At 42.3% G+C, this 51,639-nt stretch carries 37 protein-coding genes and 1 tRNA gene; 17 read left to right on the top strand and 21 right to left on the bottom strand.

Translation table 11 applies throughout. The annotated features are described in order from the left end of the window. Window positions 1–678: 678 nt before the first annotated feature. The 5 genes from AACW90_RS21405 to AACW90_RS21385 form a co-directional block, all read right to left on the bottom strand. Window positions 679–1,878 (bottom strand): ROK family protein, encoded by a 1,200-nt coding sequence (locus AACW90_RS21405; protein WP_390238702.1) that lies wholly within the window; start codon window positions 1,876–1,878, stop codon window positions 679–681. A 29-nt stretch (window positions 1,879–1,907) separates the two neighbouring features. After that, window positions 1,908–2,927 carry an L-arabinose ABC transporter permease AraH gene (gene araH, locus AACW90_RS21400; protein ID WP_390238700.1) on the bottom strand — a complete coding sequence of 340 codons (1,020 nt, stop codon included), beginning with the start codon at window positions 2,925–2,927 and terminating at the stop codon, window positions 1,908–1,910. Beyond that, on the bottom strand, window positions 2,924–4,429 hold the full coding sequence (locus AACW90_RS21395; protein ID WP_390238698.1) for a sugar ABC transporter ATP-binding protein: 1,506 nt from the start codon (window positions 4,427–4,429) through the stop codon (window positions 2,924–2,926). The genes araH and AACW90_RS21395 overlap by 4 nt, the downstream gene beginning before the upstream one ends. Window positions 4,430–4,478: 49 nt before the next feature. Beyond that, window positions 4,479–5,471, bottom strand: a complete 993-nt coding sequence (locus AACW90_RS21390; RefSeq protein ID WP_347996989.1) for an arabinose ABC transporter substrate-binding protein — start codon at window positions 5,469–5,471, stop codon at window positions 4,479–4,481. A gap of 184 nt (window positions 5,472–5,655) precedes the next feature. Further along, entirely contained in the window at window positions 5,656–8,958 is a 3,303-nt protein-coding gene (locus AACW90_RS21385) for a DUF5107 domain-containing protein (protein WP_390238696.1), read from the bottom strand. A gap of 559 nt (window positions 8,959–9,517) precedes the next feature. Between AACW90_RS21385 and AACW90_RS21380 the strand changes: the two genes are divergently transcribed. Next, on the top strand, window positions 9,518–10,483 hold the full coding sequence (locus AACW90_RS21380) for a zinc transporter ZntB (RefSeq protein ID WP_390238694.1): 966 nt from the start codon (window positions 9,518–9,520) through the stop codon (window positions 10,481–10,483). A 110-nt stretch (window positions 10,484–10,593) separates the two neighbouring features. Here AACW90_RS21380 and AACW90_RS21375 read toward each other — a convergent pair whose 3' ends face one another. Further along, window positions 10,594–12,138, bottom strand: a complete 1,545-nt coding sequence (locus AACW90_RS21375) for a glutamate synthase-related protein (RefSeq protein ID WP_390238691.1) — start codon at window positions 12,136–12,138, stop codon at window positions 10,594–10,596. 487 nt (window positions 12,139–12,625) lie between these two features. Between AACW90_RS21375 and AACW90_RS21370 the strand changes: the two genes are divergently transcribed. From AACW90_RS21370 to AACW90_RS21360, 3 genes are all read left to right on the top strand, one after another. Then, window positions 12,626–14,209: an alkaline phosphatase gene (locus AACW90_RS21370; RefSeq protein ID WP_390238688.1), complete on the top strand. Its 1,584-nt coding sequence runs from the start codon at window positions 12,626–12,628 to the stop codon at window positions 14,207–14,209. 24 nt (window positions 14,210–14,233) lie between these two features. Further along, window positions 14,234–14,524 carry a DUF2860 family protein gene (locus AACW90_RS21365; RefSeq protein WP_390238685.1) on the top strand — a complete coding sequence of 97 codons (291 nt, stop codon included), beginning with the start codon at window positions 14,234–14,236 and terminating at the stop codon, window positions 14,522–14,524. Between the two features lie 264 nt (window positions 14,525–14,788). Further along, complete coding sequence (locus AACW90_RS21360) at window positions 14,789–16,015, top strand: iron-containing alcohol dehydrogenase (protein ID WP_390238682.1); 1,227 nt, start codon at window positions 14,789–14,791, stop codon at window positions 16,013–16,015. Window positions 16,016–16,109: 94 nt separating this feature from the next. Here the strand turns inward: AACW90_RS21360 and AACW90_RS21355 are convergent, their stop codons facing one another. Then, window positions 16,110–17,981 (bottom strand): methyl-accepting chemotaxis protein, encoded by a 1,872-nt coding sequence (locus AACW90_RS21355; RefSeq protein ID WP_390238679.1) that lies wholly within the window; start codon window positions 17,979–17,981, stop codon window positions 16,110–16,112. A gap of 279 nt (window positions 17,982–18,260) precedes the next feature. Continuing rightward, window positions 18,261–19,112 (bottom strand): LytR/AlgR family response regulator transcription factor, encoded by an 852-nt coding sequence (locus AACW90_RS21350; protein ID WP_390238676.1) that lies wholly within the window; start codon window positions 19,110–19,112, stop codon window positions 18,261–18,263. Between the two features lie 181 nt (window positions 19,113–19,293). On the opposite strand from AACW90_RS21350, the gene AACW90_RS21345 reads away from it, so the two are divergent. From AACW90_RS21345 to AACW90_RS21330, 4 genes are all read left to right on the top strand, one after another. Beyond that, window positions 19,294–20,475 carry an acyltransferase family protein gene (locus AACW90_RS21345; RefSeq protein ID WP_390238673.1) on the top strand — a complete coding sequence of 394 codons (1,182 nt, stop codon included), beginning with the start codon at window positions 19,294–19,296 and terminating at the stop codon, window positions 20,473–20,475. Window positions 20,476–20,487: 12 nt separating this feature from the next. Next, a complete protein-coding gene (locus AACW90_RS21340) occupies window positions 20,488–20,670 on the top strand; it encodes a UTRA domain-containing protein (RefSeq protein ID WP_390238706.1) in 183 nt (60 codons plus the stop codon). Between the two features lie 67 nt (window positions 20,671–20,737). Continuing rightward, the gene (locus AACW90_RS21335) at window positions 20,738–21,094 is read left to right on the top strand and encodes a 5-carboxymethyl-2-hydroxymuconate Delta-isomerase (protein WP_390238670.1); all 357 of its coding nucleotides are present in this window, start codon (window positions 20,738–20,740) and stop codon (window positions 21,092–21,094) included. 154 nt (window positions 21,095–21,248) lie between these two features. Then, window positions 21,249–23,297: a hybrid sensor histidine kinase/response regulator gene (locus tag AACW90_RS21330; protein WP_390238667.1), complete on the top strand. Its 2,049-nt coding sequence runs from the start codon at window positions 21,249–21,251 to the stop codon at window positions 23,295–23,297. Window positions 23,298–23,374: 77 nt separating this feature from the next. Here AACW90_RS21330 and cqsA read toward each other — a convergent pair whose 3' ends face one another. After that, complete coding sequence (gene cqsA, locus AACW90_RS21325) at window positions 23,375–24,550, bottom strand: alpha-hydroxyketone-type quorum-sensing autoinducer synthase (RefSeq protein WP_390238665.1); 1,176 nt, start codon at window positions 24,548–24,550, stop codon at window positions 23,375–23,377. Between the two features lie 386 nt (window positions 24,551–24,936). Further along, window positions 24,937–27,060, bottom strand: coding sequence for an alkyl/aryl-sulfatase (locus AACW90_RS21320; protein ID WP_390238662.1), 2,124 nt, complete (start codon window positions 27,058–27,060; stop codon window positions 24,937–24,939). A gap of 253 nt (window positions 27,061–27,313) precedes the next feature. Here AACW90_RS21320 and AACW90_RS21315 point away from each other — a divergent pair, with 253 nt between their 5' ends. Then, window positions 27,314–28,138, top strand: coding sequence for a LysR family transcriptional regulator (locus tag AACW90_RS21315; RefSeq protein WP_390238660.1), 825 nt, complete (start codon window positions 27,314–27,316; stop codon window positions 28,136–28,138). A 94-nt stretch (window positions 28,139–28,232) separates the two neighbouring features. Here AACW90_RS21315 and AACW90_RS21310 read toward each other — a convergent pair whose 3' ends face one another. The 8 genes from AACW90_RS21310 to AACW90_RS21275 form a co-directional block, all read right to left on the bottom strand. Then, window positions 28,233–29,702, bottom strand: coding sequence for an esterase/lipase family protein (locus tag AACW90_RS21310; protein WP_390238657.1), 1,470 nt, complete (start codon window positions 29,700–29,702; stop codon window positions 28,233–28,235). Window positions 29,703–29,871: 169 nt separating this feature from the next. Further along, complete coding sequence (locus AACW90_RS21305) at window positions 29,872–30,315, bottom strand: hypothetical protein (protein ID WP_390238654.1); 444 nt, start codon at window positions 30,313–30,315, stop codon at window positions 29,872–29,874. A gap of 281 nt (window positions 30,316–30,596) precedes the next feature. Continuing rightward, complete coding sequence (locus AACW90_RS21300; RefSeq protein WP_390238651.1) at window positions 30,597–30,953, bottom strand: EAL domain-containing protein; 357 nt, start codon at window positions 30,951–30,953, stop codon at window positions 30,597–30,599. Between the two features lie 260 nt (window positions 30,954–31,213). Then, window positions 31,214–32,320, bottom strand: a complete 1,107-nt coding sequence (locus AACW90_RS21295) for a M20/M25/M40 family metallo-hydrolase (RefSeq protein WP_390238648.1) — start codon at window positions 32,318–32,320, stop codon at window positions 31,214–31,216. 131 nt (window positions 32,321–32,451) lie between these two features. Beyond that, window positions 32,452–33,576, bottom strand: a complete 1,125-nt coding sequence (locus AACW90_RS21290) for a lipocalin-like domain-containing protein (RefSeq protein WP_390238645.1) — start codon at window positions 33,574–33,576, stop codon at window positions 32,452–32,454. After that, window positions 33,576–36,116, bottom strand: coding sequence for an ABC transporter permease (locus AACW90_RS21285; RefSeq protein WP_390238642.1), 2,541 nt, complete (start codon window positions 36,114–36,116; stop codon window positions 33,576–33,578). Before AACW90_RS21285 ends, AACW90_RS21290 begins: the two co-directional genes overlap by 1 nt. After that, the gene (locus AACW90_RS21280; RefSeq protein WP_390238638.1) at window positions 36,109–36,780 is read right to left on the bottom strand and encodes an ABC transporter ATP-binding protein; all 672 of its coding nucleotides are present in this window, start codon (window positions 36,778–36,780) and stop codon (window positions 36,109–36,111) included. Before AACW90_RS21280 ends, AACW90_RS21285 begins: the two co-directional genes overlap by 8 nt. Window positions 36,781–37,051: 271 nt before the next feature. Next, window positions 37,052–37,876 carry a YeeE/YedE thiosulfate transporter family protein gene (locus tag AACW90_RS21275; RefSeq protein ID WP_390238704.1) on the bottom strand — a complete coding sequence of 275 codons (825 nt, stop codon included), beginning with the start codon at window positions 37,874–37,876 and terminating at the stop codon, window positions 37,052–37,054. Window positions 37,877–38,258: 382 nt separating this feature from the next. Between AACW90_RS21275 and AACW90_RS21270 the strand changes: the two genes are divergently transcribed. Further along, complete coding sequence (locus AACW90_RS21270) at window positions 38,259–38,810, top strand: GlxA family transcriptional regulator (RefSeq protein ID WP_390238635.1); 552 nt, start codon at window positions 38,259–38,261, stop codon at window positions 38,808–38,810. 267 nt (window positions 38,811–39,077) lie between these two features. Continuing rightward, window positions 39,078–41,375, top strand: a complete 2,298-nt coding sequence (locus tag AACW90_RS21265) for a putative bifunctional diguanylate cyclase/phosphodiesterase (RefSeq protein WP_390238632.1) — start codon at window positions 39,078–39,080, stop codon at window positions 41,373–41,375. Here AACW90_RS21265 and AACW90_RS21260 read toward each other — a convergent pair. The 3 genes from AACW90_RS21260 to AACW90_RS21250 all read right to left on the bottom strand — a co-directional run bounded on the left by AACW90_RS21260 (window position 41,291) and on the right by AACW90_RS21250 (window position 42,856). Next, entirely contained in the window at window positions 41,291–41,617 is a 327-nt protein-coding gene (locus AACW90_RS21260; RefSeq protein ID WP_390238629.1) for a TetR/AcrR family transcriptional regulator C-terminal domain-containing protein, read from the bottom strand. The genes AACW90_RS21265 and AACW90_RS21260 overlap by 85 nt on opposite strands. A 348-nt stretch (window positions 41,618–41,965) precedes the next feature. Continuing rightward, window positions 41,966–42,502 (bottom strand): DMT family transporter, encoded by a 537-nt coding sequence (locus tag AACW90_RS21255; protein ID WP_390238626.1) that lies wholly within the window; start codon window positions 42,500–42,502, stop codon window positions 41,966–41,968. Window positions 42,503–42,768: 266 nt separating this feature from the next. After that, window positions 42,769–42,856 (bottom strand) — tRNA-Ser (locus AACW90_RS21250). Between the two features lie 355 nt (window positions 42,857–43,211). Between AACW90_RS21250 and AACW90_RS21245 the strand changes: the two genes are divergently transcribed. The 6 genes from AACW90_RS21245 (at window position 43,212) to fbpC (ending at window position 51,424) form a co-directional block, all read left to right on the top strand. After that, the gene (locus AACW90_RS21245) at window positions 43,212–43,841 is read left to right on the top strand and encodes a response regulator (protein ID WP_390238624.1); all 630 of its coding nucleotides are present in this window, start codon (window positions 43,212–43,214) and stop codon (window positions 43,839–43,841) included. Continuing rightward, window positions 43,838–45,421 carry a signal transduction histidine-protein kinase/phosphatase UhpB gene (gene uhpB / locus AACW90_RS21240; protein ID WP_390238622.1) on the top strand — a complete coding sequence of 528 codons (1,584 nt, stop codon included), beginning with the start codon at window positions 43,838–43,840 and terminating at the stop codon, window positions 45,419–45,421. Before AACW90_RS21245 ends, uhpB begins: the two co-directional genes overlap by 4 nt. A gap of 36 nt (window positions 45,422–45,457) precedes the next feature. After that, entirely contained in the window at window positions 45,458–46,789 is a 1,332-nt protein-coding gene (uhpC, locus tag AACW90_RS21235; RefSeq protein WP_390238620.1) for an MFS transporter family glucose-6-phosphate receptor UhpC, read from the top strand. 304 nt (window positions 46,790–47,093) lie between these two features. Next, window positions 47,094–48,131: an ABC transporter substrate-binding protein gene (locus AACW90_RS21230; RefSeq protein WP_390238617.1), complete on the top strand. Its 1,038-nt coding sequence runs from the start codon at window positions 47,094–47,096 to the stop codon at window positions 48,129–48,131. A gap of 116 nt (window positions 48,132–48,247) precedes the next feature. Beyond that, a complete protein-coding gene (locus AACW90_RS21225) occupies window positions 48,248–50,347 on the top strand; it encodes an ABC transporter permease (RefSeq protein ID WP_390238615.1) in 2,100 nt (699 codons plus the stop codon). A gap of 18 nt (window positions 50,348–50,365) precedes the next feature. After that, entirely contained in the window at window positions 50,366–51,424 is a 1,059-nt protein-coding gene (gene fbpC, locus AACW90_RS21220; RefSeq protein ID WP_390238612.1) for a ferric ABC transporter ATP-binding protein, read from the top strand. Window positions 51,425–51,639 lie beyond the last annotated feature (215 nt).

Below are 51,639 nucleotides of genomic sequence, written 5' to 3'. Positions count from 1 at the left end.
TGGTTGCTGCATTTTGGAACTCTAAAATTAGGGATCGTAGATGAAGTAGTTGGTCGAGTAATCCGGCCAACATAAGTGTTACCTATGTGACCGGTTTAAAGTGTTACCTATGAGGTCGGTAGTACATATTAGATCTCCACTTTCATGTAATGCTGTTCGTTAGTACTAAATACTTCGTCATTCCCGTGAAAACGGGAATCTTGGTGGTATTAGATCCCCACTTTCATGTAATGCTGTTCGGTTAGTACTAAATACTTCGTCATTCCTGTGAAAACGGGAATCTTGGTGGTATTAGATCTCCACTTTCATGTAATGCTGTTCGGTTAGTACTAAATACTTCGTCATTCCTGTGAAAACGGGAATTTTGGTGGTATTAGATCTCCACTTTCATGTAATGCTGTTCGGTTAGTACTAAATACTTCGTCATTCCCGTGAAAACGGGAATCTTGGTGGTATTAGATCTCCACTTTCGTGGAGATGACGTTGGTTTCATCGGGATGACAGGTTTAGATTACATTAACCGAACGGGAATGTCGGCAGTTTTGTCTTACGTTATTAGCCTTAGAAACTAAGTTATATTGCATAACCTACACCTCTTTATCACTCTCACTCAATACCCATTCTTTGCCCCTCGTCATTCCCGTGAAAACGGGAATCTTGGTGGTATTTGATTGAGCCTTAATTAAAGGCTATCAACATTTTCTCAATAAACAAATATCCTATTCCTTGCAACAACTGAGTATCACTAAGTTCACCAAATCGAATGCTGGATTTCTGTTCTTTAACCGAGATAACGTTCCCTTCAAATGGATTGTAGTGTGCCTGATCTTTGATAACACTTAACCAATTCTCTCCTAGTTTGCAGGCATCACCATAAATCACGATATCGTTGACGCTCATCGTCACTAAAAAATTGTAAATGCTGATACCCAATGTACTGGCTGCTTTATTACAGAATCGACACACCAATGGGTCATTTTGCAAATATAGCTGTGCACATTGTTCAAATTCAAATTCATCGAGATAATATTGTTCATAAAAAAGTCGGTTTTTAGTCTGCTTCCGAATGTCCGCTAGCATCGCTTTTGTCGATGCCACTGTTTCGAGACAACCGTATCGACCGCAACCACACTTTTTTCCATCTTGGTCGATGATTGAGTGGCCTATCTGTCCGCTTCCGTATAGCACACCTCTAAATATCTGGTCATCAATTAGAAATGAAGAACCGATACCGTAATCGACATTAATGACGCAAAAGTCACGAGCATGATCAGGGTTTATCCATTTTTCAGCAAGTGCGAGCATCACACAGTCGTTATCCACGGTAACGTCTGTATCCAATTGCTCTTCTAGGATGTATTTAAAATCAATGGGTGTATTCCATGGCGCTTGGGGCATGAACATAGACGTGCCAGCATGGATATCAACCTGTCCATGCAAAGAGAGGGCAATCTTGAGTTTGCCTACATTCGCTTCTTTTACACAACGTCGATAAACGTCAATAACGGACTGGACGAGTTCTTCTGGAACCGCTGGCGAAACATTCCTTTCCCAACGGTCTAGGATAAGCTCCATTTTACCATTCACAACCAACGCTGAGATGGTTGTGGGCGTTACATGTAGGCATATAATTGGGCTCGATTTATGAGATATTTGATACACCCCACTCGAATTGCCTCTTCCGGTATGTTTGGTTTGAACGTGTTCTACCCAACCTTTCTCCTCAAGAAAGAGAAGGATCTTGCTGATCGCAGGAATACTGAGCTCTAATAAATGAGATAGGCGAGACTTACTTAACTGTTTATATTGAAAAAGGAGTCTAATAATCAGCTTCGAATTGAATATTCTGACCGACTGATTGTTCATGCCTTTAAGCATTATAGACTCCCTTTTAATATTGAATAAAACTACCCTTTTTCTGCTAACCTCTGACGATACTGGTCTGCACCAACCGCAAGAAGTAGGATACCACCCCGGACTAGATACTGGTAAAAGGAATCGATATTAAGTAGGTTCAGAGCATTCTCTACCGTACCCATAATCAACACGCCGACCGCAACACCAATAATACTTGCCTTACCACCATTCAATGATACGCCGCCGAGTACACAAGCTGAAATGACACTGAGTTCAAAGCCTAACGATGCATTCGGTTGTCCACTAGTGATACGGGAAGCCAGTATGACCCCTGCAATAGCGCATATTGCTCCCTGTAGAGCGAAATTAGTGATTCTCACTTTATCGACATCGACACCCGCCAGTTTTGCAGCGTCGGCATTACCACCCACCGCCAATGCATTTCGTCCATAAGCGGTGTTTTTGAGCAAGAAACCAAACACAATAAAACAGAGAATAGTAATCACAATTGGGGTAGGCATTCCCAAAATAGTCGACTGTCCTAACATGAAGAAGTCCATGTTTACGACACCGACGGCATTTCCTCCCGAAATAATGTAGGCACCACCGCGTACAATTTCCATCATAGCTAAGGTGGCAATAAGCGCATTTACGCGAACTTTGGTAACAAAAATTCCGTTCATAAGGCCGATAAAAATACCGGCTATCAATGCTCCAATAATACCCAATATAAAGCTGTCTGTTGCGTTGACAATTAACGCCGCAAGCACGCCGTAGAAAGCCACTTGAGATCCCACCGACAAATCAAAGTCTTTCGATGCGAGGCAGAACATCATCGTACAGGCCACCATACCTATCTGTGATATTGAAAGGCCAAGCCCCACCATATTTCTTAGCGAAAAGAAATAAGGGACAAATATCGCTAACGAAACAAATAACAATATATAGACAACAATGATGTTGAAATTTTCACTACTACGAATCAACGACCATGTTGTGGCTCTTCTACTCATGGGTAGTTCTATTTCAGTGGTCTTATTAACATCTGTGGTGCTATTAACCGTCGTCATACTGTCATCTCCTGTTCTGGGAAAGCTTTAGAAAGAATGCTCTCTTCTTGATATTCTTCACGCGTAAATTGAGCCGATATTTGATTTTCCCGCATGACATACAAACGGTCGGTAATACCCATTACTTCGGGTAGTTCACTCGAAATTACAATAATTGAGATCCCCTTATTCGCTAGCTCGTACAAGACGTTATAGATTTGATTTTTTGCGGAAACATCAATACCTCGAGTTGGCTCATCCACAATAAGTACATTCATACGAGGCTCAGATAACCAACGAGCTAAAATTACTTTTTGTTGATTTCCTCCAGAAAGGAACTGGATCTCTTTTTCAAGGGAAGGGGTTTTAATATCTAGCCGGTCGACAAAGTGTTTGGCTTGCTCCATCTCCTTGCCCAAATTTAATATCCCACCAAACTTCCAGAAGTTACGACGGCTACTGATGGTAATATTTTCCCAAACCGATCGAAAAGTAATATTCCCCTCCTTTTTTCGGTCCTCAGAGCAATACAAAATACCATTTTCAATAGCCCGTTTAGGCGTCAACGTCGGAAGTATTTTGTTATCTAAAGATGCATCGATATGCTGACTGGATAACGCACCAATAATGGACTTCATCAACTCGGTTCTACCAGAACCAACCAGCCCGAAAAAACCAAGAATTTCACTGTTTCGTACTGAAAATTGAACGTTATTAGGGAACAACTTGCTTTGAATATTATTGAGAGAAAAGCAGGTATCACCGAGGTCACGAGGAGAATAGGCATACATATCGCCAAGGTTTCGACCTATCATTTTTTCTATAATTGTCTGGCGGTCAATCTGGGTTAAATCATCATATGAAATAACATGTTGTCCATCTTTCATCACAGTACATGAGCTACAAAGATCAAATATTTCCGCCATTCGGTGAGAAATATAAATCAGTATTTTTCCTTGTGCTTGTAGCTGACGAACCACTCTAAAAAGCACCTCTGTTTCTGCGGCTGAGAGGCTACTTGTTGGTTCATCTAAAGCAATGATATTGGCATTCAATATCATTGCTTTAGCAATTTCAACCATCTGTTGTTGACCCATTGAAAGCTTGCTGACTTTATCGGTCGGTAAGAAGCTTAGACCAAGTTTTTTCAACTGCACGTCGGCAAGTTGGTTCATTTTTTTCCAGTCGATTTTTCCTTTGTTTGTCGGGAGTCGACCTAAAAATATATTTTCTGCTACTGTCTGTTCAGGAACCAATTGAAGCTCTTGGTGAATAATCGCGATGCCATTTTTTATCGCTTCACTAGGTGATCGGAAATGAACCGGTTTACCGTTAACGACAACCTGGCCGGAGCTTGCTGGATGAATGCCGCCAAGCACCTTCATTAAGGTACTCTTGCCTGCGCCGTTAGCGCCTATAAGACCGTGAATCTCTCCATGGCCAATAGCAAAGCTAATAGAGTCGAGTGCTTTAACGCCGGGGAAGTTTTTAGTTACATCGCGAAATTCGAGTTGATTCTTCATTCGTGTAATCCTTGGTGTGTTCGGGGTTATTCACCCCGAATTATCACAATTATAGACCTAACTCTTTACGCACTTCTTCGAAGTTATCTCGTGTGGCTAAATAACCAGAGGTATACACAAGCTTGTCAGGTTCAACACCATTGGCTACCCAGTTATACATATTGAGAGATGTTTGATATCCGTGAGCTTTAGCACTCAAAATAATTGTGCCGTGAAAACCCGTGGCAACCGGTTTACGAAACTCGTTGATCGCTTCTTCCGTACCATTGATACCAAGTCCAATAATATTGTCCGACGAAATACCATTACCCTCTAGTGCCCGCACGCCACCAATAACCACTTGGTCGTTCATGCCATACACTATCCATTTTTTAAACTCACCTTTTTGCGTAATAAGGCTGTTTGCTGAATTAAACGCTTGTTCGGTGTTATCCAATCGATGAGGGGCTTCAAAAATATTTGCAGCTGGATAGTTGTTTTCGTTCAATACGTCCGTTGCACCTTTCGTGCGCTCATAGGCCGTTGGTAGCTGTTTGTAAGTTAAGGCCATAACAGCAACCTCGTTTTTGTCCCAACCACGTGAATCGATTTCAGCCAATAGTGCATCACCCACCTCTCGCCCAATGCTATAGGCAGAAATGCCCATATGAACGACGTCTTCAATCGGATTGCCATTCCCATCAATCAGGCGATCATCGACAGACATCAGTTTGAGGCCGTTTCGTTTCGCCGCAGCCACAACCGCTGGACCTAGTTTTACGTTTGGTACGCAAACAATGACGCCATCCGCTTGTTGTGTGCCCAGGTTATCCAACGCTGACATGAGTTTTTGTCCATCTTGCGCACCGATTTTAATCAGTTCAAACCCTTTTTCTTTTGCCGCAATTTCAGCAAACTTCCATTCGTCTTGGAACCAGCCTGCTTCCGGTTGTTTTACAATAAAACCGATCTTCTTCTTCGCTTCTGCGGCAACACCCAAAGAAATAGAACAAAGGGATGTTGTCAGTAATACCGTTCCGATGTTTTTGTAGAGGTTTTTCATAATGTTCCCTATTTTATTAGACCAATGCGTTGGAATATAAACGCGCCTTATCACGTTAAGGACTCAGCGTTCCGCATTTTGAATTATGTTTGTAAAGTACCGTTATTGTTTAAATTAATGGTAATGCACTACTCTGTATATATTCTGATGTTTAATCACGCTATTAAGTAATCTGTGTTTAGTATTAATGTGGTGGATGTTTAAAAAACGTTGTTAGCAGTGGCAAAAGTGAATCAATCAAACTGGTCTTGCTATGCCCCGGTTCCAAGTTAAGCAAGGCCGCTTTTTCTTGTGTCGATTGCGTAATCCCAGTGTCCAATAACAAACATTCTCCAAGTGAAGAGAGATATCGAATAAACCGACAATGCACTTGATGATTTTGAATGATATCCCTATCAAATACATTCAACTCAGGAAGCGAGACAGCGAAAAAATCTTCGTAAACATTTTGAGATAGATGATCGTTTGCCCAGTTTCTCATCACGGTAAAACGCTTCAGTGCACAGTTTTTTTCTCCTAACTTAGCAAGAGCCAGTGCTTGGAAGAACAGGTAATCAGCGGGCTGGTCATTGTAATAACGACTTTCTGTTAACTCGCTGGAACCAAGCGTCGCCTTTTGCCAATACTGTTGTGCTTCTTCAGCATTACCACGTATTTCAGCAACGCAACCGAGCATGAAATAGATGTCGTTGTCGCTTTGTCCAACAAGTCGTCCTTCGCTTAAATTGTCTGGATAGGTTAGAGACCTAATCAACTGTTGCTTTGCGTTGGCGTACTTTCCGTCCATCACGAGTTTTTCCGTTTGGCGTAATAATGCATTGATATATTGTCCTGTAATTCGACCTTCACCTCCTTCCCAAGGATGGAATATTTTGCTTTCTAACACGTCTAATGCTCTGGCTTGATTTCCAGAAATATTAAGCAGTGCTATCCACTCGGCACTTAAGTCATCCCGCTTTAGCACAATGTTCTGGTGCTTATTCAGCATATCGAGTCTATCTTCAGGTGAGCGCCCTATCAGCTTGCTTAAATGGTCTAGTTCAAAGAGCACTCTGGCGTCTTGAGAATCAAGCTCCCACGCATAAGACATATGGCAGAGCGCGCGTTCTAAATCGTGTTTTTTATTTGCATAGTAAACAGATAGATTGCGGTGACATTCTTTAAAATCAGGCCTAATAGTTAACGCATTCTTCCAAAGTAGCACCGCTTTTTCGTAAGACTTTTTGGCGTAATAGAAACACCCTAATTGATAATCGACAAAAGGATTTCCAGCTAATTTTGTCAGCGCATGCCACTCTATTTGCGTGTTTGGGAAAAGTACGTTTTGACTAAACTCCTGTTCGGCTTTGATCAATAAGCTCTCATCCATTTCGTCGTCTAATGCTGTTTTAATGAGCAAAGAATTGGCGCCGCTAGCGTCTATTAGATCAATCGCTCTGATAGCACACTCCATTAAGCCCAGTGATTGATATAAGCCACTAACATGGATGGCATTAGCTTGTCTTCTTTGGCACAAAGTCGCGAATATTTTCTTCGATTCATCCGAGTTTGTGATTCGATACCTCTCAAAAAACAAAGCATAGCCAAGCGGGAACTGTTGAATTGCCATATCATTGAAGCGCCTAGCCTCATCGGTTTTATTCAGTTTATCTAGAATCACTACCTTGATAAAAGCGGCGTGATAACTGGTAGGATTAAGCTCTAATGAGCGATTTATTTCTTCAAGCGCATCGGTGTATCTGCGCTGAATAAATGAAAGGCGACTCGCCCCCATAAATCCGATATCACCACAGTTACCACTCCAAGTGGATTTATAGTAATCCTGATAGGCCAATTCTTGTTGCCCCAGTTTTTCGTGAACACAACCTCGAAGAAAACTGGCGCGACCACACGCTGGATTCTTATTGTATTGATGGGCTCGATTTAGCGCGTTATTTAATAGTACTAATGAATTATCGTAGTCACACCGCTCGTACTCCCTATTCGCCAGCGCAAGGTTGCAGCGATAATCCAGTGGATCTCGGCGCAGAGCTTCTTGGTAATAATCTTCTGACTGACCACTAGCATGATGATACTGTTCTAAATGTTGACCTATCAAATAAAGCTCTTCAATCGATGATATGTTTTGCGGTGCCAAAGGGGGCTGCGCTGGTTCAGGAATCGCTTCTTCAGCCGCATCAAGCTCTGTGTACGAAAGTATTTTTTGACCGTTTTGGGTGGTGACAACAATCGTTAGCTTTTCATTGCTTGAATATTCAATGGTTTCCAGATGCACCTGACAAGGCTCAAAAGAGAATGTCTCGTCAACGAGAACGGTATTGTTGGACTTAATGACGACTGAACAATTCTCTATTTTGGATATTGCATAGATACCCCATTCTATTTCTCTTTCCTCTCTATGTAGTTTCAACGCGAGATCGGTATTGGCTTGATGTACCGACCCTAATTCGCTGTATGGCAGAAAGTTCTGCACGAAGACTTTCTCTTCATTTGAGTCTATCCATGTAAAGTCTGGTTGGTTATCGGTGAAGACACCTGTCATTAGTTCGATATACGGACCACAGGTATCTGTGAGGTTTTTGTCCCACGCTAAGCCAAAATCACAGTTGCCCCATGTCCACTGTTTTTTTCCTGGAGAGATATGATGATTGGCGATATGAAGTAGTCCTCCAGCCTCATTATGGCTATAGGCTCCAACAAAATCGTAATCAGAACCCGCCGCCATATAAGACGTTGGGACAGGTAGGTTGTTGTATCGAGAAATATCCGTCCCGGGGGAATAATCCACTTTGTAATACGTACCTTTTGCTATTGGGAACTCGCTTACGTCTCTTTTCCCGTGGTCGTAAACCGCGGTTACGTCTGGCGGGAATATACTCTGATGATCCTCTCCACCTTTAACGGCAGGATTCGACCACCAAAGAAACTGACGTGGTGTTGGATTTCCGTTGTAGACCTTACCGGTTATCTCTATGAGCGCTTTGTTTGGGTAAAGTTTAAAGCCTGCGCTTATTTGCAGACCATACATATGCTCGACCTCCCCAAGCCAAACCTCTGCACTACCGTCATCGTGGGTTCGAATATTTACATCCACTGGCATATAGGTGGTTGGCCTGTGATGCTGAGGCCAATTAAACTCTATTCCTCCTGAAATCCAAGGCCCTATCAAGCCAACCAGTGCAGGCTTAATAACATCGTTACAGTAAACAAAATCCCTGTTGCGAACCTTGTCGTAGGCCTGATGAATTCGACCCCCGAGTTCTGGCAACAACATGACCTTGATATAGTCATTTTCTAGAAAAATTGCGTTGTATTCTTTGTTTATCAATTCATCATTGATAGAGTCAATTACCCCATATGGGTACACCGCACCTGAAGAGCCTTGGTACACTCTTTTTTCCAGAAAGAGGGGATTGGTATCAACTGCACCAGTAGGATATGTCGGCAACACCACTGTTTCTGACCATACCCTCGCTTTATTTTTCATACATACACCTCAAAGCAGAATCTTTTTATTTTTAACCTGATGCAGGGAATTCTATGCTGTCGTTGGAGTAAGTAATTACTATTGCCTCACGCTGTTTATTAATCTTAGTTAAGTAAAAACACCTTCAAGCTGAAGAAAATCGATGTAGCTGAGTCTAAAGGGGCATTTTTAAGTCGATCATGGAATGGCAACAATATTGATAACAAACTGATTTAGCTACGTATTCGTCATGGCAATGAAGTTGGGGGAAGTGAAGGTAAGACGAATTAGGTTGAGGAACGAATGGTCGTTAAGCTAGGTGTTACTCTTTACTCTACATAAATCACGAGAACAGTGAACAGAAGCGTCGTCATCTAGCATCTTCACCGGCGGTATTCCATGTTTTGGTAAAACCATTCGCGCAAAATAACGGCGATGTTCATATTCTACCTTTACAGGTATTTCAACCCATCTTCTATTTCGCTTATTAAGTGAATTAATTGTATGTTTGATCATCACTCCAAACTATGATTTAAAGTAACTCTGCGCATAGTAGCGTAAAGAAAACTCAAAGAGGTTCATGATGCAAGTTTCTGACATCCTATATGGGTTCTACTTCGACAAGAGTGGCTTGACGAAGAAAATTGAAAATACTGCTGAACTAGATACTTATAGGTCGCACTGGCTTCATTTTGATTACACGCTTCCTTCCACGACTTTATGGCTGAGAAATCACAGTAAACTTAACCCTACTGTCATTGATGCTCTATTAAATGAAGAGACTCGCCCTAGAGCAACGAGCCTCGATAACGGGTTATTGATTTCATTAAGAGGGGTCAACTTAGCGGCTGGTAGTGATCCCGAAGATATGGTTTCTATCCGTTTGTGGGTCACTAATGACAAAGTAATCAGTACAAGATGCCGAAAACTACTTTCGACGTTAGATATTGCGAATGATTTCAACCAGGGAAATGGGCCAAGTTCACCATCTCGTTTTGTCATAGAGCTAACTGAAAAATTGATTTCAAGAATGAGTGACACAATCAACGACATTGAGGAAAAGATAGCCAATATCGAAGAGGCTATTCTCACGTCAACTAACTATAGTCTGCGCAATGAACTTTCGATTTTACGCCGACAGATCATCTCGTTAAGACGTTACCTGTCGCCACAAAAAGAAGCTATGATTCAGTTATTAAGTGACAAAATCACTCTGTTTTCTGTTGAAGATAAAATTCAACTACGTGAAACGTTAGATCACTTAGTTCGCTACATAGAAGATTTAGACTCGATTAAAGACCGCGCGACTGTTAGCCAAGAAGAACTCAGTAATCGTCTCGCAGAACAGATGAACAATCGCATGTATGTTCTTTCCATTGTTGCCGCTATTTTCTTACCTCTCGGCTTTCTTACTGGATTGTTCGGGGTCAATGTAGGCGGGATTCCCGGCGCCGAAAGCAGCGATTCTTTTGCCATATTTAATTTATTGCTTATTGGTGTCGTCATTATTCAAGTTTGGATATTCAAGAAAAAGAACTGGTTCTAATAATGCTAACTGGCAAGTCATTCATACGTACCATCACGTCCCCCACTTCATCAATTAACGCTTCATATAACAAAGTGGGGGGTGACGAACAAGGTCATCGTTTTCCTGTTCTACATCTTATCCACCCCTGAATATTTCACACCTGACAATTGCGCCATCTCTTTCTTCCAAGTCGCCAAATCATTTTTGTTAAATTTGTTTAGCGCGTCATGCCCACAAGCTCTAGACATCACCTGCATCAACTCGACTGAAGCTTCAAAGAAGTTCTTCAATTGCACCGACGCTTTGTTAATATTCAACCTTTGGCGTAGATCGGCTTTTTGAGTCGCAATGCCCGCAGGGCAATTGTTGGTATTACACATCCGAGCCGCAACACAACCAATGGATTGCATCGCACTATTTGAAATAGCCACCCCATCTGCCCCTAATGCCATTGCCTTCACAAAATCCATAGGAACACGGAGTCCACCCGTGACTATCAAGGTCACTTCTCCACTCACGCCTTGTTTATCTAGGTAAGCTCTGGCACGTGCTAATGCCGGAATGGTTGGCACACTGATATGGTCCCTAAACATCTCCGGTGCCGCGCCCGTACCGCCGCCACGTCCATCAAGGATGAGGTAATCTGCACTGGCATCTAGTGCAAATTGAATATCGCTTTCAATATGATTCGCACTGAGTTTAAAACCAATGGGAATGCCACCGGTCACTTCACGAACTCTGTCCGCAAACTTTTTAAAATCTTCTACGGTATGAAGATTCTTAAAGGTGGGCGGTGATATGGCAGCCGTACCCGCTTCTATCCCCCTAACTTCGGCAATTTTCCCGATATTTTTATTGCCCGGTAGATGACCACCTGTCCCTGTCTTCGCTCCTTGACCACCTTTAAAATGGAACGCCTGTACATTTATTAACTTAGACTCATCATATCCAAATCCAGCACTCGCAAACTCATAGAAATAACGCGAGTTTGCGGCTTGTTCTTCCGGCAACATTCCCCCCTCCCCTGAGCATATTCCCGTTCCGGCCAACTCGGCTCCGGTCGCTAATGATACCTTTGCTTCTTCCGACAGAGCACCAAAGCTCATATCTGATACAAACAGGGGAATATCCAGTGTCAGTGGCTTTTTAGCATTTGGACCGATAATCAATTGAGTGCTCACTGGAACGTCTTCTAGCAGCGGCTTGATCGCCATCTGTGCAACCATAATCTGTAGATCATCCCAATGAGGAAGTTCATTTCTTGGTACACCCATCGACGTCATGGGACCGTGATGGCCCATTTTGGAGAGGCCTTCTCGTGCTAACTGATGGATAAATTCGACCGTTGGTTCTTCTTTAGTGGCCGCCGCGACCGGCATACTACTCGCCGACTGTATCTGAACACCGGGTCCTTCCTGACCAACTTGTTCACTAGAGAACTGTTTATGAGACCCATCACAATAGGGTGGATTAGCGGTGTGTTTGCAGCGACAAAGATAGGCCCCACCACTCTCTTTCGCAATGAAGCTTTTGGGCTTAAAACCTGACCCTGCGTGGGAGCCATCACAATAAGGCTGATTCCCTGAGCGACCACAGGTACAAAAATAGTACTCTTGATCTTTCGTCAATTCGACGTTGATAGGTTTGTTGTTTTCGACAATTGGGTTGCTCATATTCTATCCTTATAATTGTTATAACTGCCTTTTGTAGCTTACCTATAAGGTTAGTAGACTAAAAAACTCAGCGTATGTTAATTCGCTGTATACCGTCACAAAAACCAAGGAATAATGGGCATATTTGGCGTGTATTCCTGACAGCCTCAAATTACCCACCTTCATTTAAAATCCTATATAACAAAAAGTTAATGCCTTTCTGATCGGAGTAAGTCTTCTTCGATAATGACCTTAAATGCTGTTACATATCGCTTGTAAATATTCCCCTTTCCTACCCTTACCGAGATCTCAGTTCACAATACTTAACATAAAAACATGACCTTATGAATATCGTTGAACAACCAGATAAGCATCACATATCGGACCCAATACGTAGTCTATTATTCGAACGATATCAGGTTATTTTTTAACCAACAACGCAATGTCTATCGTTCGACAATATTGGAATAGTTACATAATCATTAATTAGCAACTTCGAGGAAAATTCATGAAATTTGACAAGACCATAATGGCTATAACGATGAGCTTCACTTTGGTGGCGCCTGTTTGCCAAGCTGAGGTTAAAAATCTCATTTTAATGATCGGTGATGGTATGGGACCACAGCAGGTTGGCCTATTAGAGCTATACGCTCGTGAAGCACCAAACTCTATATATAAAGATAAATCAACCGCGATAAGTAAATTTGCTGAAGAAGGTCTCGTTGGTATGTCACTGGTGCATCCCGATGATTCTATCGTCGTAGACTCCGCTTGTTCTGCCACTCAGTTGGCTATCGGTCAATTTGCACCTTCTGAGGTTATTGGCCTTGATGCAAAGGGTAACCCTGCTGAAACGGTACTTGAAAAAGCGAAGCGTTTAGGCAAAGCAACGGGGCTTGTCTCTGATACTCGTATTACCCATGCGACACCAGCCTCTTTTGCTGCGCATCAACCGCACCGCTCACTTGAGAATACTATTGCAGCAGAAATGTTAGAGTCAGGTGTCGATGTTATGCTTTCAGGCGGCATACGCCATTGGCTTCCAAAAGAGGTGAATGACAAAGGTAAAGTTTATAACGAGTTTGTCGAAATGACCGACGGCGCAGTGAAAATCAAATCTAAACGTAAGGACAGTAAAAACCTAATAATTGATGCACAGGAAGCTGGCTACCAAATCGCTTTTACCAAAGACCAATTAGCCGCAACCAATAGTGATAGTAAATTACTTGGGCTGTTCGCCTATTCAGGTATGTATAACGGCATTCGTTATACCGCAACGAAAGATGACCCTAAACGTACCCAACCAACGTTGAAAGAAATGACAATGAAAGCGCTTGATGTGCTGAGCCAAGATGAAGATGGATTTTTCCTAATGATTGAAGGCGGCCAGATTGACTGGGCGGGCCATAACAATGATGCAGGTACAATGCTGCATGACCTATTGAAATTTGATGAAGCTATCGAATATGTCTACGAATGGGTTCAAAAACGCACAGATACTATGGTTGTCATCACAGCGGATCATGAAACGGGTTCATTTGGTTTCAGCTATTCAGCAGCAAACTTACCTAAAGCTAAAAAACTTCCCGGTTCTGGGTTTGCTGATCGCGAGTACAAACCAAACTTCAACTTTGGAGATAAATCATTGTTAGATAGGTTATACGCTCAATCTATGAGCTTCGATGACATGACGGCTGAGTTCTATGGTCTTGATAAGGCTATGCAAACGCCTGAGGCATTTCGTGACATCATGAATAACCATACCGATTTTCCGATTACTCTTGAACAGGCTAAGGCTATCTTAACGGATGTACCCAATCCATATAAAACACCAGGGCATTCATACCTGAGCGCAGATACTCTGCCTGCTATACGTGACTTCCAATCGTTCTATGTTTACGGCGATGAAATTAGGTGGGATCTGATGGGACGAGCACTAGCAGAGCAGCAAAATATTGTCTGGGGCACAGGTACACATACCTCTACACCTGTCGGAGTAATTGCTTGGGGTCCGATGAAAGACATAAAACCATTCTCTCAGATAACGCACCACTCCCAAGTTGGTCAGTACATGATGGATAACATCAAGTAATAATAAGCGCCACTCGCCAAACTTATGTTGAGGATAGGTTTGGCGTCATCACCGATGAGGCTCTCCTCTTCTAACCTATTCCATGCTGACCATCGCCATTATGGACTATCATTGACGTATATATCTCTCTTAGATAACCATGCATTCTCGATTAACGGCGACTACACGATCACTCAATATGATGCTAATAATCCATTATTCAATAAGACACAAAAAGACAATAGTTACGGTTGGCTTCGCTCGATAAGCCCACCAGATAGAATCACTCGGTTGGTAGTTGCAACAATGCCGTTACCCCTCCCTCACTGTAGTTAATCTCCAAATCCCAGTTCAGGAGTCATAAAGTATATGTCCCTGCAAAATATGCCTTAACTATCGACGTTCGTACTCAATTATTTACTCAGCGGCCTGTCACACCTTCAATAATTGATTGCAGTTAAATTGTCTTATAAACGGAGCAAATTTTAGCGCATTGCTATTTGATCACCTATTCTTTACGGATTCACTTCGAGTGGGCAAGCTAGTTATAGATAGATAGATGGCAAGGATGCCATTTCGACACAATATAGAGGTCATTTGATGTACATTCAACGCTGCCATTTCACATTAAAAAAGCATGTATTTTCAGGCTACGCAAAGCTAATGAAACCCATTACCAGTCGTCTTTCTTTTCCAACACCAACCATTATTGCAAACCACTCTGCGGTGATTGATATGGTTGAACAATTACATATGGAAGGCATTCAACGCCCAGTCGTGATTACCGATAGCGTATTTAGTACGCTGCCTGCTTTTCAGATCCTATTGGACGCTTTAAATGCCGCCTCAATTAATTATGCGATATTTGATGGTGTCGTTCCGGACCCTGATTTTGTTGTCATTAGTAAAGGCATTGAAGCGTGCAAGAAACACGACTTCGACGCCGTAATAGCGATTGGCGGAGGGTCGTCTATCGATGCGGCTAAAGTCATTAATACCTGTGCATTAAATAACACTCCACCGAGAAAAACGATTGGCCTATTTAAAATTAGGCGTAAAGGCGCGTATTTTGTCGCTATACCGACGACCGCAGGGACGGGATCAGAAACTACGATTGTTTCGGTCATCTCGGATGAAATTGATCATCAAAAGAAACAAATCATCAGTATGAAGATTATTCCCGACCTTGCCGTGCTAGATCCCAGATTGATGGTTGGCTTACCGGCTGCCATTACCGCAGCAACGGGAATCGATGCACTCACTCATGCAATGGAATCTTATTTGAGTTTGTTTTCAACACCGGAATTAGACAAAATAAATCTAGACACTATTCGGGATATTTTTACCTATCTACCTCAATGTTATGGGGAAGGAGCCTCATCCTTAGAGAGTCGATTAAAGATGGCTCAAGCCTCTCATAATGCAGGCATAACCTTTACTCAAACGAGTGTTGGCTGGGTTCATGGTATTGCACATCAACTCGGTGCGTTCTATAAGATGCCTCACGGACTTGCCAACGCCTTAGTGCTTCCACATGTGTTGAAGTTCTATGTTCCCACTGCGACAAAGAGAATGGCCGAGATGGCCGAGGCAATTGGTATCATTGAAGACAGTGACTTAGAGAAAGCAAATAAGTTAGTGGACAGCGTTATAACGCTTTGTGAAGCGCTTAATATTAGAGTTGAACCCAATATGATTCAGCCATCAGACATAAAGGCAATGAGTGCGAATATTATAAAAGAGGTGTACGTCAGTCCATATCCAGTGCCACGTTACTTTAGTTCACAGTATGAGCTTGAAGCCTTCATTTATACTATCTTTAAATAAAATAAATGTAGGACTCTGCTGTAAACATGAGTCCTACATCAATATATAATGAACAAAAGATCAATTACGAACTATGTTTCGGCTCTTCGAGTGGCTACACCTTAAAGCTATTGAGTAATACGTCTTGATCATTTACATTTTTTATCTGGGTTATCATCGCCAAATTAGCATTACCCGCCGCCTCGGCAACTTGCTCAGACAGAGATTTGATATTTAGAGTATTCGCATTCACCTCTTCTGATACCAAGCTTTGTTCTTCCGCTGCTGATGCAATCTGAGTATTCATATCACTGATGGTTAGAATGAGTGCCTGAATGTCACCTAGAGCCGAGTTTGCTCCTGTCGCTTGTTTAACGGCTTGATCCGCTTCAAGTTGACTTTGATTCATTGCTTTGGAAACGGACTTAGCTCCCATTTGCAATTGTTCTATCATGCTCTTTATTTCTGTTGTCGATTTCTGCGTTTTTTGAGCTAAATTTCTAACTTCATCTGCTACAACAGCAAATCCTCTACCGGAATCTCCAGCACGCGCGGCTTCAATAGCAGCGTTCAGAGCCAATAGGTTTGTTTGGTCTGCAATATCGTTGATGACTTTTAGAATAGACTCAATGTTATTAGATGCAATGGTCAATGCTTTTACTTCTTCAACAGCATACTCAATTTTACTCGACAGATTTTCAATGGTGTTTGCCGTATCACTCACCATATCTGACCCGTTACTGGTTGCCTGCTCTGCCTCTTTAACTGATGTCGCAGCTTGATTAGCATTGTTGGCGACTTCAGTAGACGTGACCGACATTTCATGCATCGCGGTGGCGAGTTGCTCTAACTCTTTTAACTGTGTACCCATTGCTTGTGCCGATTGTTTGGCACCTTCTGCTGTCATCTCGGTACCTTCTTTAATACTGGTGCCGAGTGTCTTTGACTGTTTTAGTTGGTCCTGAAGTTTACTGACAAAGGTATTAAAACTTTTCGCTAATAGAGAAAACTCTTCGTCTGTGTTGGTATCTAGACGTTGAGTTAGATCTCCGTGTCCAGTCGCAATACCGTGAATAGCGTCATTAAAATTTGCCAGAGGGCGCAGTAGATAACGAATCCAGTAAGTCAAAGCAAAAATACTGAGTACCAACGCGATGAAGCTAAATAAGATAGATTTATTTCGCAGACTATTGAGTGCAGAATAAGCCAGTTCTTCATCTACAACCGCGCCAACATACCAGTTGTCTCCGGGTATTTGCATAAACGTAACCTGAAGATTTTTACCCGCCAGTTCTGTTTCTTGCGCACCATCTCGAATATTAATATTCGGCAAGTATTCGGAAATATTGACGCCATTAAATGTGTTATTTGGATGAGCAATAGTGCTGCCTGACTCAGTCACAATAAAAATATAACCCGCATCAAATGTATTAAATTGATTCACCGCTTCCGATAGATTAGTCAACGAGACATCAAAAAACATACTCCCTACATAGCGTCCTTTTTGATGCAGAGGGCTACCAATAGATACGTTTATTTCATTGGTTGAATCATTCAAATATGGCTGAGTTAAGATGATTTTCTGCGCCTGCTTGGACTGTTGGTACCAAGGGCGAGTGCGAGGATCAAAATCGTCGCCCGCTTCCCAAGTGTCCACATTTTCGAGCATCTTTCCATTTGATTCGTAGCCAACACCTGCCGCAAGAAAAGATTTCTTAACCTGTGCGCTTTCAACCACTTTCTGAGCATGTTGGTAATCTTCTGCAGAAAATTCAACAAATTCGCTCACCGCTTTTGCGACATTCTTCTGAGCCTGTAACTCAGAGAAGGTGTAATTTTTTACACTACTCAACATCTCTTTAATATTTCTGTCGATCTGAGATCCAATATGACTCTTAACGGTGTATAGCTGCTCTATCGTCAAAAACGAAACCGACACAAACAGCATTAAAGATGATGCTGCCACAATTTTGTAGTTAAACTTCATGATTCTAAATCCAATGTTAATTAATATGCAACAAAGCGCAGTGAGTGATATATAATAAGCATATTAATTTGAATAACGTCTTATTTCTGATACATATCTCACCGAATTACATAAATAATGGATATATCGATTTGTTTGGTTAACAAACGAACATATAACTGTGATGAATTGCATATCACCACAGGACAATTTCTTTAGGTGAGTTCGGTGGCGTGTTTAAGTACGTTGATTTCGTTGCAAAGAGAAATAGCCAACCCAAAGTTATCTGGCTCTATTTCGTTAACCCAATTTCATTCTAAAGTTATCTTTGTAACGTCGAGATAGATTTAGTAGCTTGCCATTTTTTAGTTTGATCTCTGCATCACCACTTGGTTGAGGCGTGATCGATTCTACTTCGTCTAGGTTGATTCCGTATGAACGGTGTATTCTGCAAAAACCTCTATCTGAAATTTGATCTATCAGGCCTCCTAACGTGGCGCGAATAGGGTAGACCCGCTCTTTTATATGCAAGTTGACATAGTTTCCGGATGACTCTAACCATTCAATATCATCAATCTTAACTATAAATTCCTTTCCAAGTTTTCTAATCAACAGTCTATCTATGGATTGATGTACAGGTTCGTCTTCGCCTTCATTAACCAATTTGGCCTCGCCAATCATTCGACTGATCACGAAATTGAAACTGTAGCTATACAATACAAAAAACACGTAGAGCCACGCATCCTTTCTATATTCATAAAAAAATCCCAAGAAGATATCACCAAATTGATAGTGTATTCCTTGAGTAAAAAAGATGATTTCTCGTATCAGCACCATTAACGACACATGGATCAATGAAAATAGAATTGACCCTAAAAAGTGCCAAATTAGATTTTTTTTGTAAAGCAGCCAAGTTAACGGAAATTTTTTTAACAAAGCAGTGATCAGAGGCAATCCCAACATGAAGCCAATAACACTGGAATATTCCAAAAGAAAAGGTGACCAAAATGGAAAAGATAACTCACCACCACTCCGAAGCGCCTCCATGATAATCGACGTGGCATTGATGGTGTTGTTGATGATTATGTAGAGCGAGAAAAATAGAAATATTGATAATTGAGGACGCTTCTCTATTGTTTTTAAAAGCATCATTTCACACCTTTCCTTTTTGAAGTCGGCCCTTGATGGTCTTTCATCCCATTATACCGCCTCTTGTCCCTAACCATTGTCGTTTCAGCCTTCTTGAATGTTTCGTCAACCCAATTGAAGCTACTATTTATCACAAGATAAATACACAAAGTTTGCCCATAATTGCGCGGTTAAGGAAATTATAATGTCGGATGGAATACATATCAGTACAGCGAGTCAACGACTCTACTTTCTCGATTGGGTTCGAGTATTAGCCTTTGCTTTTCTCATTTTTTACCATACAGCAATGATGTTTGTGGACTGGAGTTTTCATATTGAGAGTGGTTATAACAGCGTCTTACTAAAATCTATTATGCTACTCACCTCAACGTGGCGTCTCGATATTCTGTTTATCGTATCAGGCGTTGCAATGAGCTACATGATCACCAAAATGCCACTGAAATCGTTTACTTGGCAACGCGTCATTAAACTCTATCTTCCGTTGCTGTTTGCCGTGGTGGTGGTGGTTGCGCCGCAGTCTTATTATGAAGCAATCCAAAAAGGGGTGTTTGAAGGTTCATTCTGGCAGTTCTGGTCTACATTTTATTTTACATTCACTTGGGATGAGCGAATGGAGGCCCCCTTTCCTACCTACAACCATTTGTGGTACGTACTTTATCTTTTTCACTACACCCTTGTCCTTCTCCCTCTAATGAAATTTATTAACAGTACAACAGGAAAGGCATTTCTTGAGATAATTGAACGTTGGCTGTCGAAAAAGATGCGTATTATTTATCTTCCTTTAGTCATTTACCTATCGATATATCTCTTATTTAGTGACCATAAGATAACCCATGCATTTCATAATGACTGGTACGGCCATAGCCTCTTTCTATTTGCGGTGATAATGGGACTCGTCTTTGTTCGAACGCCGCTTATATGGCAATCTTTTGAAGAAAATAGATATCGGACCTTAGCCTTAGGATTAGTGAGCTATGGTGCACTTCTGCTGATCTATAACCTACCAGCCGAAGATTTAATATTTGAAAAAGGCCTAGCTTGGGATCTGGTACGATTAATCATTAAATGGTCATGGATCGCACTCATTATCGGTTTTGCGAGAAGGCACCTTAATTTCAGTAACAGGGGTTTACGATATTGTAATCAAGCCGTGTATCCATTTTTCATTCTGCATCAGACGGTAGTAATCGCGTTTGGCTATTATGTTATTGGTTGGAAGTTATCTGGAGTGACGGCATTTATTGTCATATCCTGTGGCACATTCATCATTTGTGGTTTGCTTTACGAACTTGTCATCAAGCAAACTAATCTTCTAAGGTTTCTTTTCGGAATGAAGTCAAAGCAGATAACCCAAACAGCAAGTTAATCGGTACACACACTGCAAAGCTATCATCTAACGCTAAATGATGAAGTATTTCTACTCAAACGTGTTCGTTATATCGACGAACAAGCAGTGTCGATAGAAGAATCTTATGTGCCGTCTCACCTCATTCATTATCCTGATGATATTCAACTTTCACTGTATGACTATTTTCGTAGTAGAGACATTGTTATTCCTTAAAGGATTACAATCCGTTATGCTCGAGAACCGTTTAGTTTTTTGCCTCCCGACTTTATTTAGGAATGTTATGCCTCACTTCGTTATAGATTGTTCTGAACACATTTTGAATATTCAACAAGAAGAACAGATCATCAAAAAAATTCACACCGTTGCCGTTTCTACTGGTTTATTCACTGAAAATGAAATCAAGGTTCGTGTAAATCCGTTTAAAACTTACCTAGTCGGAAATAAAAAGGATGACTTCATCCACGTCTTTTCAAACATTATGGAAGGTCGCACAACAGAACAAAAAGCGTCACTTTCAAGAGCCATCGTTAAACAACTTGTCTTATTATTTCCTGACGTTTCGAATATTGCAGTTAACATTCGGGAATTTGAAAAATCGACTTACTGTAATAAAGATATGCTCGTTAACGAATCTTGATGTTGTTTTTCCGCGTCAGCTTGTATCTGAAACGGATCAACATTGCATAACAAATGGTCAATCAGTAATATACGAACACAATATTTTACGATTACGCGCTCAAACCCATTGAACGCAATATTTCGGTTAAGCATAGAGTTGGCATTACAGTAATATGGAAGCATTACGTAAAGTATATCAGTACGCTGAACCTAACCTTACTTTGGTCGGGTTGCTCGGTGTCATTGGGTACCCTCTCTATTATTTAGTGTGGGGAACTCTTTTTCCTCAGCAGTACGAAACACTCCCTCTTCGCTTGTTCTGTTCACTCTTGTTTGTGGGCATTGTTTGCCGGAATCATCTTCAATCAAGCTTCCGTCAACATATGCATTTGTACTATCAAGTCGTCATTATTACTTCGTTGCCGTTTTTCTTTTTTTATATGTTGTTAATGAATGATTGGTCCCTCGTTTGGGTGATGTCATTTATGTCCGCCATCTTTCTGCATATCCTGTTGGTTCACATTACTTGGTTGTTGTTTCTTCAAACCTTTGTGGGGTTGATATTCGCCACTCTATTTGCGTGGATAAATAAAGGCTACTCTTTAGAAGTAACTATAGATTGGATGCAATTGTTACCCGTTTTCTTTTTTACCTATCTGTTCGGAAGCTTATGCTTCTATCGCTATCAGGCAGATTATGATTCAAAAGTCTCAATAGCGAAGTCTTTTGGGGCCGGTATTGCACATGAGATGCGAAACCCTCTTAGCAGCCTTTGCTTGTCTATAGATGTTATTCAATCCATATTGCCAAACGCCACTAAGGATAACAAAGAGACGTATCAGCTCAGTAGAAAAGAGATCCTCCGCTTACTTGAAGTCAGCAGTGATGCCATGTCGATCATTCATTCAGGGAACGAAACTATTGATTTGTTACTAACATCTATCGACGAAAATCGAGTGTCGCGTTCGACATTTAAGAAACACCCTGCTCAAGAGGTTGTTGCAAGCGCAATAGAAAGCTTTAGCTATAAGCGCGAGATAGATAGAGCCGCAGTTTCGTTGGAAGTTCACAGTGAATTCGAGTTTTTTGGTAGTGACACGTTATTAAAATATGTTGTATATAATCTGCTAAAAAATGCTTTTCATCACCGTAACGACAGCCACTTTACCGTTCACCTTGCACTAAAAGCAGAGCAAAAATTGAATTCGATTATTGTAACGGACACAGGTTCAGGTATTGCACCAAAAGTACTTGAAAACATGTTTAAGGATTTCTATACCACGGGTAAAGCAGGGAATTATGGACTCGGGTTACCTTTCTGTAAAAAAGTAATGCGCTCATTTGGTGGGGATATTCAATGCCAATCAGAGCTTGGTAAGTGGACTCAGTTTAACATGACATTACCAAGGATAGATTCAAATATCGTAAGCGATATTAAAAGTGAACTGACCAAATTAAAATCGGTATTATTTATTAGTGAACAAGACCATCTGATATCGACAATGAGCAGCGTTGGTCGCTTTATGGGCGTTGAGCTCACAACCTTAAATATTGACACGACTCTGGAAAAGATGGAGTACGAATTCGAATACGATCTAATCGTCGTTGATATCGAGAGTGTCACGCTAAGTAATAACCAGCTAGATAAACTTGAGTCTCTCTATTCATTTTCTGAAGCTCAATTGGTTTACCTGTTCTCACAGCGTCCCATTCAACACCTCAGCAACACCAGCTTTACACCTATTTGGATTGATATAGACTCTTGGTTATCGCACCCGAAAGAGACGATTGAGCGTTTACTTTTTGACGCTACTTACGTCAATACGGTGACACAAAAATTACCAGTCAGAAACGAAGAGAGACGCACAATCATGATTGTGGATGATAATGAGTCCTTACGAAAATTCACTTCAATACTGCTAGAAAAACAAGGGCTTAATGTCATTCAAAAAAACAATGGTTTACAAGCCGTTGAGGCGCTAGAAACAGAGAGTATCGATCTGATCCTTATGGATATTGAGATGCCAGTAATGGATGGATTAGAAGCATCGCTTCGCATTCGTCAGTCAGAGAAACCGTTTGCCAATATTCCTATTATCGCTCATACAGGAGATAACTCTCCCAGTATGCTTAATAAGATCGATTCCTCTTCCATGTCTGGATATATCGTAAAACCTGCAGATAAAAATCAACTGCTTGATAAGATATCCGATTGGATCTAATAAAGAGCTTAGCCAGTAGCTAAGCTCTTTTCTTAATGTAACGGCATTGATTTACTCATCGCGCCTTAGTAATAGCGCTACACAAACTCTAGGTTCGGATTTTTGTATGCTTCATGGCAAACTGTCAAAACGTGGTCGACGTCTTTGACGGTCATGTCTGCATTAACCGAAAAACGCATTATGCTTTTGTTCTTTCCTGTCGCGGGGCGACAGAAAATAGCCCCAAATACATTATTCTCTTCAAGGAAATCTCTTACGCGCTCCATGTTTCGTTCTTCGCCACATTCCAAAGATATAATCTGTGACTCACTACGAATGTTAAAGCCTATCCCCTTTAATCCTGTTCTTAGCTCATTTGCACGACGAAACAATGTTTGTCTTTTTTCCTCTGCATGTTTAATTATCTCTAGTGTTTTTCTTAGCCTAGCGACCTCTTGAGGTAACACAGTAGAGCTGAAAATAGCCGGGTAGGAGACAAAAGGTAATGTCTGACTAAGCTTCTTCGGACCCAATATAGCGCCTGCGCGGTAAGCAAACGTCTTAGCCAAACTTACCGTAACAAAATCCACTTGGTCTCGAATTCCCAATGCATTTATTAACCCTGAACCGTTCGGGCCATGGGTACCCAATGAATGGGATTCGTCGACGACCAACGCGCAACCAAACTCGTTCGCCATTTCGTAGATAGCTTCAAGTGGTGCAATAGTTCCTATTGTGCTGTAGATCGAATCTACAACAATGACTCCAGCGCCGTGTCTCTTAATTTGTTTACGCAGATGCCGAATATTATTGTGCATAAATGGATAAATAGCCCCGCCCGATATTCTTGCGCCTTCCCATAAAGACATGTGGGCAAAAAAATCGATGTAGATCGGCGTCCCCGGGGCACAAATAGTTTGTAACAAACCAAGGTTCGCAGCCCAACCAGATTGGGACAGCAGACAAGTTTCCATGCCCACATACTCAGCAAGCTCATTCTCGAACTCTGGCTTTGATTCTTCATCCTGCAGAAAGACGGCGGACATAACAACATTGTCATCTTGCTCAGAGATCGCTCGTTTGTGGGCCGCTTGAATCTCCTTATTGTGAGACAACGCCAAATAATCATTACTTTGCATTACCACCGCGTCTGCGGTTGGACGTTTACCCAAAACCAGATGTTTTTGATTCTGATTTGATTCAATTATATCTTCAATATAAAAATTTAGGCGTTCCTCAATAAAGGCAGGAAGTGGTTTTGTTTTATTACTCATAATCAAGTCTCATTGTAATTTAGAAAAACGCCAGCGCTGACATCTATCTATATTCCAGACTTTGAAAAGATAGTCATTACTCAATTTGCATATTTATCGTTGGAGTAGCAAACTCCATATTTAAGGGTTGGGAAGGCAATTGATTTCAGTAGGATGAGCGAGCTCTACAAAGGTGTAATTACAATATTATCTAGGGTCTATCGACTAGATTTAAGCATTAAGTGATGAACATTAAACCTACTATACGACGTTTTTAGATAAAGGTATGAACGCCTACAAAATATCTCGCGGTATCAGTTAACAGGACAGGCAGCCATTGTATAAATACAACAAAGCCCCTATGAAGGGATAAAATATCTCCTCATAGGGGTGGCTACGTCTAGACGTTATTTAAGGTATATCTCGGCATCGACTTCTTGCCCTTTTCTTGGTTGAGGAACAATTTCAAACTTCTCATCAAATTCAACTTGAGCCGCTTTTAATTTTTCAAACACACTGATATCACCCTCTATTTTTGCAGCGCCAGACTTTAGTAATGCCTCAAATGTTGTGGTACCTATCAATACTTTTGACACATCGCTTTTATTGATATGTAAAGTGGCATCTGCCGCTGGTTTGGTTCCGGCATTAAATTTTTCTGCAAACTTATTCCATTCATAGTTACTCAAATTTCCGTTAGCCATTTCCGTAACAAAGTATTCATTGGTGTCTTTGACATTCACGTTGATAGTAAAAGGCGTGTGTTGAGCAATGGTCGAATCTACTTTTACAGCCATGTAATCGAGTAAGTTATCGATGCCCATATTGGCAAGGACATCATTACTTGCACCCTTGATTGATCCAGGCTGAATGCCCACGCGAGTTTCTTGTGCTCCCGTCAGATAGACATTACGCCAACCGGCACCTTCCGATTGGTAACCGAGTTGCTCATAGGTATCCGCTAACAACCCTCGAGCCGTGGCATTTTCGGGGCACACATTAACAACTTTATCCATCGCCGTTGCCACAAAGCGATATTCACCTTGAATGAAATCTGCTTTAGCTCGTTGAGTTACCGCATCACAGCCACCCATATACTCAACAAATTTCGTCGCTTCTGCATCAACAGGGAGCGGATTCAAGTTCGATGGGTTCATATCAAAATAACCCAAGTACATGTTATATACCGCACGAGCGTTGTGGCTATAGGTGCCATGATAACCATTAGTATGCCAAGATTTCTGAATTGACTCCGGCATAACCTCATAAATTGCATCGCCAAGATCTTGCATTACCATGCCGTTGTTGGCCAAACGCAGCGTTTGATTATGGGTAAAACCATACGCATCACGCTGCATTTTTAAATAGCTTGTGATGTTGTTGTTATCCCATATTGGTGCGGAATGCGAACCCAACAAATACTCGGCTTCTTGACCCCAGACCTGCAACATTTCATTGATTTTTTTGGACCAAAGTAAAGAGTCACGAACTTTAGCACCACGTAATGTGTAGATATTATGCATACCTTGATACGTCAATTCACCAGTCCAGATAGACTTGAGCGACGGAATGTAAGTCACCATTTCTGAAGCAGCCTCAGTACCTGACGCATCTAAAAAGTGCATCTCAACACCATCTATTTCGTGTACTTCATACTCGCTGTCCCAGTTCATTTCCTTATGAGGCACAACATAAGACAACTCGCCATTGGCAACACCTTTTGCCAACGCTGCATCGACAATTCCATGTTCATTTCTACCTAAAGAATTACCATATTGATAGGTCACACGACGAGACATTGCATTACCAGCGAGGACATTCTCGTCAACTATTTCTTTGGTGATATTGCGGGAGCCATATATTTTCACATCTGGATTGTGCTCATAAACCGCACGAGAGCCCCCAAAGTGGTCGCCATGTGAATGCGAATAAAGCATGGCGACCACTTTTAAGTCGCCACCTTCAGGCACGGATGAGAGGAAGAAATTCAAAGCCGCCGCCATCGACTCTTTCGTCGTCAGTACGTCATAAACTATCCAGCCTGTCTTGCCTTTTATAAAGGTTGCAGATGCTAAATCAACACCGCGAACCTGATAAACCTGCCCCGGTACAACTTCATACAATCCGTCTGCAGCTTGATTGGCAACGGCTTGACGCCAAAGTGATGGGTTGACTGTTTCCGGGTAATTTTCTGCGGCTTCAGGGGTAACATCGATGAAAGAGGTAAACTTATCACGTAGAATTTCACCCGACGCGGTATCTAAAACCGCGATCAGTCCACGATTATTATCTTCAAACACTTTGGTGTCTGCATAATTCAAAGTCTTAGCGAACGTCTTATTTGCTTCGATTGTCGCCAGAGAAGCCGGCTTTCCATCCATGGCGCGAAGTTGTTCTGGATTGAAATGTTCTAATTCGCAATGCTCACCATCATCATGATTGTGATGGTGGAATTGACCGTGTTGGTCTTGCGCATAGATATTCATTGATACTGTGGAAAGCACGGTTATCGCTATCATCGATTTCTGCATAATTTACCCTTCTTCTTAAAAATAAAGATTCTTGACGTTAGGGGCTCTTACTCATATAAATCGACATTACAACGCCGTTAGCTATCGCGTTTTCATCATCAACTTAACGTAATCTAGCCCGTTTCAATGTCTCTATAGTAAGTAATTTCACAGAGTTAAAACATAAGCTGATAATTGCATTAAACATAAGCTGTGCTTATAATAAAAATGCACCAAACATCCACCATAACCTAGGAAGTTATCTTATTGAATTATGGACTTAAATTTATTATCTACGTTTACTAAAGTGTACCAAGAACAGTCTTACACGAAGGCAGCCATTAAACTAAACATAAGTCAGGCTGCGGTATCGCAACGTATAAAGTTACTGGAGAAAAATCTAAATACTCAGCTTTTCATCCGAAAAGGTCGTTCAATTGAGGCCACAGCTCATGCCCATTACATGATAACCAAATTGGCTCCTGCCGAGAATCTGGTCCGTGAAGCTTTATATAAAGTGGGATACAAAGTGTATGTACAGGAAATGTTTGTCTACGATTTGGCGCGGTCGAATATTAATATCATCAATCCTCCCCCACAGCAGTCAACATTGTTCGACGATATACGAGCAAGAAAAGTTGATTTGGCAATTGATTTAGTGACAACAAATGATGTGAGTATTATCAGTGAGTTAGTCTCCGAGGAAGAGATGGTGGTTGCCGTGGCAGCTAACCACCCAAGAATACAGCAGCAATTAACCGAAGAGCAGTATTACCAAGAGAAACATGCCGCCATCGTGTCGCAACGCCATAATTTGGATATTTTTACATTGTTGGCTGAAAATCCAGAACCTCGAGATATTATTTATACAGCCAATTCAATGATGACGCAGTTAACTTTTGTCGCAAATAGCGAGGCCTTGGGGTTAACGACCAAGCGGTTAGTCAAATACGCTCGTGGTTTGGGGATTAATTTTTACCCTTGTCCAACTAAAATAGTAAAAGCACGTTTCCAAATGCTCTACCATCGCGCTAATCAACACAATGCGGCCCATAAGAAACTTAGGGATGAAATAAAAACCATATTGGCTGGTACCTAACTCGTCCTAAAAATGACAGGCACTGTGCTAAACCTACGGCAATCCAATACCCTGTTGCGCGCCACTTCAAAGCCCTTTACTCACAATACATCGATTACTCTTCATCTTCAGGTCGATCTGAGACGTCTTCAGAATAATTCGTCAAAGCGCTTGCAACCAAGTCAGGGTACTCATCCATAAACATGATGAACTCTTTCTCTAAATCTGTCGTTGCTGGTACCTTTCCCAGTGCAGCCAAAATAAAGTGTTCTTGCTGTGGAAGTTTAGGAGGAATACGACCATGGACAAGTAATACCAAATATTTACCCGCATAACGGATCAAATGTTCAGTGGTCGGTCTGTAATTATCATTCAACTGTACGTCGAAACCACCACGAGCTAGTACTGCCATCCCTTCCTCGGAAACGATGCCGTCTACATTGGTCATCAGCTCATTGAGCCGCGCTATCATTTGTTCGTTAACCAAAATATCAACATGACCACTTTGGAACCCGAACGTCTGATTTGATTGCTTTTGTGCTTCTGGGCGCAGTTGGCTGGATAACGGGACGACACCATCACTGTTTTCACCTAGTTTGAGTCTATCGGAGTTTCTATAGGCATAAAAAAGTTGATGATCGACGAACTCAGGAAATGGCTTTCGGTATAGTGATTGAATAAAGCGGCTATCGGGATTCAAATCACGCCATGCTGGCAGTACTAATTGTCCGTATTTTTCACCGTTAGCGGCGGCAGGATGCCCTCCCATAGGACTGGCAATAGTAACGAATAGCTCAACTCTGTTTTCCTTATCTTTCCCTGAATACTGGTTAATCGCCTCTCTAACGACCAAGCCACCCATGCTGTGCGCGACGACAATCAGTGGCATCTCCCCTAAAGGTACAACATCGCCAGAAAGGAAAAGGCGATAAAAGAGATGGGCAAGCTGATCCAGATCACCACCTGAAGGGTAGTAGAAAAACCACGGTTTATAGCGCTCGCGATCGAGGCGGCGAACAATGGGGTCAAATGATCTCGCACTACCACCAATACCGTGTACAAATACCACTGGGATCTTGTGTGCTTCATCTTCTTCCAGTGCATAGAACATCGTAGGGGCATGCTCCAAAAAAGAAGCGGGGTCGTACATGCCTAAAGTCGACATATTGTCATCAAACAGAGGGTCATCAAGGGATCGAATAGAGCCCGAAGGGTAGAAAAGAGATTGTTTCGTTTCAATGACGACTGGAACGGCGATTCTCACTGGTCGAATTGACATCCGCTCTGTTGTGAGTTGAATATCGATATGGTTGACGACAAGTGTTGAGTGGCTCATTCTGTCGAGAAGGAGTTTTCTACTTCCTATACTCTCCGCTTGTTCAAAAACATCATCACCATTGATGTCGGCATACACCTCTAGGACATAACTTCCTTCAGGGAGGTTCAGTCCAAAATGTGTTCCCGCAGAACCTTGAGAGAACATCGTGTCCACGCGCTCATTGGGTTTATACTTATCGGAATAAGCGACAATCGCTAGAGGCACATCGTCATATTTACCATGATCATCGATTGTTTTTCCGATCACAAAAAAAGATTCCCGGTCCAACATGTGCTTAAGGTTTGATTGACTTGGATCGGCATTCTGAATCCGCTCATAATTCGCTTGGACTGACGTGTATTTTAAGTAGGAGCATGAGGACAATAAAAAAGATATCACCAAAAAACCAAAGGCATTGAAAGCAGCTCTGTTCACACTAAAATTTCTCCTGCTCAGATAATGAAGCTTGGCTATGATTGTGTTGATAAGCCAGCCAAAGAACATACACACCCAACAGGATATCAATCGAACCACAAAACTCAGGCCACCACAAAGGTGCGACAGAATCACCATAAATATTCAGATGGACTACATCGTAAACACCATGACCAATAAAGCCTGTTGCCACAATCACTAGGCTTTTAATTTGGTCACATCTTAACGCTAAGCAGGCTAATATTATGAAAAACAGGCCAACAATGACTTCATTAAATAACGCTTCATAATCATTCGCGTAGAATGCAAATATCCAATAATATATTGGAAATGACACCAACAATGCAGGGTAAGCAAAACGACGCTTTTCATATCCTGCTTTTTTAAATCTAAATATAATAAAGCATGCGATAAAGACGCCTATTATCAGCGCAAAATTATTCATTTTCGAACATTCCTGATCGCTTAATTAGATGCATAATTCATCTCCTTATAATTCTGTCCTTGCCTTCATTCAACCACAATTCGATAGCGCTCAGGTATTCTTCTTCTGTATACCTAAAATGTCACGACGGATTTAATGACAAATTTGAACTCACCAAGGTAGTAATGGGTGATATAAGGAATGATTTGAGGCGTATAATACTTTGAAGATCGGCCACCGCGAAACGACAACGTATTTTACAACGAATGGCGATTAAAACAACTTAAAAACAGCTTCTGGTTTTAACGCTGACTAACTAAGTAACCTTGCGCTAAATCGCAACCAAGTTTCTTCAGTAAATTTAACGGTTCAACATACTCTACCCCTTCGGCAACAACGTTGTACTCCAGAGAGTGTGCCATTAATACCGACCTCTTCTCATCAGGGTAAACCAAAGATTTCCACGTAGATAAGTTGCCTTCTAGTTCATCTTCTTCATATTCCACCCCCCCCCCCTCATTTGCTCCGCGCATAGCCAATATAAAACGTTGGTTACTTTTTCCCAATTCATAAGCTAACTGCTCATTGGTGTCTTGAACGGAAGTGAGTTCAAGCCGTAAATTATTAACCTGCACGGGTAAATGCTGATCATTTTCCATAGAGACAACCAAACTATTCATAGGATTTTTTAATTATACTAACGATTTCGCTTATTGAATATGTTGGGGGAGACAAATTCTGGACAGGGAAGACGTTATTGAGGTTTGATCATATTTTGTCTACGGAGATATATCCATGTTTTTAAATAAAATACTTAGCGTGATATAAACAAAAACCAGTGGAACATCTCACTGGTTTTAATATTACAACATAAACATATGTTGAGAAAAGACATATTTATAACGTAAGAGCGGCTTAATTAACGAGTTAGATACGCCGTTAAGAAACGCGTAATATCAACCATATCGGACACCTTTATGTGCTCTTCTGTCGTATGTACTTTAGCCATACCGGTAGAAAGGTTGACGGTGGTTAAGCCTTTTTCATTGAATATGTTTGCATCAGAGCCACCCCCCGTAGACTTGGTAAATGAGCGGATATTAATGCTTTCAAATGCTTCTTTGATACCAGCTACGTGTGGGTTTTCGTCCGCAATCTTATAGGCATTGTAAGCACGAGTTGAAATAATATCGATTTGGGCTTCATGTTTTTCTGCCGCCGCCCTAAACGTTGATTCCATGTGCTCAACTTGTTTCGCGAGTTTCACATCATTAAGGGAACGCGCCTCCCCTTCGATATACAGATCAGGCATAACAATGTTGGTCGCTTGACCACCACGTACAACACCGATGTTTGCTGTCGTTTCTTCATCAATACGTGCCAGCGCCATATGTGTAATTGCATCTGCCGCAACCGTTAGGGCATTGATGCCTTCTTCTGGTGCTAAACCTGCGTGTGCAGGACGACCCGTAATCGACACTTTTAGGTTTTGTTGGCCTGGGGCCGAAGTAACGATACTGCCTATTGGGCCACCTGAATCTAATACAATTGCGTGACTTGATTGAATGTAATTCATGTCGTAGTTTTTAGACCCATTTAAGCCGCCTTCTTCATACACTGTAAAGGCGAGCTCAATGGTTTTGTGTGCTAGGTTATTTTCTTTGATAACACGTACGGATTCCATCACAGCCGCAATGCCTGACTTATCGTCCCCACCAAGAACCGTGTTGCCTTTAGACCGGATTACACCATCTTCGATAATAGGTTCAATGCCATTACCCGGAATCACTGTGTCCATGTGCGAACTGAATACAATGCTGCCCTCTAACTCACCATTTAAACGAGCATAAATGTTAAAACCATTAGATATGTGCTCTGGAACAGGTAATTTGGTAACAGAGAAACCTAGGCCATCTAGCTGTTCTGCTAGTGTTTCTGCTATCGCTTTTTCATTTTTTGATTCACTGTCGATTTGAACGATATCTAGGAAGTGATTAACTAAACGATCTTGGTTCACTTGAGTCATGTTTCTTCTTCTATACTGAAAGGAAATATAGGGCTACTCTAACCAAAGCATGTGTGACAAAAGATGCACTGAATCAATAAAATGTCCGACAGCAAACGCCTATTTTTCAGTTCTACCAAGCTAATCGCAAATCAGTATCCAGTCAATTCCATATAACCTTCACCAGAGTGACTACCGTTAAAAAAGACTGGCCCTTCCCAATAGGGAATACTAAGAGGCATTTTGGCCTCCATGTTAAGCGCTCTAACGTTCAGATCGATCCTTTGATTTGGGATAATGATATTCCAAGCGACTGGGTAACGTCCTTCATCAATCTGATGAAACTCTGAAGGCATCATGGTAATTTCAGAAGAAGCGATATTTTCACCGCGACCATCAGGATACATTCTCCTCGCACTGTAGAAACCCGGTTGTTCTCCATTGTTTTCCCTTAGCTGAAATAGCATCAATGTTGAGCCATCATTCAGGCGTAGTGCAAACCAATCCCAACCTTGCTGCGAGCCCGTCAAAAACTGCGAGCTCCACTCTCTATCAAGCCATGCTGTTCCGGTTACTAATATTCGCTCTCCATCAAGTTCGATCTCACCTTCCACTTCAATAAATGGTTGGCTGTAATAATGAGAAGCCACTTTTCCATCAGCACTTTTTCGGCTAAAACCATTCTCCCCTTGTCGCTGCAATGGAAGATGACTGGTCAATGATAATTGATAATTAAAGCGGTCACTTTCAACCGTTAACAACGCAGGAAACAGGTCATCCCCTTTCGCCTGCCATTTCCAGTTATCCAATTTAATCGTGAGAGGGTTTGCGGTTACCGCGGCAAATTTAGGGTGCGCCCGCGACCATTTTTCATTGGCCAGGTGCACCTCTTCAGTCGTCACTGCGGTATGTGCCAGATAAAGCTGATTGGTTGCCCACCCTTCTGACTGTTCTGGCTGCCCAATATCAGCTGACATCGCCATCCGGAACTGAGTCCACTGTATCCCTATGGGCTTTCCTGTTTCTGTTTTCAGGTTTGCAGTTAGATACCACCATTCCTGACGGAACGAGGGGTGAGAGAGATGATCTGAAGGGAACACTATTCGGGTATCAGGACGCACTTCGGAATAACTGGCGGAGGTATCACCAAGTATATTACCCATCGACTTCTCTGCCTCAGAATCAGAGCAACCGGCCAATATCGATATCAATATCAAGACCGAGATCGTGGCCAATGAGGCAAACGAGCTAGAAGAATGTAAAAATCTTGAACGCATCATATCACCTCACTCTGAAGGCTAGAGATAAGTGGCCGTTTTGTTTGCAGGTAAATCGGTAAGGCGACCGCCAGTAAGCTGGCGAACAGCGCAATAAACACCACTTCAAAATAGGCCTGCCAATCCCACAGCATGGCGATACTCCAGCCAAAGGCTTGCAGTGTGACTTTGTTTATCAGCAGATACCCCAACATCGCTCCAGTAGGCAAGGCAACCAGACAAGTCAGTAAAACAATACTCAGCATCTGACTGATCACCATAAAGGTCAGGCGTCGCTGACTGACCCCCAAGCTGTATAAGCGTGCGATTGGTGCAACTCTGGCCTGAGTAAGCATGAAACAAGCGCTAAACAAACCGACGGATGCGACTAACAAAGTCAGACTATTTAACACCCTTGTAATGGAGAACGTCTTATTGAATATCGAAATCGCCCGTTGCTTGATCTGTTGTTGGTCATACATCAGCGCATCTGAAATACCAAGATGTCCCTTCAGCCGTTCCCGAAGTGTATCCGGGTCCCCATCGAAACCAACCCCTATCCCAGCGGGCACGGTTGAGAAACCAAGCTGATTCCAAAGTGTTTGTGGGATCAGTACCTCACCATAAGGATTCCCGTAATCGTAGAATATTCCGCCTATAATAAATAACCGTTCTGGAATCGCATCTAATTCGATGCGGTCCCCCAACGATAGCTTTAGTCTAATCGCCATTGGTTCGCTGATAATGACCGTCTTGCGATCAGAAAATTGCGCCCATACGTCGGTTGCTGAATCTTTAAAAATGGCCGTCTTTTTCATGGTTTCCGAATCCTTGGTTCCCAATATAATGGGTAGACCACCGTACTGACTTTTTTGGTAATACTGCTTATACACCGCTCTAACGTCAGGTTGTTTATGCAGGAACTGTTCTACCTCACTTATCCGAGATTCAGCAGGGCGCACATAAAGATCAGCGTGTAACCGAACATTCAGCCAATTCGTCAGCGTCGATTCAAAACTGCCCACCAACGTATTCATGGAAATGTTTGCGGTAAGCGCCAGAAGCATTGCCATCATCGCCAACGATAGAGGTGAAATCAGCTCCTTTGTTTCTGCAAGCTGATAGCCAATAAGCCCTTTTCGGGTAAACTTGGCAATCAGATTCACCAGTACCGATAATGACAAAGGCAGAGAAAGCGGGATCGCGATAATAACCAGCCCAAGAAGCGCCATAGTCTGCTGATAATCGTCACTGAAAGGCATCAAGATAGCGGAAAGCGCAACCAATATGATCGCAACAGTGAACTGGATTCGGTGTATTCGGTAAGCATTTGTCTGTTGACTGTATTGCCCCACACTTCTTGCCAACGGTTGATGTAAAAGCTGAGAGAAGAGTGAACTGCAGGCAAGGATTGTGGACACCATCGTAAGCAACATCGCCTGCCACAACCAGCTCCAGCTCCAAACACCCGGCAATATCCTTGCGTTGTACAACTGCTCAAGCGTGACTGAAACCATAGGGTGAAGCCAATGACTAAGCTGAAGCCCTAACGTAAACCCAATAACAGAACCGACTAAAATCAAACCAAATAGTTCTAAACAAAGCGCCAAAAGTAACGGCACCTTAGGCATGCCAATTTGCTGCAACTGAATGAAGAGTCGCTGTCTTTTTAACAGGCTGTAACGTACACCGTTATAGGCAATAAACAGACCCACGATAAACGCGAGCATACTCATTGCGGTTAGGTTGAGGTGAAAACTCTCTGTAAGCGCCGTAAGATTTTCGCCTTCGTCGCTCTGACTTAGTACCGCTCTGTCACCCACCAGTTGAATCAACGGCTCATGGTCTTGCTCATCGTAGTTAAAAAGTGCGATATAGCTCAGTTTTTCGGGGCGAGTGAGTAGCCGTTGAGCCAAGGAGATATCCATCAAAATACGGTTGCCTAAGCTAAAGCTTTCACTCAAGCTTACTACCTTAAGCTTTTGTCCTGCCAGCATGATTTCAGTGTCTTCGGCTAACGTTTCTGCCTGCTTTCGACTCATTAACACAATCGGTTTGCCCGCCAACATATCGGTGACTGGAAGACGATTATCAAACAGCGATAGGCGGTTATTGTTGTCAGCGCCACTGTTGTCTTTATTCAGTGCGGTTAAGGCCGCAACTAGATCACTGCCTTGAACCTGCCAACGGTTACCGAAGCCATCGAGCAATGATCCTTCTATAACCGCCAAGCTCTGACTAAATCCAGCATTTCTGAGATCGAAATAGATAGCATCATCAAGCAACGGTTGTCCTATGTTGGGTGTAATAAACCATTTGGCCTGCTGACTTAGTTGTTCGGATACGGCACTGTAACTGCGTTTGGCGTTTTCATTGATCGCCCTAACCCCGGTAAGCAGGGTAACCGCAAGAACAATACCTATGATAATTGCGCCCGCCTGAAGCGGCGCTTTTTTGTAGTGTGCTAAGAAGATCTGCAAGCAAAGCTTGGTCTTTGTAAGCAAAGCATTCTTGGGCATTGTCTTTTTTAAGAATGAATGACCGCCAGAATGGCTACTCATGGATATTACCCTGCTCTAGATGCCAGTGACGGTTCATGAAACCCGCGCACGTCTGGCTATGCGTCACCAATAATATGCTCGTGTTGTTCTCTGCCGCTAATTCACACAGAAGCTCCATCACCTCTACGCTAGCCGTTTGATCTAAATTGCCGGTTGGTTCATCTGCAAGCAATAACTCCGGTTTATGTGCGAGTGCTCTGGCGATCGCGACACGCTGCTGTTGGCCCCCCGACAGATTCTCAACATGACGACCCAGTAAGGTTTTTAGACCCAATCGGTCCGTTAGATGATCACACCAGTCATTCCATTTAAGGTTATTGAGTTGCAGAGGAAACGCGATGTTATCGGCGACGTTCAAAGGCGTAAGAAGATTTAACTGCTGAAATACAACACCCAAATTTTGATGGCGAAACCGACTCCAGCGTCTGTCTGGCCAATGTTGAGTATAGTTTCCTAGAAGTGCCAGTTGCCCGGAACTGGGTGGTTCGAATCCCGCTATAACGTTGAGCAAGGTACTTTTTCCGCTCCCACTGGCACCAGTAAGTGCAACGGTATCGCCACGAAAGAGGGTTAGCCCAAGTTTATCTAAGACTCTATGACGTTGGTCGCCATCAATAAACTCTTTAGTTATCTCATCTAACTGAACTATCTGCTCTTTTTTCATTAGAATTCCATACCTCAAGCCAATAGGACTAGCATAACCTATTATTCTTATAGCAAGAACGAGAAAAGCGTGGCATCGAATAATTTATGAGTTTAGGTTCTTAATCTCCTCATATGATTGGTGTAATCAAGCTATTTCGTTTCAGGCTTATACTTAGCTAAATCACTATCTATCCAACATAGAGTTCACTATGCAGACCAATCAAGATGAACTTATACGCTTATCACTTGTATGCTTAATAATGGCCTTTACTAAGCATACAAGCGGGAACTTAACGTCTCAATAAAGTTCCGATATAGATACCCACAATGATAGAGAGCACCGCCACTGCGCCTGCTGGTGACAGAGATGGTAGCGCGACTAATAGTTGAGTGTCATTCCCACCACTGGCTAAAACCGCACCAAACCCCATCAAACTGCCAGCACCAAAATGTTCTAGGTAACGCTTAAATGTTCCAGGTTCAAATTTGAATGATCTCGTGAGTAGCGCCGCCGTTAGCATTCCCAAAATCAAAAAGGTAATCAGCATAAAACGTTCACTGCTTGGCCATGTGTTTTCAGTGTTATTCCAGACAGAAAGACCGATATCTTTCAGCAAGTCACTTGGGGTCCAACGAGGCTCAAAAACAAAAAGGCAACCTGCCATTAAACCGATACCCAGCATGGACAACCACAATTTTCTACTACCTGTGTTCAACCTTAAAATAATGAATGCAAGCAGTATTGAGCCCCCAATTAATACACCATAATGAACCTTCATGGGTGTCTCGTAACTGCTGGGTTTAACATCAATCATTAATTTCACAAAGACTATCCATGCCACTAGCCAACCAGTAACCGTTGCCAGCATCACTAACTGCCCACGGGCCAAACGACTAATTGTGGACACACCACAACCGAGATTCAACGCTGCCCCTAAGCCAAACAAAAAGCCGCCTACGACAAAATGCCACGTGGGAAGGTAAGTTATTAAATGGCTTGGCTGAGTAACAAAGTAGGTAAGATCAATGGAAAGCCATGACAATGTTCCGCTGAACACAATAGCCAACAAAAGCGTGGGTTTTCCATCACGTGCTTCTTGGACACCTCTAACCATACAAAGTCCGGTGGTCTGTGCGAGATACCCCAGTAATCCAATCAAAATCAGAGAAAAATACAGCACGTAACCCCCCTAGGTAAGTTAAGACTTATGCACGGTATTAAGAATAAACACACCCGTTTTATCCTGAGGTATTTTCTTACTTTACTTCGGTTCTATCTGTTTATTTACACGCATGCTTTCAAGGATTATAGACTGGTACAAACAAAACCAACCACTCTCAATGCAAATTAGACAATCCACTCACTACGTTCTCCTACCCGATTGTCACGCTTAACGCAGCTTATTATTAGTGACCTTATTTAAGAACCCGAGTTCCACCATAGTAGACATATAACTATCTGGTTTGCTTACCACTTGCTCTTTTATTAACTTCACCATGCCTTCTTTACATCCAGAGGTTCTGTACATCGATAACGGCCAGATTTTGACTTCCGCAGGTGCCATTGCAGGTTTAGATTTGTGTTTGTATGTGGTTGGCCTTGATTTAGGCAATTATGTTTCAAACGACTTAGCAAAAATATCAGCCGTTCAGATGCACAGAGAAGGTGGACAAAAACAATTTATTAATCACAGTCATAATGATTCTGGTAAGGGGCCAATTAATGCTCTGCTCTATTGGTTGGAATCAAATTTGGGTGACAGTATATCTATTGAAGATATGGCGAATCGAGTATTCATGACGACAAGAACCTTCAATCGAAAATTCAAAAATGAATTGGGGTTAAGCCCGACAGTATGGCTGAACAGTGCTCGAGTAAAATATGCTCAGCGTCTATTGGAGACCACAACATTAAGCTTCGAACAAATTGCGGTAAAATCTGGATTGGGTTCAACTACGAACTTTCGTCAACGATTCAGAAATTGTGTTGGTACTAGCCCAAGAGAATATAAAAAAGCGTTTTGTCATTCCCCAAAGATATCAATATAGAGCAATTAAAATCATTTACTCAAAAAATACAGAACCTATCCATAAATAAAGCGCTTTGATATTGCCTCTAGCACATATAAACCATGTGATACATCAATAGCATGAATGAAAGCTCTTTCTTTACGATCAACAGATAGTTAGAATCTAGTCTCATCAATGCACATTCAACACACTAGAAATTATCACCTTTACGTGTCAGATGAATAAAGGCACCCAATAACCCGAGATAGACAAAGGCATACTATTAGCAATGAGTAACGTAACTGTATGAACAAAATGACACGCCTAAAGAATATCTGGACGATATTCTTTATCATTTTCATCACATCATTCGTGATGTTTTCTGGCGTGACCTATTATAATTGGACTTCCAGTAAGCAGATTGTACTAAATAAACAACGAACACATGTTGAACTTTTTGGTAATTCAGTTAAGGCATTTTTCGAGTCACAGGAATCATTGCTCGATATTCTCGGGGTTCATCTTATCACTCAACATCAATTACCAAAGCGCCCCATTCACGACTCTGTTCTTGATAACACAATGAAGTCTTATCCCGCCTTTTTGGGTTTAGGTTTAGCTGCCTATGACGGACGGCCTTTGGTGACAAGCTCTAACTTTGACTTGAGAAAAGTGCCAAACCTGATGCAACTCGAGCAAACTAGAGATTCATTTATCGACGCCAGAGAAAGCCGTAAGATCAATACTGGGCCAACTTATACGATAAAAGCACTGGGAAACCACACGTTTGCCATGCCTATCCGCAAGGCCATTTTCTTACCGCGTGAGGCATCTCCCGCTATCGCAGTTATGACGGCTGGCATCAAATTAGACAACACCCCTATCTTTGGTGGTCATACCGATTTAAAACCTTATCATCAAGTGGAAATCGTACGACGTGATAAGTATCTTCAATTTAGCACGGACAGTGAGCACGTGGATTATACAATACCGGTCAGTGACCGGTATTATTCGTCTCTAAAGCAACATACCGACAATGAACAGTATTTCAGTATTTTTGATTATGACCTTCTGGAATCTGGGAAAACGTTTCAAGTCGTCGCCCATTATGACCCATACCTTGAATTCTGGTTTGTTTCCAAAATGGACAAGCAATATATCGTCAGTATTTTTACTCATCGATTTCTTGCCAGTCTCGCTATATTTTCCCTCTATAACATCGTGTTATTTTTGCTCATTCGTTCAATCTCCAGATCAGAAAAACAGAATAAAAGAGAATTGCTTCAACAAGCGCATCATGACGCTTTAACCGGTTTACCAAACCGTATTTTATTGTTCAATAGACTCCGCCAAACGATTGCGACCTGCAACCGCCGCAATCACAATCATGCCTTACTGTTTTTAGACATTGATGACTTTAAAACAATAAATGACACCCATGGGCATGAATATGGCGATAGACTTCTCAAGGAAGCGGCATCTCGTATTCGTCAATGCCTGCGTGTCGACGATACTTTGGCACGTTTCGGTGGTGATGAATTTGTGATTTTATTGCCGCAATTAGATGCTTCTACTATCGCTGCCAAAGCGCAAGCTGAACATATAGTGAACAATCTACTCGAAACGCTTGCTCGTTCCTACTCACTTCAACAACATCAATACAGCAGCAGTGTAAGTATCGGCATCGTGTTGTTTAATGATGATTCGCACTCGGAGTCAGAGTTAATAAAACAAGCGGATATAGCCATGTACCAAGCGAAGCACTCAGGTAAAAATACGGCCTGTTTTTTTGACCCAGAGATGCAAAAAGAGGTCGCGGCTCAGTTTAATCTTGAAAATGAATTACGTATTGCAATTATTGAGCAACAGTTTGAACTTTTCTATCAACCTCAAGTTAACCAGTCTAATCAAACCATAGGTGCAGAAGCGCTTATTCGCTGGATGCACCCTGAAAAAGGCGTAGTAGGACCGAACCAATTCATCCCCATAGCAGAGAAGACTGGATTGATCATTCCAATTGGGGAATGGGTATTAAAAACCGCTTGTGAGCAGTTGAATCATTGGCAGCAACGCAAAGAAACCCAGCATCTCACGCTCTCCGTCAACGTTAGTTATAAACAATTTCGTCAATCTGATTTTGTCGCAATGGTCCGCAAGTTATTGAGCGAGCATAATATAATAAATGGAAAGCTGAGGTTAGAGTTAACTGAAAGTATGCTCATCGATGACATGAAACGGACGATTTCCCATATGAACGAGCTTAGAGAGCTTGGTGTTAATTTCTCTCTCGATGATTTCGGTACAGGGTACTCTTCTCTTAAATACCTCAAAAAGCTCCCTCTGAGTCAATTAAAAATTGACCAGTCTTTTGTTAAAGATGTCGAGTCCGACGCGAGCGACCAATCCATAGTGAAAACCATTATTTCTATGTCTGAAGCTTTGGGGCTTAACGCCATCGCCGAGGGTGTAGAAACACTAGAGCAAAGAACCACTTTAGAAAGGGAAGGCTGCTTGGTTTATCAAGGGTATTTATACAGCAAACCCATACCTATACATGAGTTTGAAATGTATTTGAACGAACCAATGTCATCGTCACTCAGTTGACCAATCACACCAAGAAAACGTCTAACACTTAGATCACCCACTAACAAACCGAGGAAGTCTTCTACGGCCTGTGTAGATGAACTGAACGTGAGTTCTCTAATCTCATGTTGATGCTCTAAAAAACGTATAAATACAGGTATAGTGGCATCGCGACCCACCTTTGTTAACGTCTGTGCTAATTCGGGAACCGTTCTTAATTCCGAGATAGCCGATCGATTAATCGCCACCGACTCTTCACTCATAAGCCGGCCGAACAAGGCTTTACAAGTAAATAGGTTACGAGGAGAACCTCATTAGGCTTACTTTGTACACCTTAACCATTTAAAGCGCATACAAAAAAGCGAGTCAATAGGTTAAGCTACTGTGACTCCTTAACTCACTGACCTAAAACGAGAAAATCCCTGAATTTCTGTTAGGGTTTTACGAACAACAACCAATGTTACTGTGGGGAACAGAGACTCGATTCTTAGAATGAGTCAACGCAAATTTATTAAGTTTTGATTCGTATGACTATATTTTTCTCTATCCAATGAAAGTCAATTCAAAGACTAAAACCTGCTTTGCCTACCTTTATATCAAGAAATTTTTTATTATCCGTTTTCAGAAATCTTACACGGATCTTCGCTACAAATAACTTGAACGACGTTGGCTTCCGTCATTTCAACCTGCAACGCTTCTGCATCAGCTTTCTGTTTATTGCCTAACGAAAAAAGAACCACGGTTAATAGAGCAAAAGCAAACGCAGCCCAATGGTAAGAGTTAAATGTCTCTTTGAACAAGAACAACCCTACAATCAACGATGTGGTTAATATTGATAAAACGGCATACACCACGTAACTAGAAGTGCCATAACGAGAATACAGAAGGTAAAAGCCAAGGTATGTAAAAAAGAGCCCTATCCCACCAATGAGCACCCACTGCCAATTTTCTTTAAAGACTACATCATATCGGCTACTACCAATAAATGGCGCTATAACCACGGCTAATATCACACAAATAAGTGAGGTTAGAACCATATATGACAATGGCCCTTCTTCTATGACTACTTTTTTTTGCCCTGCTGCGAACATCGCATTGCCCAATGCGCCAATAGTCGCAAAAATTATTACCCCAAATAAACTTGACATTATACCTACTTAGAACGTGTTATGAGCTATAGACTAATAGCGATTGGTGACGTGATTATTGGTGAATTATAATCCTTTTCTCACTATATAATACTGACATAACAATATGTCACATTTTTTATTTGAAACATCGTAAAAGCCATTGATATTAAGGTAATAAATCAGAGCAAACTTAACGAGGAGAATCTCCTTAGGCTTACTTTGTACACCTTAACCCACTGACCTAAAACGAGAAAACCCCAGCATTTCTGCTAGGGTTTTTGATGTGGCGGTGAGTGAGAGATTCGAACTCTCGATACGTTGCCGTATACACGCTTTCCAGGCGAGCTCCTTCAGCCACTCGGACAACTCACCGAATTTTTGTCGCTGCGTTAACAACGAGGCGCTAATTTAATGATTCTTAGAGGTTTGGTCAAGTGGAAAAACACTAAAAACAGCGCCTATCGAGCCAATTGCCTATAAAACAACCTTTACCTACCTCTATTTATGCCAAACTCGGGATATTCAGTAGAAAGACAGATTCGTTTACCTATATGATTCCAAGCCAACGCCTCAATGACGGAATAACGGAATAACGGAATAACGGAATTTATGATCCTATCGCGACAAGTTCTATAATTAATCATCGACTCCATCACACCTCACGCCATCAATTTTGATCATGTTGATTGCTTTTGCGAGTATCCGCAATAATAAAAGGATGATAATTATGATATCTGTTGCTCTAGTTGATGATCATGTCATGGTGCGATCAGGCTTTACCCAGTTGTTGAGTGTCGAATCTGACATCACGGTTGTTGGCGAATATAGCTCAGCTAAAGAGGCATTTAATGCCCTACCTTTGATCGCGCATTTAGATGTTGCGGTAATTGATATCTCTATGCCTGATGAAAGTGGATTGTCTCTGCTTGCTCGTTTAAAACACATTAACCCTGAACTCAAAGCGATTGTGCTAAGCATCTATGATTCTGCCTCGTTTGTAAGCAAAGCAATTGAGGCTGGTGCATTGGGTTACTTATCTAAGCGTTGCGGACCAGGGGAGCTGGTTACCGCTATTCGTACCGTCTCAAATGGCGATCGCTATCTGTGTGCTGATGCTCTGTTCAATCTGAGCAACGCTGGTGCTCCATCCTCCGCACTGAATGAGCTGACCAAGCGAGAAAAAGAGATCTTTGAACACCTTATACAAGGAAGGGATGTCAAAGAGGTCGCCTTCGACCTTTCGTTGAGCCATAAAACGGTGCATGTACATCGGGCGAACATTCTAAGCAAGCTCTCTCTTTCTAATAACGTTGACCTAATCCGATTTGCGATTAGAAATAAACTCTTGCCAGAATGAGGAGTTCAATAGAACACATTGGTAGCCACACATTTGCCAGCATATTTACCTTCGTAATCTATAGTGTTACTTGGTTCTGCTTGTGGAGTATTAGTGGCTATCTGGTAACGGATATTCATACTGCGGGGCTTTTTCTGCCCGTTGGCTTAAGGCTGGCAGTATTATTAATAATGCCTATCAAGTATTGGTGGGTCATCCTATTCAGTGAATTATGTATTACCGTTGGAATTGTTCAAGTATTAGAACTTAATCAATCCGACTTTTTATTGCTCCTTGCGCCCTTTATAAGTGGTGCATTAATACGCCCTATTCAGGCTTGGTGGAAGCGATTAGAAACCTATTGGCAACAACTGCTTGGTTTGTTGGTTGTTATCATCATCAATGCATTTTTGCAGGCCTGCGCAATTCTATTGTTGAGCAAACCGCTGGGTCTATCCCTCAACCTTATGTACAGCACCACAATTGCCTCACTGACCGGTGGTATTATCCTTGCGCCGTTCTTTTACCTGTTGCATGACTATTTAAACCGAAAGGTTTGGGTTCCGCTCTCCCCTACTCTCGTCCATAAAGAAGTCACATTAAGGCCGTCTGCGTTCTTGTGGATGTCTCTGTTTTTCTGTATCGGCCTAATCGCTGAATTGAGTTTTAAACAACAGATGGCGTCACTGCTTTTGATCATTGTTCTGCTGCCAAATATTTTTATGGCTTACCGATACGGTTGGCAGGGTGGCGTGCTTTCGGCGGTGATGAACAGTATCTTGCTCACCATGGCGAAGAAAGTGATGGGATCATTTGCTACATACGAAGAGATGCAGCTTTTTTTGACCACTCAGGCACTCGTTGGCTTAGGGTTGGGTATTGCTATTAGCCGCCAGTATCTTCTATCCGAGAAGCTCAAAAGGGTCATCCACGAACTCGCGCATGAATTGTCAGTAAAACAAGAACTCGCTCGCCAGTTGGTACATGTCGAAGAGGATATTCGCAAGTCGGTTGCGCGTGAGCTGCATGACGAAATAGGCCAGAACATTACCGCGATTCAAATACAAGCAACCCTTGCAAATAGAACAGCGAAAGAAGACAACACAAGACAGATTGCCACGGCGATCAACGATCTGGCTTTTAAGGTCCACAGTGCGACCCGTCATTTGCTGTCTCAATTGAGACCACACATACTCGATGAACTCGGATTAGAAAGTGCACTGCAACAACTCGCCAATGAAATGAAGTTCTCGGAGCGCAGCGTCGATTTTAGATTGAATATTGGGTTTGATACTGAACAACTCGATGAGGTCACCTCCGTGACTATCTATCGCATTGTGCAAGAGCTCATCAACAACGCAACCAAGCACTCTCAAGCGACAGAAGTGAACCTTACGTTTTTACCCGGCTCTCTATTTAGCATGGAATACAGAGATAACGGCATTGGCTTGCCTGCGAACTGGCGAACGAAAGGGACGGGCTTAAAAGGGCTGCAAGAACGTGTCACCGCGCTTGGCGGAAGCTTAACCATCGACGGAGAACTCGGTACTCGGGTATTGGTTAATCTGCCCACAAAGAAACAGAATGAACCAACATCATAAACTCATCACCCATTTCAACACTCAAGGATTCACTTCATGTTTGGCATGTTGTCTCAAAAACAACCCGCAACGCTGATAACAGATAAACGGACTATCGATTCTACTTACAAGTATTGGCGATTGCATTTGATGCTGTCCATGTATGTTGGCTACGGTGTTTTTTATTTTACGCGTAAGAGTTTGAATTTTAGCATGCCTGTGATGCTCACTGATCTAGGTTGGGAGCCTTCGGATATCGGAATGATTGCCACTGTCTATTACATCACCTATGGCACATCCAAATTTCTGTCAGGAATGATCAGTGACCAATCAAACCCTCGTTATTTTATGGGTTTCGGCTTGATAGCCTCTGGTGTGATCAATATTTTATTTGGCTTGAGTTCGTCACTCACGGTTATGGTTATCTTATGGATGCTCAACGCGTTTTTCCAAAGCTGGGGCTGGCCCGCGTGCGCTAAGCTGCTTACAACATGGTACTCTCGCTCTGAAAGGGGGTTCTGGTGGTCGCTGTGGAATACCTGTATCAACGTAAGTGGCGCATTGCTGCCTATTTTAATAGGTTTTATTGCCATCACCTGGGGCTGGCGCTATGGATTTATTGTGCCCGGAATCATCGCTATTGTAGTCGGGTTAATCCTATCTTTTCGCATGCAAGACAAACCCACCACGCTCGGCTTGCCTACGGTCGGAGACTGGCGCGATGATCCGCTAGAAAAGCAGCAGGAAGAGGAAGGGAAAAATCTACCGTTTAAAACCATTATTAAAACCTACGTGTTAGGCAATAAGTACATCTGGTTGCTGTGTAGCTCTTATCTATTGGTATACATCGTCAGAATTGCGGTCAATGACTGGGGCAGTTTATATTTGGTCGAACGGCATCACGTCGATTTACTCACCGCCAATACGGCCGTTTCCATGTTTGAAGTGGGTGGTTTTTTAGGATCATTACTCGGCGGTTGGGGATCCGATAAATTTTTCCACGGCAATCGAGCGCCGATGAATCTCATTTTCGCCTTAGGCATTTTTATCTCGGTTGCTGCGTTATGGCTAACCCCTATCAATAATATCTATGTGCTCTCTGGTTGCTTATTCTCTATCGGGTTCTTTATCTTTGGCCCACAAATGATGATTGGTATGGCCGCCGCCGAGTGCTCTCACAAAAACCTAGCCGGGACAGCCACGGGGTTTGTTGGCCTGTTCGGTTACCTAGGTGCCGCGCTGGCAGGGTATCCACTTTCCATTGTCATTGAACAATTTCAGTGGGAAGGATTCTTTACGGTGGTCACATTTGCGGCCGCCGCAGTTGGTATGTTGTTGATTCCATTCTTACGGGCACAACAGAGAACCGTTGAAACCAATAGCGTTTAACTGTGAACTCCGTCTCAATACTTACATAAGCAGCCTAAAACTAGGAAAAATTCCTAGTTGGCTAAAAACCTGTCTCACTCTATTTGTTTGTTCTTTTTTTAGTATTGCAGTGTACCCAAAAAGAGTTGTGTATTTGGCAACGTATCATTGCCTAGGCACAAGTCGTACACCTACATAATATGTAGCCCCGTTTATTATTCCGGGTCTCTACATAATAAAAGTTGTCACAAAGAAGTGACTGACGCTCGGTTAACAAAGCAAACGCTTCCGTTGCTGAGTGAATACAATAAAAGAGGAAACAAAGATGAAAGGTAATATTAAACGCCATCTCTTAGCCGCTTGTATCTTAGGTTCTACTGCGCTTGCTGCTCCGCAAGTTATGGCTGAAGGTCGTTTGGTTATTTACTGCAGTGCGACAAACGCAATGTGTGAAGCCGAAACCAAAGCATTCTCTGAGAAATATGATGTGAAAACATCTTTCGTTCGAAATGGTTCAGGTAGTACCCTTGCCAAAATTCAAGCAGAACGTAAAAACCCAAGAGCAGATGTATGGTATGGCGGTACGTTGGATCCTCAATCTCAAGCAGGTGAAATGGATCTACTTACTCCGTATAAATCCGCTGAACTTGAGAACATCATTCCAGAATTTAAAGACCCTGCAAAACGCAAAGGTAACTACTCTTCTGCCGTTTACATGGGTATTTTAGGTTTCGGTGTAAACACAGAACGCCTAGCTGAAAAAGGAATAGCCATTCCACGCTGTTGGGAAGATTTGACTAAACCAGAATACAAAGATGAAATTCAGATTGCTGACCCACAAAGTTCTGGTACTGCTTATACTGCACTCGCCACTTTTATCCAGCTTTGGGGTGAAGATAAAGCATTTGAATACTTCAAAAGCTTAGACAAAAACATCTCTCAATATACCAAATCTGGTGTGACTCCTTCTCGTAACTCAGCTCGTGGCGAAATCGCTATTGGTATCGGCTTCCTTCACGATTACTCTCTAGAGCAATCGCAAGGTGCACCTTTAGAGCTTATCTCTCCTTGTGAGGGTACCGGTTATGAAATTGGTGGTGTGAGTATGATTAAAGGCGCTCGTAACGAAGAGAACGCCAAATTATTCATCGATTGGGTACTGTCTAAAGAAGGCCAGCAACTTGCATGGCAAAAAGGTAAGTCTTTCCAAATCTTAACGAATGTTGACGCAGAACAATCTCCTTATGCGCTTGACCCTAAGAAATTGGATCTTATCAACTACGACATGAACACTTACGGTGCGTCTGATACACGTAAACGCCTAATCAAGAAGTGGGTAAACGTCGTTAAAATGGGCGAATAAGCTGTCCTAATATGAGCAGCGCATCCGCGTTGCTCAACTCTCTAAAATTTTATTTATAAGGGCTGAAAACATCAGCCCTTAGGTCTCTTATTCACTAATTTTCGGTTGGAAATATCATGTCTCAATTAGCAGCAGAGTCAGACTTGAAAAATCATTTTGAAGAGAAGCCGCACCGTGACTACATCTTCTATTGGATATTGTCTATCGTCGCCGCTTTCGTGCTTTTACCTACATTTTCGCTTGATTATGGGGTACTCGACTCTACTTCAGATGAATTTTTTGAAGCGATGGGATGGAGCAGCAGAAACATTGCATGGCTTTGGTTTAGCTTGCCCTTAGTGCTTCTAATTCGCCCTAAACACGCTTTAAACAAATACCACCTAACCCGCCATAAGTTCGATATTGGTTACTCGTTATTTTGTATCCTATTTATCATCACTTCTTCAGCGGTAACCGGACACGGTTTGGGTTACTCCACCATTTTCCTTTTTGCTGCACTTGGCAGCGTAATGACACTCGCCATGGCTCGATTAGAGTTTATGGGTGGCGACGCCTTTGTTATCGGTTCTTTGGTCTCCATCATTGGCTTGATCTCTGCGTTTATTCTCTTCCCGAGTATCGCTATCTTTGTGCCGATGTTTCAAGACGACATGGGCAACTTTGTTGCGTGGCAGTTTCTTGAAATTTTGTCGCAAAAGCAGATCGTTCAAATCATTCTTAACTCTTTATTCTTGGGGTCTTCCGTTGGTATTACGGCCACCTTCTTTGGCTTGATTTTCGCTATCTACTCTACTCGTATAGCAGAAAAATCTGCCTTTATAACCCGTATTTTCTCTATTCTACCAATCGTTACACCTCCATTTGTTGTTGGCTTAGGGGTAACCTTAATGCTTGGCCGCTCAGGTTATGTCACCGAATTAATGGTAGATTGGTTTGGTTTCCAAAATACCAATTGGTTGTATGGTTTTACCGGTATTTGGATGGCTCAGGTTCTTGCATTTGCGCCTATGTCCTTTATGATTTTAGATGGTGCAATGAAATCGCTGCACCCTTCTTTAGAAGAGGCTTCATATACACTTCGTGCTAATCGCTATCAGACATTCTTCGGCATTGTTCTACCTTTGCTTAAGCCTGCTTTAGCCAACTCATTTTTGATTATCTTTGTACAGTCACTCGCTGACTTCAGTAACCCGCTTGTACTTGGCGGTAGCTTCGACGTACTCGCGACGCAGATCTATTTCTACATTGCGGGCGCTCAATTAGATTATGCCTCGGCAAGTACCTTAGGTGCTGTCTTGCTTATCTTCTCGTTGGCTATTTTCGTTATTCAGTACATGTGGATCGGCAAGCGTTCTTACGTAACGATATCGGGTAAATCTTATCGTGGTGACGTTCAGCCACTGCCGAACAGCCTGCGTACCTTCGTTTCGGTTACATTGTATGGTTGGATGATATTTAACGTACTGCTTTACGGAAGTATCGTATTTGGTAGCTTTACCGTTAACTGGGGAATCGATTACTCCTTAACGCTAGACAACTATATCAATCTATTTGGTATGGGCTTTGGTGAAGGCGCATGGCCTTCGTTAATCAGTACCATGACATACGCTGGTATTGCAGCACCGATTACGGCGACCTTTGGTTTGCTTATCGCTTATATCGTTGTACGTCAGGATTTCCGTGGCAAGAAGGTCATTGAATTTGCAACAATGCTCTGTTTCGCGGTTCCAGGAACGGTTGCGGGTGTTTCTTATATCCTCGCATTCAACGATGCACCAATCTACCTAACAGGAACCGCTGCTATTGTGGTTATCTCCATGGTAATGCGAAATGTGCCTGTCGGTATTCGTGCTGGTGTGGCTGGCTTGGGTCAGTTAGATAAATCGCTGGATGAAGCGTCGCTGAGCTTACGTGCTAACTCGTTCAAAACGATTATCTTTATATTGATTCCGTTGCTCCGCCCTGCAATCTTGTCATCATTGATTTACAGTTTTGTAAGAGCCATGACAACCGTTAGTGCCATCATCTTCCTTGTTACGCCTGAAACACGCGTTGCGACATCTTACATCTTAAACCGTGTAGAAGATGGTGAATACGGTATCGCGATTGCCTATGGTTCACTGCTTATCTTTGTCATGCTGTCTATCATACTGACCTTTGATTATTTCGTGGGCGAAGCCCGAATTTCCCGTTCAAAAGCCAAGAACCAAGAATAAGTTTTGGAGAATTTAAAAATGAAAGAAAATAGCTTTGTAGTGCTAAAAAATGTATGTAAGCGCTTTGGAGACAATACGGTAATTGGCAACCTTGATCTAGAAATCGAAAAAGGCACTCTGGTTACTCTACTTGGCCCATCTGGCTGTGGTAAAACAACCGTATTGCGTTTAGTTGCTGGTCTAGAAAAACCAACCAGCGGTCAGATCTTTATCGATGGTGAAGACGTGACGAATACGTCTATCCAGCATCGTGATATCTGTATGGTGTTTCAATCCTATGCGCTATTTCCGCATATGTCTCTTCACGAGAATGTCGCTTATGGTTTGAAAATGATTAGGTTGCCAGCTAAGGAAATCAAACAACGTGTTGATGAAGCCTTAAAATTGGTTGGTCTAGATGACATGGGAAGCCGCTTTGTCGACCAGATCTCTGGTGGTCAGCAGCAACGTGTTGCTCTAGCTCGAGCTTTGGTATTAAAACCAAAAGTGCTTCTTTTTGATGAGCCTTTGAGTAACTTGGATGCCAACTTACGTCGCAGTATGCGTGAAACCATTCGTGAACTTCAACAGCGTTTTAACATTACTTCTTTGTATGTAACCCACGACCAAGCCGAAGCATTTGCGGTATCCGACACCGTTATCGTCATGAACGATGGTGAGATCATGCAAGAAGGTTCACCGGATCAACTGTATCGTTCACCAGCCTCTATGTTTATGGCGAATTTTATGGGTGACGCCAATATCTTTGATGGTTCTTATAGCGGTGAGCATCTTAGTATCAATGGCTATGAAATTGGTGCTGACAAAGACGTAATTGATGGGTTCCCTGAAGGGGACTATCAAATCGGCGTTAGACCAGAGGCTATATTACTGGCTGGAGAAGGTGACGTTTGCCAACAGTGTCAGGTTAAGGGCATCGTTTATATGGGTTCCATGTACGAAGTTGCCGTTAACTGGCATGGTCAGGAGTTATTATTGCAACTAAACTCCTCGCAATTCGACCCTGAGATTTCAGACCACGCTTACTTAACCATTAATCCAACGGGCATTTTCTTGTTACCTGCTGAAGCAAAGTAACTTGAGATAAGCGACTTCCCCACTTTCGTCATCCCCACGAAAGTGGGGATCTAATATCTGGCTCTGAATTCATAACGAATACGCAGATTCCCGTTGTCACGGGAACGACGGAAATTTGCCTTAGTCTCAACGAGTGTTTCCTTACTGCCTTTGTCACCCCCCACTTTCGCAATCCCCCACTTTGATTCATCATCCTCCCTGCCATTTATCATCCT

The sequence above is a fragment of the Vibrio frigidus genome, from assembly GCF_042465995.1.
In the GTDB taxonomy this organism is placed as follows: domain Bacteria; phylum Pseudomonadota; class Gammaproteobacteria; order Enterobacterales; family Vibrionaceae; genus Vibrio.
This window is presented reverse-complemented; position numbering and strand designations above follow the sequence as displayed.

Coding starts and splice junctions, on each gene's coding strand:
- AACW90_RS21405 (WP_390238702.1), bottom strand. CDS start 1,878: ATGCTTAAAGGCATGAACAATCAGTCGGTCAGAATATTCAATTCGAAG.
- araH (WP_390238700.1), bottom strand. CDS start 2,927: ATGACGACGGTTAATAGCACCACAGATGTTAATAAGACCACTGAAATA.
- AACW90_RS21395 (WP_390238698.1), bottom strand. CDS start 4,429: ATGAAGAATCAACTCGAATTTCGCGATGTAACTAAAAACTTCCCCGGC.
- AACW90_RS21390 (WP_347996989.1), bottom strand. CDS start 5,471: ATGAAAAACCTCTACAAAAACATCGGAACGGTATTACTGACAACATCC.
- AACW90_RS21385 (WP_390238696.1), bottom strand. CDS start 8,958: ATGAAAAATAAAGCGAGGGTATGGTCAGAAACAGTGGTGTTGCCGACA.
- AACW90_RS21380 (WP_390238694.1), top strand. CDS start 9,518: ATGATGCAAGTTTCTGACATCCTATATGGGTTCTACTTCGACAAGAGT.
- AACW90_RS21375 (WP_390238691.1), bottom strand. CDS start 12,138: ATGAGCAACCCAATTGTCGAAAACAACAAACCTATCAACGTCGAATTG.
- AACW90_RS21370 (WP_390238688.1), top strand. CDS start 12,626: ATGAAATTTGACAAGACCATAATGGCTATAACGATGAGCTTCACTTTG.
- AACW90_RS21365 (WP_390238685.1), top strand. CDS start 14,234: ATGTTGAGGATAGGTTTGGCGTCATCACCGATGAGGCTCTCCTCTTCT.
- AACW90_RS21360 (WP_390238682.1), top strand. CDS start 14,789: ATGTACATTCAACGCTGCCATTTCACATTAAAAAAGCATGTATTTTCA.
- AACW90_RS21355 (WP_390238679.1), bottom strand. CDS start 17,981: ATGAAGTTTAACTACAAAATTGTGGCAGCATCATCTTTAATGCTGTTT.
- AACW90_RS21350 (WP_390238676.1), bottom strand. CDS start 19,112: ATGATGCTTTTAAAAACAATAGAGAAGCGTCCTCAATTATCAATATTT.
- AACW90_RS21345 (WP_390238673.1), top strand. CDS start 19,294: ATGTCGGATGGAATACATATCAGTACAGCGAGTCAACGACTCTACTTT.
- AACW90_RS21335 (WP_390238670.1), top strand. CDS start 20,738: ATGCCTCACTTCGTTATAGATTGTTCTGAACACATTTTGAATATTCAA.
- AACW90_RS21330 (WP_390238667.1), top strand. CDS start 21,249: ATGGAAGCATTACGTAAAGTATATCAGTACGCTGAACCTAACCTTACT.
- cqsA (WP_390238665.1), bottom strand. CDS start 24,550: ATGAGTAATAAAACAAAACCACTTCCTGCCTTTATTGAGGAACGCCTA.
- AACW90_RS21320 (WP_390238662.1), bottom strand. CDS start 27,060: ATGCAGAAATCGATGATAGCGATAACCGTGCTTTCCACAGTATCAATG.
- AACW90_RS21315 (WP_390238660.1), top strand. CDS start 27,314: ATGGACTTAAATTTATTATCTACGTTTACTAAAGTGTACCAAGAACAG.
- AACW90_RS21305 (WP_390238654.1), bottom strand. CDS start 30,315: ATGAATAATTTTGCGCTGATAATAGGCGTCTTTATCGCATGCTTTATT.
- AACW90_RS21300 (WP_390238651.1), bottom strand. CDS start 30,953: ATGGAAAATGATCAGCATTTACCCGTGCAGGTTAATAATTTACGGCTT.
- AACW90_RS21295 (WP_390238648.1), bottom strand. CDS start 32,320: ATGACTCAAGTGAACCAAGATCGTTTAGTTAATCACTTCCTAGATATC.
- AACW90_RS21290 (WP_390238645.1), bottom strand. CDS start 33,576: ATGCGTTCAAGATTTTTACATTCTTCTAGCTCGTTTGCCTCATTGGCC.
- AACW90_RS21285 (WP_390238642.1), bottom strand. CDS start 36,116: ATGAGTAGCCATTCTGGCGGTCATTCATTCTTAAAAAAGACAATGCCC.
- AACW90_RS21280 (WP_390238638.1), bottom strand. CDS start 36,780: ATGAAAAAAGAGCAGATAGTTCAGTTAGATGAGATAACTAAAGAGTTT.
- AACW90_RS21275 (WP_390238704.1), bottom strand. CDS start 37,876: ATGGTTAGAGGTGTCCAAGAAGCACGTGATGGAAAACCCACGCTTTTG.
- AACW90_RS21270 (WP_390238635.1), top strand. CDS start 38,259: ATGCCTTCTTTACATCCAGAGGTTCTGTACATCGATAACGGCCAGATT.
- AACW90_RS21265 (WP_390238632.1), top strand. CDS start 39,078: ATGAACAAAATGACACGCCTAAAGAATATCTGGACGATATTCTTTATC.
- AACW90_RS21260 (WP_390238629.1), bottom strand. CDS start 41,617: ATGAGTGAAGAGTCGGTGGCGATTAATCGATCGGCTATCTCGGAATTA.
- AACW90_RS21255 (WP_390238626.1), bottom strand. CDS start 42,502: ATGTCAAGTTTATTTGGGGTAATAATTTTTGCGACTATTGGCGCATTG.
- AACW90_RS21245 (WP_390238624.1), top strand. CDS start 43,212: ATGATATCTGTTGCTCTAGTTGATGATCATGTCATGGTGCGATCAGGC.
- uhpB (WP_390238622.1), top strand. CDS start 43,838: ATGAGGAGTTCAATAGAACACATTGGTAGCCACACATTTGCCAGCATA.
- uhpC (WP_390238620.1), top strand. CDS start 45,458: ATGTTTGGCATGTTGTCTCAAAAACAACCCGCAACGCTGATAACAGAT.
- AACW90_RS21230 (WP_390238617.1), top strand. CDS start 47,094: ATGAAAGGTAATATTAAACGCCATCTCTTAGCCGCTTGTATCTTAGGT.
- AACW90_RS21225 (WP_390238615.1), top strand. CDS start 48,248: ATGTCTCAATTAGCAGCAGAGTCAGACTTGAAAAATCATTTTGAAGAG.
- fbpC (WP_390238612.1), top strand. CDS start 50,366: ATGAAAGAAAATAGCTTTGTAGTGCTAAAAAATGTATGTAAGCGCTTT.